The sequence below is a fragment of the Streptomyces ferrugineus genome, assembly GCF_015160855.1.
Classification (GTDB): domain Bacteria; phylum Actinomycetota; class Actinomycetes; order Streptomycetales; family Streptomycetaceae; genus Streptomyces; species Streptomyces ferrugineus.
On the sequence record NZ_CP063373.1, the window covers coordinates 844642 to 899254 of the forward strand.

Annotated in this window: 61 protein-coding genes and 2 pseudogenes (2 of these 63 running past the window's edge); 29 read left to right on the forward strand and 34 right to left on the reverse strand. The window is 70.2% G+C overall.

Going from position 1 to position 54613, the window contains the following annotated elements:
- On the reverse strand, window positions 1–1076 hold the 5' portion of the coding sequence (gene iscB, locus IM697_RS04035) for an RNA-guided endonuclease IscB (RefSeq protein ID WP_265582700.1). It extends 280 nt beyond the left edge of the window; only the first 1076 of its 1356 coding nucleotides appear in the window; its start codon is at window positions 1074–1076; its stop codon lies beyond the left edge, outside the window.
- A gap of 536 nt (window positions 1077–1612) precedes the next feature.
- Between iscB and IM697_RS04040 the strand changes: the two genes are divergently transcribed.
- From IM697_RS04040 to IM697_RS04050, 3 genes are all read left to right on the forward strand, one after another.
- Window positions 1613–2023: a RidA family protein gene (locus IM697_RS04040; protein WP_194044766.1), complete on the forward strand. Its 411-nt coding sequence runs from the start codon at window positions 1613–1615 to the stop codon at window positions 2021–2023.
- Window positions 2016–2456: a GNAT family N-acetyltransferase gene (locus tag IM697_RS04045; RefSeq protein ID WP_194044768.1), complete on the forward strand. Its 441-nt coding sequence runs from the start codon at window positions 2016–2018 to the stop codon at window positions 2454–2456. The genes IM697_RS04040 and IM697_RS04045 overlap by 8 nt, the downstream gene beginning before the upstream one ends.
- Window positions 2457–2592: 136 nt before the next feature.
- Window positions 2593–4023, forward strand: coding sequence for a PAS domain-containing protein (locus IM697_RS04050; RefSeq protein WP_194044770.1), 1431 nt, complete (start codon window positions 2593–2595; stop codon window positions 4021–4023).
- Between the two features lie 22 nt (window positions 4024–4045).
- Here the strand turns inward: IM697_RS04050 and IM697_RS04055 are convergent, their stop codons facing one another.
- A complete protein-coding gene (locus IM697_RS04055; RefSeq protein WP_194044772.1) occupies window positions 4046–4801 on the reverse strand; it encodes an SIS domain-containing protein in 756 nt (251 codons plus the stop codon).
- 295 nt (window positions 4802–5096) lie between these two features.
- On the opposite strand from IM697_RS04055, the gene IM697_RS04060 reads away from it, so the two are divergent.
- Window positions 5097–5789 carry an iron-dependent transcriptional repressor DtxR gene (locus IM697_RS04060; protein WP_194044774.1) on the forward strand — a complete coding sequence of 231 codons (693 nt, stop codon included), beginning with the start codon at window positions 5097–5099 and terminating at the stop codon, window positions 5787–5789.
- A gap of 687 nt (window positions 5790–6476) precedes the next feature.
- On the forward strand, window positions 6477–7349 hold the full coding sequence (locus IM697_RS04065) for an alpha/beta fold hydrolase (protein WP_194044776.1): 873 nt from the start codon (window positions 6477–6479) through the stop codon (window positions 7347–7349).
- 152 nt (window positions 7350–7501) lie between these two features.
- Here the strand turns inward: IM697_RS04065 and IM697_RS04070 are convergent, their stop codons facing one another.
- The 3 genes from IM697_RS04070 to IM697_RS04080 are packed head-to-tail and all read right to left on the reverse strand — an operon-like array spanning window position 7502 to window position 10577.
- On the reverse strand, window positions 7502–9094 hold the full coding sequence (locus tag IM697_RS04070; RefSeq protein WP_194044778.1) for a transporter: 1593 nt from the start codon (window positions 9092–9094) through the stop codon (window positions 7502–7504).
- Entirely contained in the window at window positions 9091–9861 is a 771-nt protein-coding gene (locus IM697_RS04075) for an ABC transporter ATP-binding protein (RefSeq protein WP_194044780.1), read from the reverse strand. Before IM697_RS04075 ends, IM697_RS04070 begins: the two co-directional genes overlap by 4 nt.
- Window positions 9862–9914: 53 nt before the next feature.
- Window positions 9915–10577: a bifunctional DNA primase/polymerase gene (locus IM697_RS04080; RefSeq protein ID WP_194044782.1), complete on the reverse strand. Its 663-nt coding sequence runs from the start codon at window positions 10575–10577 to the stop codon at window positions 9915–9917.
- A 317-nt stretch (window positions 10578–10894) separates the two neighbouring features.
- On the opposite strand from IM697_RS04080, the gene IM697_RS04085 reads away from it, so the two are divergent.
- Both IM697_RS04085 and IM697_RS04090 read left to right on the forward strand, forming a co-directional pair.
- A complete protein-coding gene (locus IM697_RS04085; protein ID WP_194044784.1) occupies window positions 10895–12280 on the forward strand; it encodes an NsdA family TPR-like regulatory protein in 1386 nt (461 codons plus the stop codon).
- A gap of 201 nt (window positions 12281–12481) precedes the next feature.
- Entirely contained in the window at window positions 12482–14344 is a 1863-nt protein-coding gene (locus IM697_RS04090; RefSeq protein WP_194044786.1) for a hypothetical protein, read from the forward strand.
- Window positions 14345–14350: 6 nt separating this feature from the next.
- Here IM697_RS04090 and IM697_RS04095 read toward each other — a convergent pair whose 3' ends face one another.
- Window positions 14351–15658, reverse strand: a complete 1308-nt coding sequence (locus tag IM697_RS04095) for an ABC transporter substrate-binding protein (RefSeq protein WP_194044788.1) — start codon at window positions 15656–15658, stop codon at window positions 14351–14353.
- Window positions 15659–15775: 117 nt separating this feature from the next.
- Here IM697_RS04095 and IM697_RS04100 point away from each other — a divergent pair, with 117 nt between their 5' ends.
- Window positions 15776–16276 (forward strand): SCO4402 family protein, encoded by a 501-nt coding sequence (locus IM697_RS04100; protein WP_194044790.1) that lies wholly within the window; start codon window positions 15776–15778, stop codon window positions 16274–16276.
- A 47-nt stretch (window positions 16277–16323) separates the two neighbouring features.
- Window positions 16324–17205 (forward strand): formyltetrahydrofolate deformylase, encoded by an 882-nt coding sequence (gene purU / locus IM697_RS04105; RefSeq protein ID WP_194044791.1) that lies wholly within the window; start codon window positions 16324–16326, stop codon window positions 17203–17205.
- 165 nt (window positions 17206–17370) lie between these two features.
- Here the strand turns inward: purU and IM697_RS04110 are convergent, their stop codons facing one another.
- Both IM697_RS04110 and IM697_RS04115 read right to left on the reverse strand, forming a co-directional pair.
- Window positions 17371–18774, reverse strand: a complete 1404-nt coding sequence (locus IM697_RS04110) for a zf-HC2 domain-containing protein (protein WP_194044793.1) — start codon at window positions 18772–18774, stop codon at window positions 17371–17373.
- Window positions 18771–19355: a sigma-70 family RNA polymerase sigma factor gene (locus tag IM697_RS04115; protein WP_194044795.1), complete on the reverse strand. Its 585-nt coding sequence runs from the start codon at window positions 19353–19355 to the stop codon at window positions 18771–18773. The genes IM697_RS04110 and IM697_RS04115 overlap by 4 nt, the downstream gene beginning before the upstream one ends.
- Before the next feature lie 345 nt (window positions 19356–19700).
- Here IM697_RS04115 and IM697_RS04120 point away from each other — a divergent pair, with 345 nt between their 5' ends.
- Together IM697_RS04120 and IM697_RS04125 are read left to right on the forward strand one after the other, a co-directional pair.
- Entirely contained in the window at window positions 19701–20081 is a 381-nt protein-coding gene (locus IM697_RS04120) for an STAS domain-containing protein (protein WP_194044797.1), read from the forward strand.
- A 200-nt stretch (window positions 20082–20281) separates the two neighbouring features.
- Window positions 20282–20794, forward strand: a complete 513-nt coding sequence (locus IM697_RS04125) for an EF-hand domain-containing protein (protein WP_194044799.1) — start codon at window positions 20282–20284, stop codon at window positions 20792–20794.
- On the opposite strand, the gene IM697_RS04130 is transcribed toward IM697_RS04125, so the two are convergent.
- On the reverse strand, window positions 20778–22307 hold the full coding sequence (locus IM697_RS04130) for a class I adenylate-forming enzyme family protein (protein ID WP_194044801.1): 1530 nt from the start codon (window positions 22305–22307) through the stop codon (window positions 20778–20780). The genes IM697_RS04125 and IM697_RS04130 overlap by 17 nt on opposite strands.
- A 124-nt stretch (window positions 22308–22431) precedes the next feature.
- Here IM697_RS04130 and IM697_RS04135 point away from each other — a divergent pair, with 124 nt between their 5' ends.
- The 3 genes from IM697_RS04135 to IM697_RS04145 all read left to right on the forward strand — a co-directional run bounded on the left by IM697_RS04135 (window position 22432) and on the right by IM697_RS04145 (window position 25418).
- On the forward strand, window positions 22432–23565 hold the full coding sequence (locus tag IM697_RS04135) for an acyl-CoA dehydrogenase (RefSeq protein WP_194044803.1): 1134 nt from the start codon (window positions 22432–22434) through the stop codon (window positions 23563–23565).
- Window positions 23566–23568: 3 nt separating this feature from the next.
- Window positions 23569–24447, forward strand: a complete 879-nt coding sequence (locus IM697_RS04140; protein WP_194044805.1) for an acyl-CoA dehydrogenase family protein — start codon at window positions 23569–23571, stop codon at window positions 24445–24447.
- 509 nt (window positions 24448–24956) lie between these two features.
- Window positions 24957–25418 carry an ATP-binding protein gene (locus tag IM697_RS04145; RefSeq protein ID WP_194049578.1) on the forward strand — a complete coding sequence of 154 codons (462 nt, stop codon included), beginning with the start codon at window positions 24957–24959 and terminating at the stop codon, window positions 25416–25418.
- 444 nt (window positions 25419–25862) lie between these two features.
- Here the strand turns inward: IM697_RS04145 and IM697_RS04150 are convergent, their stop codons facing one another.
- The gene (locus IM697_RS04150) at window positions 25863–26789 is read right to left on the reverse strand and encodes a cyclase family protein (RefSeq protein ID WP_194044807.1); all 927 of its coding nucleotides are present in this window, start codon (window positions 26787–26789) and stop codon (window positions 25863–25865) included.
- Window positions 26790–26887: 98 nt separating this feature from the next.
- Between IM697_RS04150 and IM697_RS04155 the strand changes: the two genes are divergently transcribed.
- The 3 genes from IM697_RS04155 (at window position 26888) to IM697_RS04165 (ending at window position 30116) form a co-directional block, all read left to right on the forward strand.
- Entirely contained in the window at window positions 26888–27805 is a 918-nt protein-coding gene (locus IM697_RS04155) for an SDR family NAD(P)-dependent oxidoreductase (protein WP_194044809.1), read from the forward strand.
- A gap of 101 nt (window positions 27806–27906) precedes the next feature.
- The gene (locus IM697_RS04160; RefSeq protein ID WP_194044811.1) at window positions 27907–29067 is read left to right on the forward strand and encodes an acyl-CoA dehydrogenase family protein; all 1161 of its coding nucleotides are present in this window, start codon (window positions 27907–27909) and stop codon (window positions 29065–29067) included.
- Window positions 29067–30116 carry a Zn-dependent alcohol dehydrogenase gene (locus IM697_RS04165; protein WP_194044813.1) on the forward strand — a complete coding sequence of 350 codons (1050 nt, stop codon included), beginning with the start codon at window positions 29067–29069 and terminating at the stop codon, window positions 30114–30116. The genes IM697_RS04160 and IM697_RS04165 overlap by 1 nt, the downstream gene beginning before the upstream one ends.
- 31 nt (window positions 30117–30147) lie before the next feature.
- On the opposite strand, the gene IM697_RS04170 is transcribed toward IM697_RS04165, so the two are convergent.
- Window positions 30148–30987, reverse strand: coding sequence for an alpha/beta fold hydrolase (locus tag IM697_RS04170; protein WP_194044815.1), 840 nt, complete (start codon window positions 30985–30987; stop codon window positions 30148–30150).
- Between the two features lie 72 nt (window positions 30988–31059).
- On the opposite strand from IM697_RS04170, the gene IM697_RS04175 reads away from it, so the two are divergent.
- Complete coding sequence (locus tag IM697_RS04175) at window positions 31060–31572, forward strand: MarR family transcriptional regulator (protein ID WP_194044817.1); 513 nt, start codon at window positions 31060–31062, stop codon at window positions 31570–31572.
- A 137-nt stretch (window positions 31573–31709) separates the two neighbouring features.
- On the opposite strand, the gene IM697_RS04180 is transcribed toward IM697_RS04175, so the two are convergent.
- Window positions 31710–32732 (reverse strand): GlxA family transcriptional regulator, encoded by a 1023-nt coding sequence (locus IM697_RS04180; RefSeq protein WP_194044819.1) that lies wholly within the window; start codon window positions 32730–32732, stop codon window positions 31710–31712.
- A gap of 71 nt (window positions 32733–32803) precedes the next feature.
- On the opposite strand from IM697_RS04180, the pseudogene IM697_RS04185 reads away from it, so the two are divergent.
- A pseudogene (locus IM697_RS04185) lies at window positions 32804–33001 on the forward strand (MFS transporter); the annotation flags it as partial.
- A 491-nt stretch (window positions 33002–33492) separates the two neighbouring features.
- Here IM697_RS04185 and IM697_RS04190 read toward each other — a convergent pair.
- From IM697_RS04190 to IM697_RS04245, 12 genes are all read right to left on the reverse strand, one after another.
- On the reverse strand, window positions 33493–33663 hold the full coding sequence (locus tag IM697_RS04190) for a hypothetical protein (protein ID WP_194044822.1): 171 nt from the start codon (window positions 33661–33663) through the stop codon (window positions 33493–33495).
- Complete coding sequence (locus IM697_RS04195; protein WP_194044824.1) at window positions 33660–34085, reverse strand: hypothetical protein; 426 nt, start codon at window positions 34083–34085, stop codon at window positions 33660–33662. The genes IM697_RS04190 and IM697_RS04195 overlap by 4 nt, the downstream gene beginning before the upstream one ends.
- Before the next feature lie 14 nt (window positions 34086–34099).
- On the reverse strand, window positions 34100–34762 hold the full coding sequence (locus tag IM697_RS04200) for a hypothetical protein (protein ID WP_194044826.1): 663 nt from the start codon (window positions 34760–34762) through the stop codon (window positions 34100–34102).
- Between the two features lie 347 nt (window positions 34763–35109).
- Complete coding sequence (locus tag IM697_RS04205; RefSeq protein WP_194044828.1) at window positions 35110–35415, reverse strand: hypothetical protein; 306 nt, start codon at window positions 35413–35415, stop codon at window positions 35110–35112.
- A gap of 63 nt (window positions 35416–35478) precedes the next feature.
- Window positions 35479–35721: a hypothetical protein gene (locus IM697_RS04210; protein ID WP_194044830.1), complete on the reverse strand. Its 243-nt coding sequence runs from the start codon at window positions 35719–35721 to the stop codon at window positions 35479–35481.
- On the reverse strand, window positions 35721–35861 hold the full coding sequence (locus IM697_RS04215) for a hypothetical protein (RefSeq protein ID WP_194044832.1): 141 nt from the start codon (window positions 35859–35861) through the stop codon (window positions 35721–35723). Before IM697_RS04215 ends, IM697_RS04210 begins: the two co-directional genes overlap by 1 nt.
- 326 nt (window positions 35862–36187) lie before the next feature.
- A complete protein-coding gene (locus tag IM697_RS04220; protein ID WP_194044834.1) occupies window positions 36188–36769 on the reverse strand; it encodes a hypothetical protein in 582 nt (193 codons plus the stop codon).
- A 161-nt stretch (window positions 36770–36930) separates the two neighbouring features.
- Window positions 36931–37083, reverse strand: a complete 153-nt coding sequence (locus tag IM697_RS04225; protein ID WP_194044836.1) for a hypothetical protein — start codon at window positions 37081–37083, stop codon at window positions 36931–36933.
- Window positions 37084–37176: 93 nt separating this feature from the next.
- Entirely contained in the window at window positions 37177–38277 is a 1101-nt protein-coding gene (locus tag IM697_RS04230; RefSeq protein WP_194044838.1) for a hypothetical protein, read from the reverse strand.
- Window positions 38278–38429: 152 nt separating this feature from the next.
- Window positions 38430–38603 (reverse strand): hypothetical protein, encoded by a 174-nt coding sequence (locus tag IM697_RS04235; RefSeq protein WP_194044840.1) that lies wholly within the window; start codon window positions 38601–38603, stop codon window positions 38430–38432.
- Entirely contained in the window at window positions 38600–38863 is a 264-nt protein-coding gene (locus tag IM697_RS04240; RefSeq protein WP_194044842.1) for a hypothetical protein, read from the reverse strand. The genes IM697_RS04235 and IM697_RS04240 overlap by 4 nt, the downstream gene beginning before the upstream one ends.
- Window positions 38860–39048, reverse strand: coding sequence for a helix-turn-helix domain-containing protein (locus IM697_RS04245; protein ID WP_194044844.1), 189 nt, complete (start codon window positions 39046–39048; stop codon window positions 38860–38862). Before IM697_RS04245 ends, IM697_RS04240 begins: the two co-directional genes overlap by 4 nt.
- A 664-nt stretch (window positions 39049–39712) precedes the next feature.
- Between IM697_RS04245 and IM697_RS04250 the strand changes: the two genes are divergently transcribed.
- The 5 genes from IM697_RS04250 to IM697_RS46080 all read left to right on the forward strand — a co-directional run bounded on the left by IM697_RS04250 (window position 39713) and on the right by IM697_RS46080 (window position 42303).
- Window positions 39713–39907 (forward strand): hypothetical protein, encoded by a 195-nt coding sequence (locus tag IM697_RS04250; RefSeq protein WP_194044846.1) that lies wholly within the window; start codon window positions 39713–39715, stop codon window positions 39905–39907.
- Window positions 39908–40034: 127 nt separating this feature from the next.
- A complete protein-coding gene (locus IM697_RS04255) occupies window positions 40035–40241 on the forward strand; it encodes a hypothetical protein (RefSeq protein ID WP_194044848.1) in 207 nt (68 codons plus the stop codon).
- Entirely contained in the window at window positions 40225–40740 is a 516-nt protein-coding gene (locus IM697_RS04260; RefSeq protein ID WP_194044850.1) for a DUF6879 family protein, read from the forward strand. The genes IM697_RS04255 and IM697_RS04260 overlap by 17 nt, the downstream gene beginning before the upstream one ends.
- Window positions 40737–41570, forward strand: a complete 834-nt coding sequence (locus IM697_RS04265) for a helix-turn-helix domain-containing protein (RefSeq protein WP_194044852.1) — start codon at window positions 40737–40739, stop codon at window positions 41568–41570. Before IM697_RS04260 ends, IM697_RS04265 begins: the two co-directional genes overlap by 4 nt.
- A gap of 526 nt (window positions 41571–42096) precedes the next feature.
- Window positions 42097–42303: a DUF7848 domain-containing protein gene (locus IM697_RS46080; RefSeq protein WP_456114999.1), complete on the forward strand. Its 207-nt coding sequence runs from the start codon at window positions 42097–42099 to the stop codon at window positions 42301–42303.
- 181 nt (window positions 42304–42484) lie between these two features.
- Here IM697_RS46080 and IM697_RS04275 read toward each other — a convergent pair whose 3' ends face one another.
- On the reverse strand, window positions 42485–43888 hold the full coding sequence (locus IM697_RS04275) for a recombinase family protein (RefSeq protein WP_194044857.1): 1404 nt from the start codon (window positions 43886–43888) through the stop codon (window positions 42485–42487).
- A gap of 84 nt (window positions 43889–43972) precedes the next feature.
- On the reverse strand, window positions 43973–44995 hold the full coding sequence (locus tag IM697_RS04280; RefSeq protein ID WP_194044859.1) for a hypothetical protein: 1023 nt from the start codon (window positions 44993–44995) through the stop codon (window positions 43973–43975).
- On the opposite strand from IM697_RS04280, the gene IM697_RS04285 reads away from it, so the two are divergent.
- Together IM697_RS04285 and IM697_RS04290 are read left to right on the forward strand one after the other, a co-directional pair.
- Complete coding sequence (locus IM697_RS04285) at window positions 44973–46172, forward strand: MFS transporter (protein ID WP_407699646.1); 1200 nt, start codon at window positions 44973–44975, stop codon at window positions 46170–46172. The two genes, IM697_RS04280 and IM697_RS04285, sit on opposite strands and share 23 nt — an antisense overlap.
- 20 nt (window positions 46173–46192) lie before the next feature.
- Complete coding sequence (locus IM697_RS04290; protein WP_194050165.1) at window positions 46193–46375, forward strand: hypothetical protein; 183 nt, start codon at window positions 46193–46195, stop codon at window positions 46373–46375.
- Here the strand turns inward: IM697_RS04290 and IM697_RS04295 are convergent.
- Together IM697_RS04295 and IM697_RS04300 are read right to left on the reverse strand one after the other, a co-directional pair.
- Complete coding sequence (locus IM697_RS04295) at window positions 46364–47098, reverse strand: translation initiation factor IF-2 (protein WP_194044861.1); 735 nt, start codon at window positions 47096–47098, stop codon at window positions 46364–46366. The two genes, IM697_RS04290 and IM697_RS04295, sit on opposite strands and share 12 nt — an antisense overlap.
- Window positions 47099–47419: 321 nt before the next feature.
- Entirely contained in the window at window positions 47420–47605 is a 186-nt protein-coding gene (locus tag IM697_RS04300) for a DUF1737 domain-containing protein (RefSeq protein WP_194044863.1), read from the reverse strand.
- A 106-nt stretch (window positions 47606–47711) separates the two neighbouring features.
- Here IM697_RS04300 and IM697_RS04305 point away from each other — a divergent pair, with 106 nt between their 5' ends.
- Complete coding sequence (locus tag IM697_RS04305; RefSeq protein ID WP_407699603.1) at window positions 47712–48566, forward strand: GNAT family N-acetyltransferase; 855 nt, start codon at window positions 47712–47714, stop codon at window positions 48564–48566.
- 29 nt (window positions 48567–48595) lie between these two features.
- On the opposite strand, the gene IM697_RS04310 is transcribed toward IM697_RS04305, so the two are convergent.
- Together IM697_RS04310 and IM697_RS04315 are read right to left on the reverse strand one after the other, a co-directional pair.
- Window positions 48596–49183 carry a GNAT family N-acetyltransferase gene (locus IM697_RS04310; RefSeq protein WP_228044494.1) on the reverse strand — a complete coding sequence of 196 codons (588 nt, stop codon included), beginning with the start codon at window positions 49181–49183 and terminating at the stop codon, window positions 48596–48598.
- 25 nt (window positions 49184–49208) lie between these two features.
- A pseudogene (locus tag IM697_RS04315) lies at window positions 49209–49460 on the reverse strand (UTRA domain-containing protein); the annotation flags it as partial.
- A gap of 86 nt (window positions 49461–49546) precedes the next feature.
- Here IM697_RS04315 and IM697_RS04320 point away from each other — a divergent pair.
- Both IM697_RS04320 and IM697_RS04325 read left to right on the forward strand, forming a co-directional pair.
- Window positions 49547–50044, forward strand: a complete 498-nt coding sequence (locus tag IM697_RS04320) for a hypothetical protein (RefSeq protein ID WP_194044867.1) — start codon at window positions 49547–49549, stop codon at window positions 50042–50044.
- A complete protein-coding gene (locus tag IM697_RS04325) occupies window positions 50041–50346 on the forward strand; it encodes a transcriptional regulator (protein WP_407699604.1) in 306 nt (101 codons plus the stop codon). Before IM697_RS04320 ends, IM697_RS04325 begins: the two co-directional genes overlap by 4 nt.
- A 72-nt stretch (window positions 50347–50418) precedes the next feature.
- On the opposite strand, the gene IM697_RS04330 is transcribed toward IM697_RS04325, so the two are convergent.
- From IM697_RS04330 to IM697_RS04345, 4 genes are all read right to left on the reverse strand, one after another.
- A complete protein-coding gene (locus IM697_RS04330) occupies window positions 50419–51018 on the reverse strand; it encodes a flavin reductase family protein (protein WP_228044495.1) in 600 nt (199 codons plus the stop codon).
- 53 nt (window positions 51019–51071) lie between these two features.
- Window positions 51072–51908: an enoyl-CoA hydratase/isomerase family protein gene (locus IM697_RS04335; RefSeq protein ID WP_194044869.1), complete on the reverse strand. Its 837-nt coding sequence runs from the start codon at window positions 51906–51908 to the stop codon at window positions 51072–51074.
- Between the two features lie 25 nt (window positions 51909–51933).
- Window positions 51934–54159: an acetate--CoA ligase family protein gene (locus tag IM697_RS04340; RefSeq protein ID WP_194044872.1), complete on the reverse strand. Its 2226-nt coding sequence runs from the start codon at window positions 54157–54159 to the stop codon at window positions 51934–51936.
- Between the two features lie 143 nt (window positions 54160–54302).
- A protein-coding gene (locus IM697_RS04345) for a flavin monoamine oxidase family protein (RefSeq protein ID WP_194044874.1) crosses the window boundary here: on the reverse strand, window positions 54303–54613 show its 3' portion. Its footprint extends 1162 nt past the window's final position; only the last 311 of its 1473 coding nucleotides appear in the window; its start codon lies off the right edge, out of view — the gene reads right to left on this strand; it ends in the stop codon at window positions 54303–54305.

Here is a 54613-nt window from a genome sequence, read left to right on the forward strand (position 1 = left end):
GGGGTGGTGCGGGCGTATGAGCCGCGTCCGGTGGCCTTGGCAACGAGGGCCTGCTCAGGGAACCGTACGATCGCGTCGCCGCTCTCGTGGTCCAGGGCCCCAACGCACAGAGCGTCCAGGGTGTGCGTCTTGGCCAGCCCCATGGCGCTGCGGTTCTCTTTGGTGCCGTCGCCCGTCCAGGTGTGCACTGCTCTGCCGAGGGTGCCCAGTGCCTCGATGAGCTGCCATCGGGTTGCGTTCATGGCGGCGGCGTCATGGAGGGGCGCCTTGACCTGCTGAAGGATTCGCGCGAGGCGGTCGGGGCTGCGGGCGAGGAAGTCCTCGACGGATTGGCTGCCCTTGGCCCGGTTGCAGGGGACGCAGGCGAGGACGAGGTTGGCGATGCGGTTCGAGCCTCCTCGGCTGCGCGGTGCGAGGTGCTCGATGTTGAGGGGGACGCCGGTGGCGTCGCAGTAGGCGCAGGAGTTGTTCCACTGGGCTTGCAGATAGGCGCGAGTGTTGGTTCCGGCGAGTGGTCCGTGCGCGTACTCGATGCCGTTGAGGGGTCTGCCCGCACTCATGCTGTGGGTGTCGAAGGCGACGAATTCCACGTGAATCTCGGTGACGGGTGCGTAGCGGCAGAGGCGGTTGGCCATGGAGAGGGTGGTGTCGACGCGGTGGCGCAGGGAGGGCGGTAGCCACGTCTCGGGGTGGGTCCGGTTGTTTGATCTGCGTGCTCGGTAGCGGCGGTTGGCTGAGCGTCGGCGGTGACGGTAGCCGGCGCGCTGTTGCATGCACTTGTGGATCTGGTCGCCGCGATGTTGGAGTTCGACCGAGACCAGTCCGCGCCGGATCTTGACTGTGGCGCCTTGTTCGTCGGTTTCTTTCTTCTCGTCGGTGAGGGCGATGCCCGTGCCTTTGGAGCCGGGGTCGATCCGTAACTGAACGCCGTCGACTTCCGAGTCGGCCAGCGTGCGGTCTTTCAGGCGGATGGTGAAGGGCACTTGTCGGGCGACGGCGGCCCGGCCTTTGGTCAGGAGTTCTCGGGCGCGGGCGGGGTGGCAGGGCATGAGGGGTTGCCCCTCCTTGGAGAGCACGAAGACTCTGCCTGCGCCCACGCCGCCCTCGTACGACTGGTCGTGCGGGGGAGCGTCACCGCTCCCGTTCTCTGCCGCCTTCGCTGCCGTGGCAGCGTGCTTGGTGTGACGCCGACGGGCTCCGGTGCTGCACCCGTCGGTCTCCCCTCGCCCATGTTCCCTGCCGGTGCCCCGCACGGTGGCGGGGTGTCCGTGAGCCGTTTCGTCCCTGCTCCCGGGGGTGTCTGCTCTCACGGATTCCAGAGCAGGCTGCTGAGGAAGCACAGCCTGGTGGGTCTGCTCGCCTGCGGGAAACGTAGTCATCGGGGCGCACCTCCCTGATCTGATGATCGCGATGGCTGGGGCTGGTCACTCGACGACCTTGCGGTCGAGGAGCGAGTGACCTCCCTTCACGTGTGAGGCTGACGCTAGTGGCCAAGATCCGCGCATTGGGTTACAGCCTGCTGAAGTCGCCCATTCGTGCGAACTGGCAGAATTCCCCGAACGGGTAGTCGATTCAGCTGCTAAATGACCACTGGTCGCCTAGCGTTCCGTGCATGACAAAGCAGCAGGTGGGGCGACGGGCGGTTCTCAGTGGTTCGGTCTTTGAGGAGCGGATCGGGTACGCGCGTGCCGTGGTCGACGGGGACTGGGTGCATGTGTCGGGGACGACGGGGTTCGACTACGCGGCGATGACGATCTCCGAGGACGTGGTGGAGCAGGCGGAGCAGTGTTTGCGGAATGTGGGGGCCGCGTTGGAGGAGGCGGGGTGTTCGTTCGCCGATGTGGTGCGGGTGCGGTATCTGCTGCCGGTGCGGGAGGACTTCGAGCCGTGCTGGCCGGTGCTGCGGCGGTGTTTCGGGGAGGTGCGGCCGGCGGCGACGATGATGGTGTGTGGGCTCGCGGATCCTCGTATGAAGATCGAGGTTGAGGTCTACGCGCGCCGGGGAGGCGAGTCTCATGTCTGACCTTCTTGTGGAGCCGGTCGTCGGTGAGCCGATGCTGGAGGAGTGGCGGTACGTCCACAACGTGATCGTGCCGCCCGCCGCGATGGACCTCGATGAGGTGCGGGAGCGCAGCGGGCGGTATCGCCTGCGGAACGCGTATGTCGGTGATGTTCTCGTCGGCTGCTCGACGGTGCGGCCGCCGGAGGGCAAGGGTGCGGTGGCGACGGTCATCGCGCGCGTGCTGCCCGAGTACCGGCGGCGTGGATACGGCTCGGAGCTGTACGAGGAGGGGCTCGCCCACGCGCGTGTGCTGGGTGCCGGGGCGGTCGAGACCTGTGTGCTGGCCGTCAATGAGGATGGGCTGCGGTTCGCCGGGGCGCGTGGGTTCGTCGAGGTTGATCGATATGTGCTGGACGGTGGGACCGATCTGTGGGTGGATCTGCGGCTGGAGTAGCCCTCCGACGGCTCGTACAACGATTCCCTCAATCTTGGGGAACTCGGTGTGTGCTGGGTCACGTTCCAGTTAGATGATTTGCGAGTGAGCGAACCGACGCGTCGTACGTGCGGACGCAGCTTGGCAGGGGGTCCATGTGAGTGCTTCCCGGCGTAGTGGGACCACCGACGAGCTGGGGCCGGACGAACCCGAGCGGGAAGGTCCGGGAGGTTCGTCGGCCGGTTCGGAGGGTTCGGCAGGCGGCTCTGATCTGTTGGCCGCGTTGCTGGACGGGATGGACGCGGCCTTGTGCGCGTTCGACGGGGACGGGGTCGTCACGCATTGGAACCGTGAGGCGGAGCGGATCCTGGGGTGGACCGCGGCCGAGGCGGTGGGGCGGCACGGGTTCGCCGGGTGGGCGGTGCGTGAGGCCGATGCCGAGGAGGTCGAGGGGCGGCTGATGTCCGCCATGCAGGCTCCCGGGCGGCAGGTGCACGAGTTCGCGCTGCTGACCAAGGACGGCGGGCGGGTGCTCGTGCGGACCCAGTCGGCCGCCGTCCGCGGGCCGGACGGGAAGCCCGCGGGGGTGTACTGCGCCTTCAGCGAGGTGCATGCGCAGATCGATCTGGAGCGGTCGATCGCGTTGAGTGAGGCGCTGTTCGAGGACGCGTCGTGGGGCGTGGTGCTGGTCGACGCGGATCTGCGGCCGGCCGTGGTGAACGCGCACGCGGCTCGTGCGCTGGGCATCGGGCGTACGTCGGTGCTGGGGCGGCCGCTGGGTGAGTTGCTGGCCCAGGGGGTCGAGGAGCTGGAGAGCGCGCTCACGCATGTGCTGGCGGAGGGTGCGCCGCCGGCGCCGGCCGAGATCTGGGTGCGGGTGCGGACGCCGGAGGGTGAGCGGCGTCGCTGCTGGCGGTGCGGTTTTGTGCGGCTGGCGTCGCCGCTGGCGGAGGAGCCGGTGCCGTTGGGGGTGGGGTGGCTCTTCCAGGACGTGACCGAGGGCAAGCAGGCGGAGCAGGAGGCGGCGCTGCTGCGGTTCCGGGTCAATCAGCTGCATCGTGCGGCGCGTGCGGCGGCGGAGTGTGAGGATCCGGCGGAGGCGGCGACGGTGCATCTGGATTTCGCGCTGGCCGGGTTCGCCGATCATGCGCTGATCGACCGGGTCGCGGGCGGCGCGGTGGCGGATGGGGAGGCGGCGGGGCCGGTGCGGCTCGTTCGGGTCGCCGTGACGCCGTCCGGGGCGCCGGGGCCGAGTCTGCTCGGTGGGGAGGCCGGGTTGCCGGTGCGGTATGTCGAGGGGCATCCGGCGTTGCAGTGTGTGGCCCGGTCCGGGTCGGTGCGGGCCGATGCGGGGAGCATGCCGGCGGAGCAGGCTCGTCAGTGGGCGGTGGGGCGGCAGTGGCCGGCGGACGCGGTGCACGCGTTGTGTGCCGTGTTGCGGAGCCGGGGGCGGACGGTGGGGGTCGTGACGTTTCTGCGGGGCGCCGGGCGCAGTGCGTTCGAGCGGAGCGACGCGGTGTACGCGGAGGATGTGGCGGTGCGGATCGCTTCCGCGCTGGATCTGGCGGAGGCCCTGGGCTCGCGGTAGCGGTGCGCGCGGTGGCGTCGGGTCAGTGGCGGTAGAAGATCCGGTCGCCGTACTTGTCGAAGATCCTGCCGTTCCAGTCGTGGCCGCCGTCGACGTTGCCCGAGCGCAGCAGTGGGGGCTCGATGCCGCGATCGGCGAGGGTGGCCGCCGTGGTGGCCATGACCGCCTGGAGGAGGGCCGTGGTGACGACGGTGGAGGCGGGGGCGAAGGGGGCCGGGATCGTGTCGAGGGTGAGTTCGGCGTCGCCGACGGCGATCTTGGAGTCGAGGACGATGTCGCAGTGGTCCTTGAGGTGGGTGCCGGAGGTGTGGCGGGACTGCGTCCGCGCGGCGTAGGCCACCGAGGTCACGCCGATGACCTTGACGCCGAGGGCGCGGGCGTTGATGGCCATCTCGACGGGGAGGGCGTTGCGGCCGGAGAGGGAGATGATCACCAGGGCGTCGCCGTCGCGGAGGGGGGAGCTGTCGAGGACGGCGCCGGCGAGGCCGTCGACGCGTTCGAGGGCGGAGCCGAGGGTGGCGGGCATGACGTCGACGCCTACGACGCCGGGGACCGTGAGCAGGTTCATCAGGGCGAGGCCGCCGGCGCGGTAGACGATGTCCTGGGCGGCGAGGGAGGAGTGGCCGGCGCCGAAGGCGAAGAGGCGGCCGTCGGCGGCGACGGTGTCGGCGAGCATGGTGCCGGCTGCCTGGATGTTCTCGGCCTCTTCGGCACGGACCCGGTGGAGCAGGCCGATCGCGGCGTCGAAGAACTGGTCGGCCGGCTTGCTGTCGCTCATGCGGGGCCCTCCGGGGGTGGCGGTCGGGGGTGCGGGGGTGGTGTGTTGCGGATCACCTGCTGCGGATCACCGTGCGGTCTGGACCAGTGCGGTGTCAATACGGCCGGGAGGGCTGCCGGGATGGCTGCGGCGGCCCGCTCGGCGGCTTGGGGCGGGGCTGTGCAACCCTCTCGTTTCACCGGCTCGGCGCGGTTGTCTGTGGTATCCGGCAGAATTGAGTCCAGGGCCAGCGCACGCGCCGTGGAGCTGTCTCGCTTCCGGCTGAGCTAATCGCAGAGCTAATCGAGGGGCACGTATGTCCGGACTGATCGACACCACGGAGATGTATCTCCGCACCATCCTCGAGCTGGAGGAGGAAGGTGTGGTCCCCATGCGCGCCCGGATCGCCGAGCGGCTGGACCAGAGCGGGCCCACCGTCAGCCAGACGGTGGCGCGGATGGAGCGTGACGGGCTGGTGTCCGTCGCGACCGACCGGCATCTGGAGCTCACGGACGAGGGGCGGCGGCTGGCCACGCGCGTCATGCGCAAGCACCGTCTCGCGGAGTGTCTGCTCGTGGATGTGATCGGGCTGGAGTGGGAGCAGGTGCACGCCGAGGCGTGTCGCTGGGAGCACGTGATGAGTGAGGCCGTGGAGCGGCGGGTGCTGGAGCTGCTGCGGCATCCGACGGAGTCGCCGTACGGCAATCCGATCCCCGGTCTGGAGGAGCTCGGCGAGAAGGACGGTGCCGACCCGTTCCTGGACGAGGGGATGGTGTCGCTGGCCGACCTGGACCCGGGGGGCGAGGGCAAGACGGTCGTGGTGCGGCGGATCGGGGAGCCGATCCAGACCGACGCGCAGCTGATGTACACGCTGCGTCGGGCCGGTGTGCAGCCGGGCTCGGTGGTGAGCGTGACCGAGTCCGCGGGTGGGGTGCTGGTGGGCAGTGGTGGTGAGGCGGCCGAGCTGGAGGCGGATGTCGCCTCGCATGTGTTCGTCGCCAAGCGCTGAGCGGGTGGCCGCTGCCCGTCCTGGGTTGCCTGTTGTGTAATTCCCGGTGCGGGAGCGGGAGTTGGGGTGGTCCGTCGAATGTTTTCGATCCAGGATTCAGTGCGCGGAATCGCAGCGGCGGACGGGTTCGCGTGCCAGGCTGTCGCGGTAGGCGGATCACCTGAGGGCTCTGGGCCGTGATCGACAGTGCTGCGTCCGGCCGGGGAGGGGGGCGCGAGGATGTGCCGTGGTCGTGGAGAGGGCCCCGGCGCCGAATGGCGCCGGGGCCTGTCCTCCCCTGTGCTGACCCGGAGCCCCGAGCTCCCAGGGTCATCCCCCTCGGACCGTTTTCCCCGAGCGGTCCGCCTCCCGGTGAAGGTCTCCCCTCGGCGGTGGCGATCAATCCTTGGAGGGGGTCACTCGAATGAGGGGTGTTGCCCGCAGAGGCCAGTTTTTTCGAATAGGAGTTCGATAGTCTGCGGGTGACGGATCGTGCGGAACATGCGCTTCAAGAATGTGCGCATAAGATCACGTCAGACACACAGAACATGCACATCGCGTACGAGGGCACCGACGGCGCGTACGACGCAGATGGCGCACGGTGCTCGCGTGGGCGGAGGCAGATACGGCAGGCGCGGCAAGCAGGACGCGGATGACAGGACCGGCCGGCTCGAGCGGTCCGAGCGGAGCTAGGGGGGTGCCAGACCAATGGTGCGGCGCATCGACGTGACCGGGACGGGCGGCGTACGGCTCGCGGCATGGGAGTTCGGCGACCCTCCCAAGAACGACCCCACGACAGACCAGGACGGCACGCTCGGCGTGCTGTTACTGCACGGCCTGATGGGCCGCGCCTCCCACTGGGCCTCCACCGCCCGCTGGCTCTCCGAGCGACACCGAGCTGTCGCCCTGGACCAGCGCGGCCACGGGCGCAGCGACAAGCCCTCCCAGGCCGCCTTCACCCGCGAGGCCTACGTCGACGACGCCGAGGCCGCCCTCGAACAGCTCGGCCTCGCCCCGGCCGTTCTCCTCGGCCACGCCATGGGCGCGCTGACCGCGTGGCAGCTCGCCGCCAAGCGGCCCGATCTGGTGCGCGGCGTGATCATCTGCGACATGCGGGCGTCCGCGCTGGGCGCGGCCTCGCAGCGGGAGTGGGCGGACTGGTTCAAGTCCTGGCCCGTCCCCTTCGCCACCCTCGCCGACGTACGGAAGTGGTTCGGCGAGGACGATCCGTGGGTGGAGCGGCCGAATCCCGCGCGCGGTGAGTTCTACGCCGAGGTCATGCACGAGTGCGAGGACGGGTGGCGGCCGGTGTTCGTACCGGACCAGATGCTCCGGTCCCGGGAGACGTGGGTGTTCGACGCGCACTGGGAGGAGCTGGCGCAGGTGCGGTGTCCCGCGCTGGTGGTGCGCGGCCTGGACGGAGAGCTGGGGCGGGCCGAGGCCCAGGAGATGGTGCGGGTGCTTCCCCGGGGGGAGTACGCGGAGGTGGCCGACGCGGGGCACCTCGTGCACTACGACCAGCCCGAGGGCTGGCGCGCCGCGATCGAGCCGTTTCTGGACGCGGTGCGCTCCGCTGGGTGACGCCGGGCGCCTATGAGCTCGGGGCTTGCCGATTGACGGCGGCTGCGGGTTTGTTTGTGGTTGATCGCGCCCGCGCGGCGGAGCCGCATATCGACACAGCCCCGCGCCCCTGAAAAGAAGCTGCGTTGCAGTCCCCGTATCGGAAAGAACCGTCAGCCCTTGCTCACCGCCGTCAAGATCTCCGGCAGCCGGGCCGCCGTTCGCGGGGCCGCCAGCCGTAGTCCCAGCAGGGTGATCGCCGCCCCGTAGGCGGCGCCCGCCGGCAGCAGCAGCCACGTCCAGTCCTCCCCGCCGTCGCTGACGTTCAGCCAGATCGTCACCGCGATGACGGGGGCGCACAGCAGGGCCGCCGCGATCATGCCGCCGAAGATCGAGATCCAGGCGAGGCCGGCCTGGCCCGGGGCGACGTTCTTGTAGCCCTCCTGGGGGATGGAGTAGGGGAAGCGGGCCGACGTCCAGGCGCCGGTGGCCAGCATCGCGCCGAGGAGGGCGAAGGACAGGCCCAGCACCTCGGGGAGCCTTTGCCAGTCGCCGAGGAGTGCCGTCGTCAGGACGGTGACGAGGGTGGCGTAGGGGAGGGTGATCAGCAACAGGGCCAGGGCCCGGCCGCGCAGCTCCACATAGGCGTCCCGGCGGGAGGAGATGGTCAGCGCGACCATCCAGAACGCGGAGGTGTCCTGCCCGAACTGGTTGTACATCTGGATGCCGAGCATCCCGGCGGCGAAGCACGCGAAGTAGATCGAGCCGGTGCCCTGCAGCGCGTTGAACAGCGGCACGATCAGGCCGATGGCGAGCGAGGTCACCCAGGCCGCCTTGGTCTTCGGGTCGCGCCAGACGTAGCGCAGGCTGCGTTCCATGACGGTGCCGGTGCGGCCGGCCGGCAGCAGACGGGCCAGACCGGTGGGGGTGCGCTGCCGTACGGCGGTCTCGGTGGCCGCCTGGAGCGTGGAGCCGTCGGGGGAGGTCATCAGACGGGTGAGGTGACGGGACCATACGGCGATCAGCGCCACCAACGCGGCCACGCTCAGGGCGAGTTGGAGGACGCCGGTGCCGTACGCCCCCTCGCTCACCGACTGCACCGCCCCGATCGCGGACGCCGGCAGCAGCCAGCGCAGCACGTCCGCCGCCGGGTCGAGCTCGGCCAGTCCCGATGAACCCAGCCGCTGCGCACCGAAGTTCACCACCTGCGCCCCGATCGCGATGACCAGCCCGCTCAGCACCGCCAGATCGCGGCCCTTGCGACTGGTCAGCAGCCGGATGTTGGCGGCGGCGACGGCCCGTGCCAGCGCCACGCACACCAACAGGGCCAGGACGACGGCGATGACGCCGACGACGTAGGCCGGTCCGCCGTGTGCGAGGGCGATCGCCGAACCGGTGAACAGGCAGAGCGTGAACAGCGGCCCTATGCCGACGAGCGAGGCCGCGAGCAGGGCCCGGACCAGGGAGCGGGGGCGCAGGGGCAGCATCACCAGACGCGTCGCGTCGAGGGTCTCGTCCCCGCCGGGGAAGAACAGCGGCATCACCGCCCAGCCGAGTGCCAGGACGGCGACCAGGATGACGACCACGGAGTCGGCGTGCGCGGTGCCGCGCAGCATGATCAGGCCGAGGAGCTGGAGCGCGGCGAAGAGGAGGACCACGACGGCCGACGCGATGTAGGCGGCCCGGCGGCCGGCGGACTGCCGTAGTCCGTTCCTGAGCAGCGACAGCTTCAGCCGTACGAAGACTCCGGTCACAGCGGTGCTCATCGCGCCCCGCCGCCCAGCCAGTCGAGGTGGGAGGAGGCGTCGCGGCCGTTCGCGCCGACGAGTTCGAGGAACGCCTGCTGCAGCGAGGCCGCCTCGCCGCGTACGTCGGCGAGGGGGCCGTGGGCCCGGATGCGTCCGGCGGCCATGACGGCGACCCAGTCGCACAGCGACTCGACGAGCTCCATGACGTGGGAGGAGAAGACGACGGTCGCGCCGGAGGCGGTGTAGCGCTCCAGTACGCCGCGGATGGTCTGGGCGGAGACGGGGTCGACGCCCTCGAACGGCTCGTCCAGGAACAGCACTTCGGGGTTGTGCAGCAGCGCCGCCGCGAGCCCGATCTTCTTGCGCATACCGGTCGAGTAGTCGACGACCAGCTTGTGCTGGGCACCCGCCAGATCGAGGACGTCGAGGAGCTGGGTGGCCCGCTTGTCGACCTCGGCGCCGGGAAGACCGCGCAGCCGGCCCGTGTAGGCGAGCAGTTCCCGCCCGGAGAGCCGCTCGAAGAGCCGAAGCCCTTCAGGCAGCACCCCGATCCGGGCCTTCACCTCGACGGGGTCCCGCCACACGTCGTGCCCGACGACTTCGACGGAGCCCTGATCGGGCCGCAGCAGCCCGGTCACCATCGAGAGGGTGGTGGTCTTCCCGGCCCCATTGGGACCGACAAGCCCGATGAACTTCCCGGCGGGCAGATCCAGGTCGATCCCGGCAACAGCAACCTGCTGCCCGAACCGCTTCCAGAGCCCGCGCACACATACGGCCGACGTCATGCATGCCAACCTAAAGGGCGCGAGTGACGACGTACGACCTTGGAGTCGCCGTATTACCTGTCCCGCCCGCACGCGTACGCCAGCGGCGAGATCAACTCCTCCGCGTCCGGCAGCCACCGATTGGCCGGCGTGGGCCGGCAGGCCCACTGCACGGCCCCGCGGGAGCCGAACCGAGTGGGGGGCCCGGCGACATAGGCGCCCTCGCCGAGCGCGAGCAGATCCAGCGACCCGATCGACCAGCCCAGCTTGCGGACCAGTTCGGGCACCTTCACCGCGGCGCCCGGCAGCACGAAGAAGTGCATCCGACGATCCGGCGTCAACGTCACCGGCCCCAGCGACAGCTCCATCCGCTCCATCCGGGCCAGCGCGAGGAACCCGGCCGTCTCCGGGACGGAGATCGAGTCGAAGGTGCGTCCCGTCGGCAGCAGGATCGACGCGTTCGGCTGTTTCTGCCACATCCGGCGTGCGACCGTCGCGCTCCCGGTCGCCTGCGTCGCCCAGTCCGGGCGCGAGGGGTGCGCGCCCGGCGCGGGGCACGCGGCGTCACCGCAGGAGCAGTACTGCACGCCGTCGACGGCTTCCAGCCATGTGCCGGGGAACACGTCCCAGTGGCGCTCCTCGGCGTAACGAACGGCGGTTTCCAGCAGCGATTCCCCGCGCTGCTTCGGAATCTGTGCGGCTTCGGTGGCCGGGATCGTCTCTTCCACGCTGAACACAACTCCCGCACCCACCCCTGGTTACGGGCATAACGCGCGCGGGGGAGGAGCATTGATTCCTCGTCTGGGGCGCATGGGTGCATGTGTGGGGGCGCGCGGGAGGATCCGTGGCCGGGGCTGGGTAGCCCCCAGTGGGGTCGGCTTCCGCCTTTACCCCGGCAATCCTCGCAAGCCTCGCATTTTCGGTATGTCGACGGGGCATTGATCTTCACGGCCGGAACCTTGCGGTGCACAGCCAGTGCCCCGGGGCCGGATCCGGCGATGGAAGAACGTCAACTCGGTGCGTGGGCAGGCACCGCAGCCACAGGGGGTACGCCATGGCCGCAAGGCCTCTCGTCGCGCGACAGCCGAATGAACGGCTGCAGGCGCTCATCCAGGAAGCGGGTTGCTCGAACGCCGGGCTGGCCCGCAGGGTCAACATGTGCGGTGCCGAGCACGGCCTCGATCTGCGCTACGACAAGACGTCCGTGGCCCGTTGGCTGCGCGGACAGCAGCCTCGGGGACGGGCGCCGGCGATCATCGCCGAGGCGCTCGGCCGCAAACTGGGCCGTACGGTCACGATCGACGAGATCGGCATGGCCAACGGCAAGAACCTCGCGTCCGGCGTCGGTCTCCAGTTCTCGCCGACGGTACTGGGGGCCATCGAGCAGGTCTGCGAGCTGTGGCGCAGCGATGTCGGGCGGCGGGACTTCCTGTCCGGCTCGTCCGTCGCCGCGTCCGCGCTGGTCGAGCCCAGCCGCGACTGGCTGATCTCGTCACCGGACTCACAGGTGGCGCGCTCGGCGGGGCCGCGCGTGGGGCCGTCCGACGTGGCGGCCGTGCGGGCGATGACGCAGGCGCTGGTGGACCTTGACCATCAGTACGGCAGCGGGCATGTGCGCCCGGTCGTCGTGCACTACCTCAACAGCGTCGTCTCCGGGCTGCTGGCCGGCTCCTACCGGGAGGCGATCGGACGGGAACTCTTCGCCGCCGTCGCGCGGTTGACCGAGCTCGCCGGGTACATGGCCGTCGACACCGGGCAACCGGGACTCGCCCAGCGCTACTACATCCAGGCGCTGCGCCTCGCACAGGCCGCGGGCGACCGGGGGTACGGCGGCTATGTGCTGGCCGCCTCCATGAGCCATCTCGCCGCGCAGCTCGGGAACCCGCGGGAGATCGCGCAGTTGGCACGGGCGGCGCAGGAAGGGGCGCGGGGGCGCGTGACCCCGCGCGCGGAGTCCATGTTCCATGCGGCCGAGGCGCGTGGGCACGCCCTGATGGGCGATGCCAGGGCCGCCCAGGCGGCGTCCGCACGTGCCGTGACCGCCCTGGAGTCGGCGGACGCGGAGTCCGGCGACGACCCGGCGTGGATCGCGCACTTCAACGAGGCGTATCTCGCCGACGAGTTGGCGCACTGCCACCGCGACCTCGGTCAGGCCGAGGCGGCGGCGCGGTCCGCCGAGGAGTCGCTGGCCGGGCTCCCCGAGACGAAGGCGCGGCGCCGGGCCATCGGTTATGTGTTGCTCGCCACAGCACAGGTGCAGAAGCGCGAGATCGAACAGGCCTGCCACACCGGGCTGCAGGCCGTCGAGCTCCTGGAGACCCTGCGCTCCAACCGGGGCGCCGAGTATCTCGAGGACTTCCAGCAGCGTCTGGAGCCGTTCCGGGACGAGCCGGTGGTCAGGGAGTTCGGGGCACGGCTGGACCTTCAGGCGGCCGCGTGAAACCACGGGGTACCGGGGCGTGAACGACAGGGAAATGAAGGCACCGGTGGAGAAAGGGGGTCGTATATAGAGGGTGGGGGACCGAAGTGTTAGCGCGGTCACAGGGACACAGGTCACGTCCCGGGCTGCGTAGCACCCGTATCGGCGGAGCCGGTAGCGTGAGCCGACGATTCACAAGGTCCCCCATTAGTAGGAGTCCCGGTGACGCAGAGTGGACGGGGCGAGGAGCCCTCGGCGCGGCCCGCGCACGAAGGCATCGTGCTGCCCTCCGACGGCGGTGAGCCGCTGCTGCCGGGCATGACCGGTGGGCAGGACGGCCGGCCGACGTCGGTACCGGCCACGCCGCCGACCGCACCCCCGCCCTCGGCACCGCCCGGCGGCCAGGCGTGGGGCACCCCTTGGGGACCCGACCAGAACCCGCCCGCGCCGCCGGCCGCACCGGGCCAGTCCTGGGGCGCGCAGCCCGGCCAGTCCTGGGGCGGGCAGCAGGAGCAGCAGTACCAGTCCCCGCCGCCGCCCCAGTGGGGCACGCCGCCGGACGCCGCCGGTACGCCGGCGACTCCGTCGTACGGCCATGGCGCCCCGGCCGGATCACCGATGCCCGCGCCGCAACAGACGTACGGGCAGGGCGGGGCGCCGTCCGCGCCGCTGCCGCCTGAAGGGCAGTACGGGCAGGGGGGTGCGCTGCCGCCTCAGGGGCAGCGAGGTCCGGGGGGCGCGCTGCCGCCCGAGGGGCAGTACGGGCAGGAGGGTGCGCCGTCGTCTCAGGGCCAGTACGGCCAGAATGGCGCGCTGTCGTCCCAGGGCCGGCACGACCAGGCCGGTGCGCTGCCGCCCGCCGGTGCGGAGGGCTACGGCGCTCCCGGCTCCGGTGCGCCCCTGCCGCCCGCCGCGTCCGGTGCGGCTCAGCCGCCCGCCGGTGCCGGTGGTTTCGGGGCGCCGCTGCCGCCCGCCGACGAGGGCGCCACTCAGTACATACCGCCGGTCGTCGGCGCCGACGAGCAGGCCACCCGTTACATACCGCCCGTCGCCGACGAAGGGGCGACGCAGTACATACCGCCGGTCGGACCGGGGGCGCTGCCGCCCGAGGTGTCCAACGAGAGCACGCAGGTGCTGGGGCGGGCACGGCAGGCGGGCGGCGCGGGACCGATGCCGCCGGCCTCCGGGGGCGACGCCGACGCCACCCAGTACATCCCGCCCGTGACCGGGCAGCCGGGCGGGGCGCCGCAGCCGGGGCGGCAGCCGCTCTCCGACTTCGACAGCCTCTTCCGCAGTGAGCCGGGCGGCGAGGCCCCGGCCACCCAGCAGCTGCCGCGCTTCCAGCAGCCCCAGCCGCACCAGAACCCGCACGAGCAGGGGTACTTCCCGCCCGGCGGCCCGCACGGCCCCGGCGACGACGACGCCGGCCGGGGCGGTCGTGGCGGCCGTACCGGATCGAGGGTGCCGCTCATCGCCGCCGTCGGCGTCGGCATCGCCGCCCTCGGCATCGGCGCGGGCGCGCTGCTCGCCGGCGGGGGCGGGGACGATCAGAAGACCGACGACAACAGACCCGTGTCCGCGACGGCCCCGGCGACCGAGGGCTCCTCCTCGCCGTCCGCCGACGCGGCCGAGCAGCAGGCGACCGCTCTGGACAAGCTGCTGGCCGACAGCGGCGACAGCCGTACCGCCGTGATCAACGCGGTGCGCGACGTGGGGTCCTGCGACAACCTCGCCCAGGCCGCCCAGGACCTGCGCGCCGCGGCCCAGCAGCGCAAGCAGCTCGTCGCCGACCTGTCCAAGCTCCCCGTCGACCAGCTCCCGAACCACACCGAGCTGACCACCGCGCTCACCAAGGCCTGGCAGGCGTCGGCGTCCGCCGACAGCCACTACGCGGCGTGGGCGGACCAGGTCGCCGGCAACAGGAAGAAGCTCTGCAAGGGCGGCCAGGCCCGCCACACCGGTCAGGCCCGGGCCGGCGACACGGCCAGCAACACCGCCAGCACACAGAAGAAGACGGCGTCGGGGCTGTGGAACTCGATCGCCAAGGAGCACGGGCTCACGGAGCGTCAGCCGACCCAGCTGTAGTGCCGGTCAGTTCAGTTCGGCGCTCTCGAGCGTCTTCGTCACGTCGATGAAGCCCTTGCGGGCGGCCACCAGCCGCCCGTCCCGGACGACCTGGAGAGACACCGCCCGGTTGACCAGCCGGGGGTAGCCGACGGAGGCCAGGACGTCCTGGAACTTCCACCGCAGGGCCGGGGTGAGCCCGCCCGTGGAGACCTTCAGACCGTTGTTCAGCGCGCTGCGCACGGTGCCGGCGCTCACCTCGCCGTCGCCGAGCGACTCCACGACCTTCTTGAACACCGTGTAGGCGATCCACGTGGTCTGCACACCGGCGTCCGCGGGGTCGATGCGGTTGTCGCCGAAGGCATGCTCGCTGATCACCTTCTTCATCGGGTCCCAGCGCGGATCGCTCGCGACGGGGTACCAGCCGGTGATGTACGAACCGTCGTACGTCGATGCCCCGCCGGTCGAGTTGATCACGGTCTGGTCGACGCTGCCGAGGACGGCCGCGGTGCGCACGTCGGGGTACTCCGCGCGGGCCCGCCGGAAGGAGTCCATGAAGGTGCTGGTGCGGTCGCCGAGGGCGGGCACCACACAGCCCGCGTCCGACGGGTTCGTGGTGGAGTAGTCCAGCGCCCGCACCGACTGGCGCTGGTACTCGGTGGCGTCGTCGTCGGCGAGCTGGTCGGCCGCTTCCGAGTGCCGGCCCGCCTTGAGGCCGGAGTTCAGCAGCGGCGGCAGTTCGTCGCCGGCGATGCTGTCGGGCCGTACCAGCGCGACCGGGCCGCAGTCGCGGGCCAGTTCCCTGCCGAGGCCGGCGAGGAGGGTGGGCTGGCCGCCGTTGACGGGGTAGGAGAGCGGGCTGGTGAACTCGGCGTTGGTGACGCCGTAGCCGCCTATGTAGGGGATGCCGGCGCCCTCCAGCGAGGGCAGGAAGGTGTCGCCGTACTGGCTGTAGGAGCCGACGACGGCGACGACGTCCTCGTCGATCGCGCGGTCGGCGCACCTCGCCGCGGCCACGCTGTCGTTGCGCTCGTTGCAGGTGAGGACCTTCAGCTTGCGGCCGCCGATGCCGCCCTGGGCGTTGACCCAGCGGGCGTAGGCCTGTGCCAGGGCCGGCATGCCGGGCTTGTTGGTCGCCTTGGTGTCCTGTGGCGCCCAGGTCATGACAGTGATCGTGCCATCCCCGGAACCCCCCGTGGTACCGGGGATGACACCGCACCCGACGGCGAGCGAGGCACACGCCACCAGCGCTGCCGCCGCCCGAGCGGTCGTTTTGACGGGCCGGTCGGTGGTCGTGGGGAAGTGCGGACTGCGCATGCGTGGCCTGCCGGTCATGGTCCCGCACGATTCCGCCACACAACGAACCTGCGCGTGACCCATGGTTATCGAGGGGTGACCGGAAGGTGAATTGAGGGGGTCAGTGATGCGCATGTGAAGGGGAACGTACGATCGATGACCGTGCAAGGTTCGGATAGCTCTTCCCGTCGCGGCCGTCGCTCATCCACCATGGGCGGCATGCCACTCAACGACATGCCGTGGTGGCGCTGGCGCAGCAATGTGCGCTCCGCGCTGCACATGCTCTCCGACCAGGTCTTCCAGCGGGACGTCTGGCTCGCCGGGGTGGACGGGTACGGCGACGTCACCGACGCCGTGTACCGCCTGGTCGAGGACACCTGGCTGGACAACTGGTCCGCCGAGAAGTACGTCGGCACCATATTCCGGGACTCGCAGGAGGCGGCGCTCGTCGACACCGCCGTGCTGCGGGTGCTGCGGATCATGCACCAGGTCGGCCCGGACGCGCCGGTCTCCGCGTACCTGGACCACCAGGGGTGGCCGGAGGCGGTGCGGGCGGCGCGGGACGCGCATGTCCGGATGGCCATGGCCGACGGCGAGGACCCGGACGCCCCGCCGCGCACGCTCGAGGTGCTGCGGATCATGACGCGGTCCGCGTAACGGAACGGCTGCCCGCCGGGGGGCCCGGATATGGGACCCTGTGCTGCATGAACGAGCAGTCCACCCGAGCCGCGGTCCCCGCCGACCAGTACGTCCTCATCCTGTCCTGCCCCGACAAGCAGGGCATCGTGCACGCCGTGTCGAGCTACCTCTTCATGACCGGCTGCAACATCGAGGACAGCCAGCAGTTCGGCGACCACGACACGGGACTGTTCTTCATGCGCGTCCACTTCTCGGCGGAGGCGCCGGTGACGGTGGACAAGCTGCGGGCGAGCTTCGCGGCGATCGGGGACTCCTTCCAGATGGACTGGCAGATCCATCGGGCCGAGGAGAAGATGCGGGTCGTGCTGATGGTCAGCAAGTTCGGGCACTGTCTGAACGACCTGTTGTTCCGCGCCAGGATCGGGGCGCTTCCGGTGGAGATCGCCGCCGTGGTGTCCAACCACACCGACTTCGCCGAACTCGTGGGGTCGTACGACATCCCCTTCCACCACATCCCGGTGACCAGGGACAACAAGCCGGAGGCGGAGGCGCGGCTGCTGGAGATCGTGCGGGAGCGGGGTGTGGAGCTGGTCGTGCTGGCCCGCTACATGCAGGTGCTCTCCGACGATCTGTGCAAGCAGCTCAGCGGGCGGATCATCAACATCCACCATTCCTTCCTGCCGAGCTTCAAGGGCGCGAAGCCGTATCACCAGGCGCACGCGCGGGGTGTGAAGCTGATCGGGGCGACGGCGCACTACGTCACCGCCGACCTGGACGAGGGGCCGATCATCGAGCAGGAGGTCGAGCGCGTCGCCCATGACGTCACGCCGGACCAGCTTGTCGCGATCGGGCGGGACGTGGAGTGCCAGGCGCTGGCCCGGGCGGTGAAGTGGCATGCCGAGCGGAGGATTCTGCTGAACGGCCGGCGGACGGTTGTATTCGCCTAATAGCTCGGGTCAGCAGTTTTGACGGCGGCTGCGGGTGGTTCGTGGTTGCTCGCGCAGTTCCCCGCGCCCCTGGAGGGACGTCCACTGCACGTACTCAAGGGGCGCGGGGAACTGCGCGACCAGCCCCCACACACCCGCAGCCGCCGCCGATCGCGCAACCGCCCCCTACATCCGGCTCAAGCTCGCCGCCGCGAACAGTACGTCCCGGATGGCGGCCCGATCCCCCACCTGCCCCGCCGCCGCCTCCGCCGGAGGCACATGGCCCGCCGCGAGTCGGCAGAACTCCGCGCCGTCCAGCGCGACATGGGCCACCTCATGCTCGGCGGAGCCCACCGCCGCCGGTGAGTCCAGCGGGATCAGCCACTCGCCGCCGCCCGAGCCCTCGATCTCCAGCCGCAGGCTCCGGCCGGGCTCGCCCGCGGGGACGAGGTGCCGACCCGCCGGCGGCGGTGCCGCCAGCCCCGCGCGGCGGCGGGCCGACAGGACCGTGGGGAGCAGACGGGCCGCCAGGTCGACCAGCTGGTGCAGGTCGCTGCCGGACGGCGGCTCATAGGGGTAGTCCACCGCCTCGGCGATGTCCTCCGCGTGCACCCAGCACTCGAAGGCGCGGTCCAGCATCGCGTCGCGCAGCGGCAGCTCGAAGTCGCCGTACGGGACGGAGAGCCTGCCGGTGCCGCCGCCCGTGAAGGACACCGTGCGCACCAGGTCGTGGCTCTGCTCCCGCCAGGGTGCGCGGACGGCGCGCGTCGGCGGGTAGTGCGAGGCCCGCCAGTACGCCTCGGTGCGCCCGGCGGGCGTCGGCCGGTCCGCGGCCACGTCGCCCATCGGGTCGGCGAGGCCCAGCGCGATGGCCACCAGCCCGTCGACCGTCTGCAGATGCGCGATCACCCCGGCGACGGTCGTCCGGCGGCTGGTCGGCTCGTCCTTGCGGAACCACCGCAGCCGCACGGGCGCGTGCCACTCGGCGTCCCCGAAGTCCTGGAGCAGGGCGTCGAGCCGGGCCGTCTCGGCGTCGTACGGCGCCGCCCACTCGGGCACCGGGATGCGCGGCGGGCGCCGCTCCAGGCAGCCGTCGAGGACGCGGGCGCGCAGGGACGGGTCGAGGTCGAGGCTCTCGGAGGGGTGCAGCAGGCCGACGGCCTCGCGCAGCCGCCGCGCCTCGTCGGCGCAGGAGCCGCAGTCTCCGAGGTGCTCCTCGACGGCCGCCGTCTCCTCCGGCGAGCAGGCGGCCAGCGCCCATGCTCCGAGGAGCGACTTCAGGACGCGGTGCTCCAGGACGAGCGGGGCGCGGCGGGGCGCCGCATCGGGCAGCGGGCGTCCGGTGTCCTCGACGGAGGCGCGGGGCAGGGGTATGCGGGGCGGGCGGTCCGGGCCGGGCTTCGGGGTGGGGTGCCGGTCGTCGCCGTTGCCGCTGTTCATGCCGTCGGGGCCGCGAGGGGGGTCCGCGGGGCCGTTCTCCTCATGGTCCTGGTGGTGCGCGTCGTCGTACGGCTTCTCGTCCCCGTGGCCCGCGTGATCGCCCCGTCCCTCGTGCTCGTCGTACGCCTCGTACCGCCCGGCCTCGTTCACACCGCACCCCCGTATCCCGGCGGAGCCCCGGGGGCCGTTCCGGCGTCATGGGCCGTGGCCAGCAGCTGCAGGCCCAGGCGCAGCCGGCGGCGGGCCTCGTCCTCGGTGACGCCGAGGTCGGCGGCGGTCTGGCGGTAGTCGCGGCGCTGGAAATAGGCCAGCTCCAGGGCGGCGCGCAGCGGTACGGGCATGGACTGGGCGATGTAGTCGGCGCGGGCGGCGACCGAGGCGTGCCGCACCTTGCGTTCCAGCTCCTCCGTGGAGCCCCGGCCGGCCTGGGCGAGGGCGGCGGTCTCGGTGGCGCGCAGCCGCTGCACGGCGAGGTGGTGGGTCAGGGTGGCGACCCAGGAGCGCAGCGGGCCCTGCTTGGGGTCGTAGCTGTCCGGGTGCTCCCAGACGTGCGCGAAGACGTCGCGGGTGATGTGGTCGGCGGCGTGCTCGTCGCCCAGCACGGTGTGGGCGAGGCCGTGCACGAGCGAGGCGAACCGGTCGTAGAGCTCGCCGAGCGCGGCCGCCTCGCCGCGTGCGAGCCGCTGCTGCATCTTGCGGTCCCAGCGGGGCGGTGCGTCCTTCTTCGCCATATGGCCCCCCTCACTGGTCCGTCCTGTCCAGCGTGCGTCCGCCGTCTCCCCGAATGTAGTCGGCACGTCCGGCAGCGCACGCCCCTTCGTCGCAATGTGCGCCCCTTGTAGAGCCATGGCTGGTGACACACCTCGCACTCGTGATAGAGGGCCCGGCCGGGCGCCGTTCTCGCTCCGCTACCCGGCCACGGCATGATCAGACCTGATCGAACAGGATCGAATGCGATGGAAACAAGCCTTTTCTGATCGGTGACCGTTTTCTGGAGGGTGTTTCAGGGAACAGCCGCTGGGCAGCCGCGCTGCAAGGAAGCGTAGGTGTGGCTTCCGTTTCAGCGAGCGAGGGGCATGGTGGTGACGTTCAAAGTGACCGGCGGCGAGCGGGGCGACTGGGCCGTGCTCCAGGTGTCGGGTGAGCTGGATCTGGTGACCTCGCCGGGGTTGCGGCAGCACATCCATGACGTGGTGGCCGAGGGACGGCACAGCCTCGTCCTCGACCTCTCCGAGGTCATGTTCTGCGACTCCAGCGGCGTCGGCGTCCTCATCGCCGCCCGCCGACTGATCCGCTCCTGCCAGGGCACCCTGCGGCTGATACTCCCGGCCCAGGGCGCGGCGGACGGGTCGCACGTCAACCGGGTCCTGGGCGCGCTGGGGGTGCGCCGGCTGTTCGACGTCCACCCGGACCTGGCGACGGCGGTCGCGGACGAGGCCGACCCGCTGTCGGCCTGATCCGGCCGACCGGGCCCGGCCGGCGACCGCTTCGCCACGTCGTTCACATGGCCTGTCGTTCGCATAGCTGTCGTTCACATAGTTGTCCCAAAATTCCCCCGGTCTTGGCACAACCGCCGCTTTCCCGCGCCCGGACGGCCCCGCGCGTCGTACGCTCCCGTGGCAGATGCACCCCACGACGTAAGGCGGCCCGATAAGACATGGTCAGCAGCGAGTACGAGCGCAGGATCGCGGCCCGGTTCGCCACCTTCGACCAGGACGGCAACGGCTACATCGACCGTGAGGACTTCAGCGCGGCGGCCAAGGCGCTGCTCGCGGAGTTCGGCACCACCGCCCGCTCCGACAAGGGCCAGGCCCTCTACATCGGCGCGGAGGCGTTCTGGCAGGGCATGGCCGGGATCGCGGACCGGGACGGCGACCAGCGGATCACCCGCGAGGAGTTCGTCAACGGCGCGGTCAAGCGGCTGCGCGACAACCCGGACCGGTTCGCCGAGATCGCTCGCCCCTTCCTGCACGCCGCCCTCGCCGTGGCCGACCCCGACGGCGACGGGGCCGCCTCCGTCTCCGACACCGCGCGCGTGCTGGTCTGCCTCGGCGTGCGACAGGACATCGCACAGGCGGCCGCCGCCACGCTCGACACGGACGGCGACGGCAACGTGGCGGAGGACGAGATCGTGACGGCGTTCGCCCGCTACTTCACCGTCCCCGAGTGATGCCCGGTCCGTCCTTCGAGAACCGCTCCCTGAGCTTGTACTTGAGCACCTTCCGCAGGGTCTCGTTGCGCGGAAGGGCGTCCACCACCTCCAGCTGCTCCGGCAGTTTGTGGGTCGACAGCCCTTCCCCGCGCAGATACGACGTCACCGCCTGAAGCGTCAGCGGCCCGGCGCCGGCCGGCTGCTCCACGACCGCGCAGACCCGCTCCCCGCGCTCGGCGTCCGGCAGTCCGATCACCGCGACGTCCCCCACCGCCGGATGCCGGTGCAGCAGATCCTCGATCTCCTTGGCCGAGACGTTCTCGCCCTTGCGGATGATCACGTCCTTCAGGCGGCCGGTCAGCACCAGATGGCCGGAGTCCGTCAGATACCCGAGGTCGCCGGTGCGCAGGAAGCCCTCGTCGTCGAAGGCGGCCGCCGTCTGCGCCGGGTCCAGATAGCCCCGGCACACCGCCTCCCCGCGCAGCCGCACCTCCCCCTCCACGATCCGTATCTCCATCCCCTCCGGCGGCCGCCCCTCCGTCGTCGCCAGGTTCTCCGCCGTGTCGTCCGGCGCCCCCATGGTGATCATCGGCACCTCGGTCATGCCGTATCCGTGCGTCAGCTGCACCCCCATCTCGCGCACCACCGCGTGGTACACCTCCGGCGGCTTGGGCGCCCCGCCGCCCGCCAGCAGCCGCAGCGAGGGGACGACCTTCCCGCCGCCGGGCCGTCTGCGCTGCTCCGCCAGGAACATCGAGTAGAACGCCGTCGACCCGCCCGCGATCGTCACCCCGTGCCGGCGATAGCCCTCCAGCGCGTCCGGCAGCGCGAAATGCTCGAACATCACCGCGGGGAAGCCGTACAGCAGCACCATCACCATGTAGTCGGGGCCGCCTATGTGGGCGTAGGGAAAGGCGATCGAGCCGACGTCGGCCGCCGTGGGGCGCAGGGCGTGACCCAGGCAGGAGCCGCCCGCGATCAGCGAGCGGTCGGTGTGCAGGACGCCCTTGGGGTCGGACGTCGTCCCCGAGGTCCAGTAGATCCAGCGCACCGAGGTGCCCTCGGCCGGCGGCGGGGGCAGGACCGCGGGATCGCCGTCGGGTAGGGAGTCGTACGCCTCGAAGACCCCCTTCGCACCCAGTCGTCGCGCCATCTCCGCGTGGTCGAAGCCCCGCCACACCCCGGGCACCGCGAAGAACTCCGCCTTCGACTCCCGCAGCGCGAAGCCGACTTCGCGGTCCCGGTAGAACGGGATGACCGGCGACTGCACGGCACCCAGGCGGGCCAGCGCGAACGACAGCAGCGCGGTCTCGATTCGGGTGGGCAGCTGCCAGGCGACGACCGTGCCGGGGCGTACGCCCATGTCGTACAGGCCGGCCGCGACGCGCTCGGCACGCGCGCGTAGAGCGCCGAAGGACAAGGAGCGCTCGTCCTGGAGGAGGACCGGACGGTCTGGGGTGCGCTCGGCGCGGCGGGCGAGCAGGTCCCAGAGGGTGCGGGAGGAACTCAGGGCGTGCGCGGTGTCGTTCACGACGGACCCCTTCAGCTGACGGAACGTCAGATCGTGCGGAGAGCGTAGGGCTCGGCGCCTTGTCGGTCCAGGGGTGCGGGGCTAGCCTGCTGCTGAATCTGACGGATCGTCAGGCAGGTGATGGATGGACCTCACGTACACGCCCGAGGAGGAGGAGTTCCGGGCGCGGTTGCGGGAGTGGCTGGCGAAGGTCCTTCCGACGCTGCCGCCGAAGCCCTCCCCGGACGACTGGCCCGCGCGCAGGGCGTACGACCTCGGCTGGCAGCGCATGCTCCACGACGCGGGCTACGGCGACGTCCACTGGGGCGCGTCGCCGACCGTGCGCCTGATCTTCCTGGAGGAGACCGAGAAGGCGGGCGCGCCCTATGTGGGAGCCGGCTTCGTCGGGCTGCTGCACGCGGGGCCGACCATCGCGGCCGAGGGCACCGCAGGGCAACGGGAGCGCTGGCTGCCGCCGATCCTGCGCGGGGAGGAGGTCTGGTGCCAGGGCTTCAGCGAACCGGACGCCGGATCCGACCTCGCGGCACTGCGCACGCGCGCGCGCAGGGACGGCGACGACTACGTGGTGAGCGGGTCCAAGATCTGGACCTCCCATGCCGAAGTGGCCGACTGGTGCGAACTGTTGGTGCGCACCGACCCCGACGCGCCCAAGCACCGCGGGATCACCTGGCTGGCGATGCCCATGGACGCGCCGGGCATCACCGTACGGCCGCTGAAGACCCTCGCCGGGTCGGCCGAGTTCGCCGAGGTGTTCCTCGACGAGGTGCGGGTGCCGGTGGCCAACCGGGTCGGGGAGGAGAACGACGGCTGGCGCGTGACGATGGTGACCCTGTCCTTCGAGCGCGGCACGGCCTTCGTGGGCGAGGTCGTCGCCTGCCGGCGCGTACTGCGCGAACTCGCCGCCGAGGCACGCGGGAACGGCCGCTGGGACGACCCCGTGCTGCGTCGGCGGCTGGGGCGGCTGAACGCCGAGTTCCGGGCGCTGTGGCGGCTGACGCAGTGGAACGTCAGCGAGGCGGAGGCCGTGGGCGGCGTGCCCGGGGTCGGGGGTTCGGTGTTCAAGCTGCGGTATTCGCACGCCCGCCAGGAGCTCTACGACACCGCGGCCGACGTCCTGGGGCCGGCCTCGCTCGACCTCGACCGGCCGTGGATGCTCGACCGCCTGTCCTCGCTGTCGTACACCATCGCCGCCGGCACCTCGCAGATCCAGCGGAACATCGTGGCCGAGCGGATCCTCGGGCTGCCGAAGGGGCGGTGACCCATGCGTTTCCAACTGACCGAGGACCAGCGGGCGTTGCGCGAGGGCGTACGCGAGCTGCTGACGCGGCGCTTCGGCCCGCAGGCGCTGCGGGTCGCCGTCGAGGAGCCCGGGCGCCTGGACCGGGCGCTGTGGCGGGAGCTGGGCGCGGCCGGGTTCTTCGCGCTGCGGCTGCCGGAGGAGCGGGGCGGCGTCGGACTCGGGCTGCCCGAGGCGGTGTTGGCCTTCGAGGAGGCGGGGCGGGCGCTGCTGCCGGGGCCGCTGGTGGCCACCCATCTCGCGGCGGGGGGCGTGCCGGGCGCGGCCGACGGGGAGGCGGTCGTGGCGGACGTCGGCGGAAGCGGACTGGTGGAGTGGCTGGCGGAGGCGGACGTCGTACGGGGGGAGGCGGCAGGGGCCGTACCGCTGAGATCGGTCGACCCGCTGACGCCCCTGCACCGGGCGCCCGAGGGCGCCGGCGTCGACCCGGCCGCCGTACTCCTCACCGCCGCCGAACAACTGGGCAGCGCCACACGCGTGTGCGAGCTGGCCGCGCAACACGCCCGGACCCGCGAGCAGTTCGGGCGGCCGATCGGGGCCTTCCAGGCGGTGCAGCATCTGTGCGCGGAGATGCTGGTGCGGACGGAGACGGCCCGTGCCGCCGTGTACGCGGCGGCCGTCACCGCCGACCCGGCCGACGTCGACACCGCGCGGCTGCTCGCCGACGAGGCCGCGGCGCGCGGCGCCCGCGACTGCCTCCAGGTGCACGGCGGCATGGGATTCACCTGGGAGTTCGAGGTCCATCTGCATCTGAAGCGCACATGGGTGCGGACGCACCGTACGGGGTCCGCTACGGACAGTGAGGAGCGGATGGCGGCCGAGCTGCTCGCCGAGCCGGCCTGAAGCGTCTCTGGTCTGCGGTGTCGCTGACGGCCCCTACGCGGATGTCGCGGATCGTGGCATACCGGAATTACGGAGCGTTGATATCGGGTTGTGTCCTATGCGTGACTCGTCACGGCCTGGAGTCGGCGGTCCGCTCCGGTACCTTGTGTGGGATGCGAGTGGTTCCGAGCACGAGCCATGCCGGAGTGGCCCTTGAGGCGGCTCCGGATCCGGCGGTGCGCGCCGTTCCTCGCAAGGCTGGAGGGCGGTCTGCCCCCGCCTGTTCGACTCCCCGCGACAAGCGTCGCACAGTATGCCGCACGGGTACTCCTTCACGCTGGAATATGCCCGAAGCGCTTGTTGGGGTGACTGTACGTCAACCATGCTGTCAGCCAAGGGATTCACGTTCCGTGACCCTGGCTTTGGCCATTGTTCTGGCCATGAAAAAAATGGCTAGGATCGTGGCCCTCGTGAGGCGCGGGGCCAAGTGTCCGCCGGTTCGGATGGTGTGAGCGGTGCAGGTGCTTCAAGTGCAGCTGGAGATCCGGCCCGACCCCGCTGAGGTGGGGCGAGCCCGGCGGTGGGCCCGCTCGCGGCTCGCCGGGTCCGGGATAGGTGCCGACGAGCCGCTCGCCGAGACGCTGATCCTGCTCGTCTCCGAACTGGTCACCAACGCCGTGGTGCACACCGGCTGTCCGGCCGTGCTGCGGCTGTCCCTGCCGGGAGCGGCCCAGGACGACACCACCGTTCGCCTCGAGGTGGCCGACCGCAGCGGCCGTGCCCCCGTGCCCCGATGCGCCGACGGTGACGCCACCGGCGGTCGCGGACTAGCCCTCGTCGACGGACTCGCGGACCGCTGGGGCTGGTGCTCCGAGGGTGCCGGCAAGCGGATCTGGTGCGAACTGGACCGCGACGCGGAGTCGCCGGGCGCCGCTGCCGCCTACGGGAGTGGGGCGTCGGCCTACGAAGGGCTCGCGTACGAGGCGGTGTGACGGCGCACGGTGCGGCAATTGCGCCGGATCAGGTGCACGGTTGCAGAAAGCGCTGTCCCGTTCAGGCCGGTAAGTGTCGGTGCGCCTGTGCATGCTCCCGTGCGCGGCTCCCGTAAATAGGGCGAAAGTAACAAATTCCCAAGTGGGTGTTGACGAGGCGTGTCCGGTTGATCACGCTTGTGCTCAGCGATTCGCCGCGAGGGGACGACGAGGACTTCGGTGACGGAAGCCCTCGCCGAGCGTGGGTCGTGATTCGGCGTCGGTCCCTCCCGGGGGCAGGAGAGGTCGGGAGGGTACGCCGGAGTCGGATGGCGGCGCGCGGCGACGTGCTCGGGGTGGATGGGGCGCCTCCCCGTTCGGGCGTGGCCGAGAGCTGGGGGAGCCGCGCCGCCAGCCGACCTCATGGGGAGCCCCGCGCGGGGGCGTTGGTGACGTGTCGGAGGGTCAGAGCACGGCCACGGGTGCGACGGGAGTCCCCGTGCCGCCGACGAAGGGCTCGGGCATCGCCGACAGCAGGAACACGTAGCGGCCCTCTTCTCCACAGGCTGTGGACAACTCTTCGAGATTCCAGTTCTGCCCCTGGAGCATCCCCATCTCCACCAGGTCGAGCGCGTGCACCGGCAGCCACAGATCCTCGGTCTCGGGAGGAAATATCTCAAACGTGAGCGTGTCGTTCGCGACGGCCGCCACATCGCGCGCGTGAAACCACTCCGGAGTGCGGATCGACAGACCGGGCGAGGGATAGCCGTACGCGTGCTTGTCCCCGGCGAGATAGACCTGGATCTGCCCCGTCCGTACGAGGACGATGTCGCCGGCGCGCACGCGCGTGCCCGCGAGTTCCTCGGCCGCCTCCAGGTCCTCCGGGCTGACCGCGTGCCCGCCGTCCAGCCGGGCGACGCCACGCGCGCGTGCCACGTCCAGCAGCACCCCGCGCGAGACGATGTGCCGCGCCTTGTCGATGCCGCTGAACTCGGCGCCGCCGTGCGGGGTGATGGTGTCGGCGGGGCGGCCGTTGTAGAGCCGGCCCGAGTGTGAGACATGGGGGAGCGCGTCCCAGTGGGTGGCCGCCTGCAGCCCCATGGTCACCGCGTCGTCGCTGCACGCGACGGTTCCCGGGCCGAAGAGCTCCTGGTTGATCTGCACCATGGCGTGCAGCGGATTGACGCGTCCCGGGATCATCCCGGTCTGCACGCCGTCCTGCTGCAGGGGCAGGGCGAGCGGGACCCGGCGGCCGGTGCGGACGCAGGCGGCCGCCTCGCGGACCACCTCGTCGGTGATCAGGTTCAGGGTGCCGATCTCGTCATCGGACCCCCAACGGCCCCAGTTGTTCACGCGCTTGGCGATCTCGTGGAACGCGGCCGGCAGTGACATCGGTCCTCCCCGGGGGCTTGTCTCCGCGTATCTGACGGGTCGTAGAATCTGAAGGCGAATCTAACGGACCGTCAGAAACTGCGGGAAGGGGCCGGGGCGTGGGGAACTTCTTGGCAGGCAAGGTCGTCGCCGTGACGGGTGCGGGGCGGGGCATCGGACGGGCGGTCGCGCTGGCCGCCGCGGCCGAAGGGGCACGGGTCGTCGTCAACGACTACGGCGTCTCCATGGACGGCGTCTCGCCCACCAGCGAGGTCGCCGAAGCCGTCGTCAAGGAGATCGAGGCGGCGGGCGGGGAGGCGGTCGCCGTGGCCGACGACGTGTCCACGATGGCGGGCGGGCAGCGGGTCGTGGACGCGGCCCTGTCGGCCTACGGGCGGATCGACGCAGTCGTGTGCGTGGCCGGGATCCTGCGCGAGCGGATGCTGTTCAACATGACCGAGGAGGAGTGGGACCCGGTGGTCGCCACCCATCTGAAGGGGACGTTCACCGTGTTCCGGGCCGCGTCGGCCGTGATGCGGAGGCAGCGGGCGGGCACCCTGATCGGGTTCACCAGCGGCAACCACCAGGGCTCGGTCTCGCAGGCCAACTACAGCGCGGCCAAGGGCGGGATCATCTCGCTCGTGCGGAGCGCCGCGCTGGGCCTGCACAAGTACGGGGTGACCGCCAATGCCGTCGCCCCGGTCGCTCGTACGCGGATGTCGGCCAACGTGCCCATGGAACTGGCGGAGATCGGGGAGCCGGAGGACGTGGCGGCCCTGGTGGTGTATCTGCTGTCCGACGCGGCTCGGGAGCAGGGGGTCACGGGGCAGGTCTACACCGTCGCGGGGCCGAAGATCGCGGTTTGGGCGCAGCCGCGCGAGTTGCGTGCGGCGTATGCCGACGGGGCGTCCTGGACGCCGGAGCGGATCGCGGAGTGTCTGCCGGGGTCCGTGGGGGTGGATCCGATGCCGATGCTGGCTCGGTTGGAGGCGATGGAGAGGGCGGCGCGGGAGGGTTCGCGGCCTAACGCCCAATAGCTCGCGGGGTGTTCCGAGAGGGCGGCTGCGGGCGGTTTGCAGCTGGTCGCGCAGTTCCCCGCCCCTAGGTGGGAGATCCGACCGTCGCTTTGGAGGTAGCCGTGGAATTTGGTTTCACCGCTGAGGACGAGGCATTCCGGCTGGAAGCTCGCGGGTGGCTCGCCAGGCATGTCGAGGGCGAGCAGGACCGTCGTACCTGGGAACGGACCCTTGGGAAAGCCGGCTGGATCGGGCTCGGGTGGGGTGCGGGTGGGTACGGGAACCGGACCGCCACGCTCACCCAGCAGGTGGTGTGGGCCGAGGAGTACGCGCGTTCGGGGGCGCCGTCGCGGTCGGGGCACATCGGGGAGAACCTGCTGGCGCCGACCCTGCTCGCGCAGGGGAGCGAGGAACAGAAGGCGCGGTTCCTGCCGCCGATAGCCGTCGGTGAGGAGCTGTGGTGTCAGGGATACAGCGAGCCCGGGGCGGGGTCGGATCTCGCGGGGGTGCGCACCAAGGCCGAGCGCGCTTCCGACGGGACGTACCGGATCACCGGACAGAAGATCTGGACCTCCCTCGCGCATGAGGCCGACTGGTGCTTCGTGCTGGCCCGCACCGAGGCGGAGTCGCGTCGCCATCACGGCCTGAGCTTCCTGCTCGTTGCGATGGATCAGCCGGGGCGTGTCGAGGTGCGGCCGATTCGGCAGCTGACCGGGACCAGCGACTTCAACGAGGTGTTCTTCGACGGCGCGCACGCCCGCGCGGAGCATGTCGTCGGGGGTGAGGGCGCGGGGTGGAAGGTCGCGATGAGTCTGCTCGGGTTCGAGCGGGGGGTGTCGACCCTCGCCCAGCAGATCGGGTTCGCGGGGGAGTTGGGGCGGGTCGTGGAGGCCGCGGTGCGGTCCGGTGCCGTGCGGGATCCGGTCGTACGGGAGCGGCTGGTGCGGCAGTGGGCCGAGTTGCGGGTGATGCGGTGGAACGCCCTGCGGACCCTGGGGGGTTCGGCGGGCGCGGGAGGTGCGGGAGCGCCCAGCGTTTCCAAGCTGCTGTGGGGTGGCTGGCATCAGCGGCTCGGGGAGCTGGCGATGCAGGTGCGGGGCGCCGGGGCGAGCGTGGGGCCGCGGGAGTGGGCGCCCTCGTCGCCGTATGAACTCGACGCCCTGCAGCATCTGTTCCTCTTCTCCCGCGCCGACACGATCTACGGGGGTTCGGACCAGGTTCAGCGCACGATCATCGCCGAGCGGGTGCTCGGCCTGCCCAGGGAGCCCAAGGGGGTCGTCTGATGCGCGCGGTGATGTACGACGGCAAGCGGGTCGAGGTCGTGGACGATCTGGAGGTGCGGGACCCGGGGCCGGGTGAGGTGCTGGTGGCCATCTCGGCGGCCGGGTTGTGTCACAGCGATCTGTCCGTGGTGGACGGGACCATACCCTTCCCCGTTCCTGTGGTGCTGGGCCATGAGGGCGCGGGCGTGGTGGAGGCGGTGGGTGTGGGTGTCACCCATGTCGGGCCCGGGGACCATGTGGCTCTGTCCACGCTGGCCAACTGTGGTGTGTGTGCCGAATGCGACCGTGGGCGGCCGACCATGTGCCGGCAGGCCATAGGGCGGCCGGGGCGGCCGTTCCGGCGGGGTGAGCGGGAGGTGTTCCAGTTCGCCTCCAATTCCGCCTTCGCGGAGCGGACCGTGGTGAAGGCCGTGCAGGCGGTTCGGATTCCGAGGGACATTCCGCTGTCGTCCGCCGCGCTGATCGGTTGCGGGGTGCTCACGGGTGTGGGCGCCGTGCTGAACCGGGCGCGGGTCGACCGCGGGGACCGGGTGGTCGTGATCGGCGCCGGCGGGATCGGGCTCAACGTCATCCAGGGGGCCCGGATCGCGGGGGCGCTGCGGATCGTGGCGGTGGACGCCAATCCGGCGAAGGAGGCGGTGGCACGGCAGTTCGGGGCGACGGACTTCCTGACGTCGGTGGAGGGGGTGCGGGAACTGCTGCCGACGGGGGCGGACCATGCCTTCGAGTGCGTGGGGCGGGTCGAGCTGATCCGGGCCGCCGTCGATCTGCTCGACCGGCATGGGCAGGCCGTACTGCTCGGGGTGCCGGCGGCCACGGCCGAGGCGTCCTTCCTCGTCTCCTCCATGTACCTGGACAAGTCGATCCTGGGCTGCCGGTACGGGTCGTCGAGGCCGCAGCGGGACATCGCGCTGTACGCCGAGCTGTATCGGGCCGGGCGGCTGCTGCTGGACGAGCTCGTGACCCAGACGTATCCGGTGGAGGACTTCGAGAAGGCGGTGGCGGACGCGGAGGCGGGAAAGGTGGCGCGGGGGGTGTTGATGTTCTGAGGGCGCCGCTTCGGCGTCCGGGACGCGGTTCCTACGCCAGGAACTCCGCCAACAGGCGGTTGAGTTCGGCAGGTCGCTCGGTGGGGAGGGAGTGGTGAGAGGCGTCGGGCAGAGTGACGACGCCCGCCTCGGGCAGGAGCCGGCGCGCTGCGGCTGCCGCCCGCCGCGCGTCGTGAGCCCGGCTGCGTCCGGCCAGGAGCACCAGGGCCGGGACGGTGCAGGCCCTCAAGTCCCGGGCCTTGGGGCGGCGCATGGCGACGACCTTCGACCGCCGGGCTCCGGCGGTGCTGTCCAGGAACGTCCGCCACGCCGGGTCCTCGGGGTCGCTGCCGGTCTCCCACCGGTGGAAGGCCTGGATGCGCTCGGCGGTGGGCCGCAGGAGGGTCGGCAGCCCGTGCACGAGGTAGCGCGGGCGCATGCCGGTGAAGCAGTTGGTCGGGTCGAGCAGCGCGAGCCTGCCGAGCCGTTGGGGCGCGTGCAGCGCGTAGTTCAGGGCGATCCAGGCGCCGTAGGAGTGCCCGCACAGGTGCGCCCCGTCGAGGCCGAGCTCGGCGAAGAGCGTGTCGAGCCATGCCACCAGGTCGTCGGCGCCCCGCAGCGGCGCCCCGTCGTGCACGCTGCGGCCGATGTCGCCGATCAGGTCGACTGCGTAGACCCGATGGGCGGCGGCCAGGTCCTTGACGTTGGCGAACCAGACCACCGAGGTCGCCCCGCCCCCGGGCAGCAGCACGACCGGTGCGCCGTCCTCCCGGCCGCAGATCTGGACGCGGGTGGTGCCGTACGGGGACGGAACGTCGACGCTGTGCACGTCGACGGGCCAGCGTCGCAGGACGGCGTCGTACGCCGCGTGGAAGACCGCCTCGTGATCCATGTTCCCGGTCCCCGCCTATGATTGCTCGACAGTCAATAATCTCGATCATCGAGATATTACGGGAGCATGCGCATGGATGACCAGGACCCCGGACTCCAACTGGTCCATCTGCTGCGGGCCGTCACCGTGGAACTGGACCTCTTCGCCGCCGAGTTCGCCGCCCGCAACGGCCTTCACTCCACGGACGTGCGCGCCCTGATCCACCTCCTGGACGCCCGCCGGGAGAGCGTGGACGCCACTCCTGGATGGCTCGGAGCGCAGTTGGGCGTGAACTCGGCGTCGACCACGGCCTTGGTGGACCGTCTGGAGCGGCTGGGGCTGGTGCGCCGGGAACGGGACACCCGCGACCGCCGCCGGGTGCTGCTGGTCGTACGGGACGAGGCCGTCACCCTGGGCTGGTCGTTCTTCGGGCCGCTGATCGAGGAGATGGTCGCCGAGATGCGGTCCTTCGACGAGGGGGAGCTGGCCACGGTGCGGCGATTTCTGGTGGCGATGCGCGATGTGTCCGAGGCGCGGCGCCGGGTTCAGCGAGGCGGCTCCGGCCGGGCGGCGGGTGACGGGGCCGGCGGCTCAGGGGGGCGCTGACATGAGGAGCACGTACTCGTAGAGGAGGGACGCCATCAGGGCGATGACGCCTGCCCGATCCCAAGGCTCCCTCGCAGGGTGTCGGGCCAGGGGGTCGGGCCAAGGTGTCGGGCCAGGGCGGCGGCACCCCGCGGCCACTAAGCGGCCCGAACCCCCGCCGAACGGCGGAAGGTGCGCCGGTACGCCGTCGGCGTCACGCCCAGGGCCGCCTGCAGATGCTGTCGCATCGACTGGGCCGTACCGAAGCCCGCGTCCCTGGCCACCTGGTCGACCGAGAGGTCGGTGGACTCCAGGAGGTGGCGGGCTCGTTCGACGCGTTGCTGGGTGAGCCACTGGCCGGGGCTGATGCCGGCCTCCTCGCGGAAGCGGCGGGTGAAAGTGCGTACCGACATGGCCTCCTGGTCGGCCATGTCGCGCAGTTGGATGGGCTCGTGGAGGCGGCCCAGGGCCCAGGCGCGGGCGTTGGTCGTGGACGACTGCTGGGGGTCGGGGACGGGGCGGTGGATGTACTGCGCCTGGCCGCCGTCCCGGTGCGGCGGGACGACCGTGCGGCGGGCCACGTCGTTGGCGATCGCCGTGCCGTGGTCGCGGCGCACCATGTGCAGGCACAGGTCGATGCCGGCGGCGACGCCGGCCGAGGTCAGCACGTCACCGTCGTCGATGAAGAGGACATCCGCGTCGACCTCGACCCGCGGGAACAGCCGCTGGAAGCGCTCGGCGTCGGCCCAGTGCGTGGTCGCCGGGCGCCCGTCGAGCCGGCCGGCCGCGGCGAGGACGTAGACGCCGGTGCAGATGGAGGCGAGCCGGGTGCCGGGGCGGATGTGGGCGAGCGCGGCGGCCAGCTCGGCGGTCAGGACGCCCTCCTCGAAGACCGGGCCCAGCTCGTACGACGCCGGGACGATCACGGTGTCGGCGGTGGCCAGCGCCTCGGGGCCGTGCTCGACCTGGATGGCGAAGTCCGCGTCGGTCCGCACCGGGCCCGGCGGCCGGATCGAGCAGGTGACGACCTCGTACAGGTGCCGGCCCCGCGCGTCCTTGGGGCGGCCGAAGATCCGGTGCGGGATGCCCAGCTCGAAGGGGAGGAGGCCGTCGAGGGCGAGGACGACGACGCGGTGCGGGCGAAGGTCCGAGGACGGACGGGGCTCCGACTCACTGCTCATGGCCCGATCCTAACGAATGCTGTCCTTCGGGCCAATCGATCTGCGTCGGCGCATGCCCGAAGCTCGTTGACGTGACGCAGACAACCGAAGCCACCGCCACCGCCGCCACCGCCGGCACCGTCGACAAGTCCTCACCGGCGTCCCGTCGTACCCGGATCCACCGCGCCTGGTTCGTCGCCGCCGTCACCTTCGTGACGATCCTCGGCGCCGCCGCCTTCCGCTCCCTGCCGGGGCTGCTCATCGACCCGCTGAACGAGGAGTTCGTGTGGTGAGGCTTGGGGGAACGAACTTGCAGGCTCAGTTCTCCATGAGGGGGTGAGTCCTTGTCAAGCCCGAGCCTCCTCGATGTGGTCGAGCTCACAACGACAGAAGAGCCCCGACTTCCCAAGTCGCGATGACCAGGAAGGGCCGGGGCTCTGTGTGTTGGCGCTGCTGTGTGGCTGTGTGCTGGCCGTTGAGGGAGTGGCCGAAGACTTGGGCTGACATGTGTGTGAGTGGCTATCTCACGGTCGCTGGCGGCCATCCCGAGCCGGTGTGCGAGCCCTGGTGTGCGTCGAGTCGAGCGTGAGGGGTGGGGTATGACCCCCTGAGCGTCGGCTTCCTGACCGCCACGTCTTAGCGGCTCCCATCCAGCCCCAGTAACAGGGTCGATCGTGACATGGGGGTGGGAACGCAAAACCGCAGGTCAACGCACAGAAGGACCCCCAGCCGGCCGAAATTCTGGGGCCAGTCCGGGGGGTTGATCGGGACATGGGGCCGCTCAGGCGGCCATGAAGCGGTTGTACCGCTTGCGGCAGGTGGCATCGCAGTAGGCACGGTGCATGGCCGCGTCCTCTGGGAGGGGTCGAGCGCACGCCATGCACAGAGCCTCGACGGCTCGGCGCTCCAGTTCCTTCGGGTCGGTCGTCAGGGCGTAGGTTCGTCGGCTCACGCGGCCACCACCTCGGGGACGGTCGGAGCCTCGCGGGGGTCGAGCGGGAAGAGGGCGGATGCCTCGCCCTCGACGTCGAGCCGGAGGTGAAGCGCCAGACCCTCACGGATGCCGTGCGAGCCGACGAGAGCGCCACCAGAGACCGAACCGAAGCCCTTCACTTCGTGGCCGGTGACGACGTCCAGGACGAGCGGGACGGCCGAGAGCGAGTCGGTCAGGTCGGCGTTCGGGTAGCCGTGCCCCTTCATGACGTACAGCTCGACGTCGAGCCAGCGGGCAGAGCCTCGGCCCTGGTGGGCATCGGCGGAGATCAGCCGGACGTCGACATCGGACAGGGTGAGCGAGTCGAGCAGGGTTGCGAAGTCCTCGGCCGCGTGTCGGGCGGCGTGGTGGACGTGGGAGACGAGGAACAGGGGGATCAACTCCTTCGGGTAGTTCAGGCGGCCAGGGTCTCGGCGATGACGAGGGCGAGAGGGAGGCCGGTGCGGCGCTGCGCCTGCCACACGTCGAATCTGCGGTGACAGGGCTTGGCGAGCGGGGCGTAGTGCTCGGGGTCGGTGGAGTACAGGGAGCCCTCGGAGTCGGCGTGCGTCGACACCTTCGGCTCGGGGTCGGTCCCGAGGTACGCCCACTCTTCGGCCTGTCGGTCGCAGCCACAGGCGCAGCGCCAGTCCGAGGCGGGGCCGTGCTCGGCCTTCACTCGGGCGTGAGCGGTGGTGTAGGCGATGACGTCGCCCTTGATTCGGGGGTCTGGGTGGTTGGCTCGGTCGGCACAGTTGGCCGTGCGCCCCGTGGCCACGTTGCGGATGCTGAGCGGCTTGTAGCTGCCGCACTCGCACTTGAACACCGCTCGGTCGCCGTCGCGGCTGACGAGGGTCAGGGCGCCGGACGGCGAGACCCAACCTCGGTCGTACTTGCGAGCGCCGGGGCGAGGGTTGTTCCGGCCCTTGCGGACGTACGTCACCTTGCCTGCCTCGCGGTCGCGCTGCCTGCGGGCTCGGTCTCGGCAGGTGTACGAGCAGAACTCGGCGTTGGCTCGCTTGCCTTCCAGGGAGCCGCCGCACTGCCGACAGGCGCGCTCGGTGTTGTGGTCGTTCACTGTGGAATCTCCTTCTGTTGGGGCGCCCTGTCGGGCGCCACCTGGGCAGGGCTGCAACGGCAAGGTGAAGTCGCTTGCCGTGAGGGTCTTCGGGAAGTGGGGCGCTACCGCGCCCCCAGTGAGTAAGGGGGCAAGACGAAGAGGGCGCCCCCGAAGGGGCGCCACCTGTCAGAGCTACTGATCACTTCGCCGTTGCGCCTACGGCTTGACGGCCGCCGACAGGCGGCCCAGGGGGAAGAGATTGGAAGTTCCCTGTAAGTAGAGTAAGAGGGAGCCAACGTTCTCCCAGGTCAGATCGGGTGCAGGGTGTCCCAACAGGACACGTAGGGTGTCCCCACAGGACACCTTCAGGCAGCCGTCCGCCCGCTCAGGTTGTGAGCCGAGCATGTCCGGCCGCCCACGCTCGCCTTCTGGAACATGGACGAGGGGAGCACCAGGCACGCGGCCTTGGAGTTCGCCCCGATCAGTCCCATGGACTTCGCCTTGCGGATGGCCTTGGAGACGTTCTGCGAGTCCGGAATGACGCCGTTCTTGTCCACCAGGATCTCGGCCAGACGCTCGCCCTTGAAGTCGCTGTGACCGATCTGGTTCGCCCACCCGATGGCGGCGAAGTGCAGTCGGTACACACGGTCGTGTCGCGGGTCTCGGGCCATGCGCCGGTACTCGGTCTGAGAGACGGCTCCCCAGGGTCGGTTACTGCCGAAGTTGATCGCCACTTACTCGGCCACCTCCTCGGACAGAGGGGGGAGCTCGACGGCGTCAACGTCGCCGACAGGCAACCCGACTTCGTTGAACAGGTCCCAGACCTCGGACCAGCCGAGCAGGAGGTAGCGGGCAGACAGGATCGACCCCGGATCGCCCTTCTCGGCGAGCTCGGCGTAGTAGGCGAACCGCTCCCGAGCCTGCTCGTACGCAGTCGCCAGGGCGGGCAGGTTCAGGGTCGCGGGGATGGACTGCATCAGGCGCGACCGCCCTTGCACTCGCAGTCCGCGCAGTCGCAGGCGACATCCCACGCACACCAGCAGCACCCGCACTCCGGGCACTCGTCGTGATCGTTCGGGTTGTCGGTGGGGCTGATGCACTCGTACTGGCTCTTCATCGGTGTTGCGACCTCCTTCGTGTGGTGGGAGATCGCGCGTACCGCTACGCACTGCCGGACACTGACCGTCCGGATGGGCTGCCCTTGGCGTCCCTTGGCTTCTCTCGGAGGAGCCGACTCGACCACCTCAGAGGGTGGGAGTCACGGTGTCCGCCCTCGGTCGGGCGGAAGGAAGTTCCTACATGATCAGATGGTCATCCGTCAAGCTCAGTCACTCCGAGTCGACGGCCGGCTGAGCGGAGCGTAGTCACGGCCCCCTCGGTTCAGTGGGGGTCAAGTGCCAGCGTTCGGCTCGGCCTTCACCACTCCACCAGGCTCGGCGCGGCTCAGACGAAGTGACCGCGACCGGTACGAGAGGGCCGCTCGGCGTGAGGGGCGGCAGCCTCCTTCTCGGCTTCGAGCTCGGCGAGGATGGCGGCCTGGTGCTCCTCGAACTCCTCGGCGGTCATGACGGCCGGGGCAGCCTCGACGGCCGGAGTCTCGACGACGGGCTGAGCCTCGGTCTCGTCGAGCTCTTCGAGCGCCGGAGCGAGCACGGCCACGGCGCGGACGAGCAAGTCAGAGGCAAGCAGAATGCCGACGACCGGCAGAGCACCAGCCACGGCAAGGAGCCACACGGGGCGACCCTCGTACAGGCCGAGCGCGTGAGCTTCGTTCAGGGTGAGCGAGGCGGCGGTGAACGTCGCCAGGGTGGCGAACGCGAGGCGCCGGGCCTTCAGGTCATGCCGCAGCAAGAGCAGCGTTACGAGGGCGATCACGACGGCCGAGTCCGGAACCACGCTGTACCCGATGGCGCCCCATCCTGACAGGTGCACAGCTTCGGCGGCGTACATGAGGCTCGGCCACGATGCGACGAACGCGCCGGACAGGACCAGCAGGATCAACAGGCCGAGCAGCACAACGGCCACTCGGCGGATTCGGTTGCTACGCAAGGGGGTTCGGGTCTCCTTCGGGTTGTGGGCATGCGAAGGGGCGCCCCGCTCAGTGGTCGAGCAGGGCGCCCCTGTACGTCAAGTGGAAGACGTATGTACGTGACCGGGCATGCGGTCGACGTACGCGGCCGGGCTTGTCAGCGGTTGGCGCGGATGGCGTCGCGCTTCGCCTTGGCTCGGATCTGCGAGGGGGTGAACTCGGCGGGGAGGAGTGCACGGGTCATGAGGGATGCGACGGCCACGGACTCGACGAGGAAGGCGGCGAAGAGCAGGGCGACGACGATGGCCATGGGGAAGTTCTCCGTTCGGGTTCGGGTCGGGACCGTGGTCTGATCGGCCCCAGCAACCCCCCGAGGCGGACCACTCGGAGGGAAGCTGAGGGATCAGGCGCCGGTCTTGGACTTCACGGAGAACCGAACCGCCATGGTGTGCTCGACACCGGACACCGCGACCGGGTCGCTCAGGTGCTTGATCTGCACCCCTTCGGCCACGACTCCCGCACTCTCCAGGAAGCGACCGGGCAGTGTCTGTGCAGCGTCGATGATGGCCTTCCGAACCTCGCCGGTCGGCAGGCTGAGCGTGTTGGTCTGGAACGCCACCTCGGCGATCACCTCGGTCGTGCGCTCACCCTTGACCGTGCGGGAGTCGTGCTTGACGCCCTTCACCCTGATCTGGAACTGACCGGTACGGACACCGCCACCCGAGACGGGCATCAGGCTGACCGGCCCACCCGCGTCGACTCGGGCGCCAGCCTCGTACGCCAGGGTGCCCGCTGCCTGTCGAAGTACGTGCTCGGTCGGGTCGTTCTTCAGGGTCGGTATCGCGTCGAACACGGACACGCCCTGAACCTTGATCTCGTCGACTCCCACGCCGGGGGTCTCGCTCATCTTGTCGCCGGGGACGTGAGCGCCGGGGACGTGCCACCCTCGGGCCGTGATCGCGTTCGCCAGCTTCGACCGGTCGAGCATCCGCGCGTACCGCTTGTTGCGGAAGACTCGGACGGTGACGCCTGCCGACTCGCGACCGCCAGTGAAGACGGTGGGGGAGTCCTGCACGACGACGACGGCCGCGTGATCGGTCTCGAAGGTGCGGACGTTGGCGAAGGTGGGGATCACCTCGACGTCACTCGGGACGATGGCGCGGACGGCTTCGGCGATGCGCTCGGCAACGTGCTTATCGGCGTGGGCCGGGGTGCGCTCCAGGGCGGCGAGCCTGCGCTTCGAACCGTCCCGCAGGAGAGAGGTTCGCTCGACGTTGTGGAACGCGGCGGCGAACGCCTCGGGGCTCACGGAGTCGTCTCCTCGGCCCAGGGTGGCGCGGTGGCCGTTCAGCTTCTCCTCGGCCTGAGCGGCTTCGGTGGCGAATCGCTCGGCAGCCTCACGGGTGGCCAGCAGGTCGGCGCCGTAGCCCTTGACCTTCTTGGCGTGCTCGGCCTCGGACTGCTTGATGACGTCGGCGATGGTGTTGGCCTTGGTGGTAGCCACTGGTTCGGGTCTCCGTTCTCGGACTGGTGTCCGGGGTTGGTGTGTGGTATCACGCGCGTGCGAGCCGGCCTGCCTGTGAGGCTCTGTGCGGCTGCATGCGGGCATGAGAGAGCCCCTGTGGCCATCGGTAGCCAGAGGGGCGGGAGGGGCTGTTACGGGGTGATCCAGCCGCCGTCTTCGTCGTGCTGTTCGGCGTCTTCCGGATTCAGCTCGGCTTCGATCTCGCGGGAGGTTCGCCAGGTGTCGGTCAGGGGCTCGGGCCGAACGATCGCGCCGGGGTGCGCTTCCCTGCCGTAGCTCGATCTCGTCGTGCCGTAGCGGCTCACGCTGCCGTCTCCTTCCTTCGCCTCGACTCGTCACAGAAGGCGGACCAGTCGGCATGGAAGGTCTCCCAGTTGGTGTAGACCCAGGACTGGTTGACCATGACGGTCGGCGTCTGGGCCGTGTCGTAGTCGAAGGCGTCGGGGAGTCGACCGCTCAGACGGCAGTCCCAGACGAAAGCGCGGAACAGGCCATGGTGGACGTTCAGCCATCGAGCGGCCTGGTTCGTGTTGGACCAGATGTCGCCGTTGTCGCGTCGGCTCACTTGGCACGCTCCTCAGCTAGCTTCTCGACGTCCGCCTGTCGGTAGAGCACCGAGGCGCCGAGCTTCACGCCCTCGATCGGCTCGACGCCATCCGAGCGCCAGTTGCGGACCGTGCCGGGGTGGACTCCGAGGCGGCGTGCCGTCTCCCGAACGGTCATGTAGTTGGTGCCCTCGATCTGGAACACGAAGGGCCTCCTTCCCGCCTCGGGCGCGAGGCTGTGTCGTGGGTTGTCATCAGGTGTTCGGGCCCAAGAGAGACGCCCCCCGCCAGTACCGCCAAGGAGGGACCGGTACCGACGAGGGGTGTCTGTGTCTCGTCCGCGTGCGTGACAGCGCCTCGGGTGACCAAACCCGCACGGACGAGACAGGGGGTGCGCCAGGAACCCGAACAGAACGAGCGCACCGTGAAGGGAGGAATCAGGGGACGTCATCAGGTGTGACGCACGGGAGAGAGACGCCCGACCGGATCAGGGTCGGGCGAGCGAGGAGCGAACCCCTCTACTTACTGGTGGCAGTTGGATCATGGTTCGTCCGGGTCGAGTCACTGTGACGCTGGTCACTGGCTCTTAATTGAACCCTCTACCTACTGATACGGGGCCCGACCCTGCTCGGTCAGGACGGACCCGCTGTGACGCCGGTCACCTGTCGAGCGAGGAGCGAAACACCCTCACTTACAAGTCCGGGATGAGCGGGGCACTTGTCCGGGTCGAGCCGCTGTGACGCCGGTCACCTGCCGGTCGAGCGAATCACCCTCTACCTACAGAGAGCCAATGGGCGGGCCGTCAGTCAGGGTCGAGTCAGCGTGAGGCTGATCACCTGACTGTCGCACCCTCGGCCTACCGTGCCCCCATGGACATGGACAGCCCGCAAGACGTAGGCGCCGCCTTCGGCGCCCTGATCCTCGGCGTCACCGTGAGCGAGGAGCCGCCCCCTCCAGACTCCCCCCTCAGCCGTGTGCGCGCCTTCACCGCCCGGTACGGCGAGGGCGCGCTGAATCCCGAGCACATCAGGGCCGCACAGGAGGGGCGCCCCCTGCTCCCGTGAGACGACGCCACGCCGGGCACTTCATGCAACAACGTGCATACCCACGAACGTGCATGGACGGCCGAGCTCGACCCTCGTACGGTCGTGCCCAACGGCCCAACGGGGCCGACAGACAAGGGGGTTTCGCATGGCACGCGAAGAACTGACTCGGCTTACCGGCAACGGCAATGGGGAGTGCGGCGAAGACGACTGCCCGAACCTGTACCGCACGGAGCGAGGAACGTTCGTCGTTCAGGGCGACGTGTCCAACGCCTTCACTCCGCCGCAAGGGGAAGGGCTTGTGGAGATTCCCGAGAGCGTTCTTCGGGAGGCAATTCGTGCTCTTGGATGGTGACGAGTGGCGGGCGACGCTCCGAGGATTCCAGTCCGAGGCGTGGCGACTGGAGACCCTTCCGCAGTACCTCGTACCGCAGGAGTCCGAAGAGCTCGAAGCCTTCCGGGCCGGTAAGCGAATCGACCCGCACGCCTACTCGTCCGCATACACGGAAGACCTGAAGCGGATACGCGGTGAGGGGAAGCGTAAGGGGCGAGTACACATCGTGACTCGGCCGCTCTCCGAGTATCTGCAATTCGAGTTCTCTCGGTATTACGCCCCTCACGTACTCGCCGGGGAAGACGTCCGAATTCTCGACGTGACCGACCGAGAGAATCCCTTGCCGGAAGTCCGGGACTTCTGGATGTTCGACCGCTCGACGGTCGTTCTCATGCACTACGAGGACGACGGAACGCAGATCAGCCGCGAACTGTACGAAGGCGAGCCGGCCGACTACATCGAGTACCAACGAATTGCCGTTGCCGAGTCGGTTCCATTCTTGGAGTACGTGAAGGGGTGACGTTCGAAGCTGAGCAGCTTGGCGAGTCCGGCCCGGAACTTGCTTCGCTGCTCCGAGAATTGCGCAAGCGAGCCGGTCTCTCAGGGGATCGGCTCGCCGCGCGCTGCAACATGTCTCAGTCCAAGGTAAGCCGGATTGAGAACGGCCGCACACGGCCGTCTCTGGTCGATGTAGAGGCGATCCTGAGAGCCTTGGACGCCCCGCCCGAACTCGTCGCCGAAGTCTCCGCGCTCGCCCGTCTGGCGAACACTGAATGGCGGAACCTTCGAGAGCTACGGCGTAAGGGACTAGGGACGCGACAGGCCGAGTTGAAGGGTCTCGAAGCGTCCTCGGCGCACATGCGCTACTTCCTGCTCTCGATGGTTACCGGCCTACTCGCTACACCGGAGTACGTACGGGCCAGCCTCGCTCACTCACCGGCCGATACGAGCAAGGCAGTGGCAGGGAAGTTGGAACGGCAAGCCGTTCTCTACGACGCTTCGAAACAGTTCACATTCCTTCTGACCGAGCAGGCGATTCGTTGGCCGGTAGTTTCGCCGTTGCCTCTGGCCGAGCAGATGGACCGATTGGGCTCCCTGTCCTACCTGCCGAATGTGCGCATCGGCGTGATTCCCGTGGGGGCAGTAACGCCCAGAGTTCCGCTGAATACCTTCACGATCTACGACGCTTCCTTGGTCACCATCGAGACTTCGGCGGGGAGTCTGGTACTGCGTGACGGCCGAGACGTTCAGACCTACCTGAAGGAATTCGCGGGATACGAGGAATGCGCATTGTTCGGGGAGGAACTTCGGGCGAGGCTCGCCGAGTGGTCGGCCGCCTGCCGTGCATGAGTTCAGTCGACAACGCGCATGAAGCGCCATCCGTTGCACATTCCACGGGATCATTCTTCGGCAGACACGAAGTCGGGGAGGCTGTAAGGAATGAGCACACCCAAGACGACGATGGCAGGGCCGGTGAACCTGACGCTTCCGGAGGGAGACCCGGACCCCGTCGCGGGTTGTCGCCAGTGCCTCGACATCGCCGTGACCCGAGCCAACGCCCGATCGATCGGGGACTACTCGAAGGTGTCAGACGCGAACGTGGCTCTCCGGATGCATCTTCGGGAAGACCACGGGGCCGAGTAATGGACATGGAGACGTGGCGAGATGCCCGCTCACGGGCCGTTGGCGCGGCTGAGGCACTGCGGGCGGCATTGGCCGCCCTCGGCGTGCCTGAGAGCGTCTGGGGCACCGTGCGCCCCATGGTCACCCATAAGGGCACCCCGTACGTGCACGTAGGCATGGTGCGCGCGGAAGTGGCCGAGCAGATCGCCGAAGCCATGCGGACGCCGGAGAGCGCTCGGTGACCCGCTCCGTCATGCGGTACGTGAAGCACCGGATCACACAGCAGCCAGACTCTGACGTCACCTTTGAGGCCGGTTGCCTGACGTGCGAGTGGAAGGCGACCCCTTCAGAGGACGGGGCGGCGGTCGACATCGAGTGCATGAGCCACACCGGCCGGACAGGGCACGCGACATTCCGGCGCTTGTGCACGTCGCTCGCTCTCGTCGAGCGAGCCGAGTAACCGCACACCCCGGCACGCCTCGGGGCGGCGAAGACTGCCGAGCCGTGCCGGTTGAGAGCCCCTGTCGGTCGTTCCCCCGTGACCGGCAGGGGCTCTGTGCTGAACGCAGAGACCCCGCCAGACGCCCAGCAACGGGCCCTGACGGGGTCGAGTCGGTGACTGCGGAGAGTTCAGCCGGCCGTCACTCTTCGTCGTCTGCGGTGTGGTTCCAACTCACGGTCATGTAGTCGTCCACGGTCATGTTCTTCGCCTTCTTGAAGCCGTTGGGGTGCATCTCGACGGAGAGTACGAACTTCACCCACGCTCGGCGGACGGGAAGCGGAGTGCCCGGCCAGTCTTCAATCAGGGCAGCAACGCCCTTCACGGGGTCGATCGGAGGCAGGCCAGTGACCCCGGACAGCTTCTCGTCGATCTCGTCGAGCCGGGCCCGGATCGCCTCGGTACCGGCCGTCATCTGCGAGAGGGTGATGGCTCCCGAGGCGTAGGCCACGGCCAAGCCGTCGAGCCGTTCGCGGAGCGTCTGAGCCTCGGCGTGAAGGTGGGCCGAGTCGTCGCCCTGCTCCTGTCGGGCGGCGAGGATCGAGGACAGGAAGTCGGGGAAGACGAGCCGGGCAAGAACGGCGTTACCGGCCCGCTTGTCGGCCAGCTCTCGCGGTACCCGCACATGCTTCTGTCCGCACCGGTAGACCGGGGTGCCTCGGTACATGCCGCCCCGCACGGCCTCCCCGCACTTCGAGCAGGTGGCCAGACCGGCGAGGAGGGTCTGAGGGGCGTTGCCGGTACGGGCGCCACCCGTGAACCTCTTGGGGTTGGTCAGTGCCGATACGAGGGCGTAGTGCGTCGCCTCGTCCAGGATGGCGGGCCACTGACCCTCGCCCACGATCTCGCCCCGGTAGGTGGCCTGAGCGATGTACCGGGGAGAGACGAGTACCTTCTTCACTCCGCCAGTGCTCCACCTCTCCGCCTCTCCCTTCGCCTTGCCGGAAGAGGAGCGGGGAGCGAGCAGACCAAGGCCAGTCCAGTACCTACCCACGGCGGCCAGGGTCTCGCCCTGAAGAACCATCTCGGCACCCTTGCGGATCGCGTCCGCCTCGGCCTCGATCACGGTCACGTAGTCGTCGGCGTATCCGAAGGGGCGGATGCCTGCCTTGTGAGGGGTGCCGTTCTTCGCCGCCTGAAGGTTGCTCGCCATCTGCCGTAGCGCCTTCTGCTCGCCTTCGTACGTCGCCCACGCCGTGACCGTTCGGGCCGTGGCCCTACCGGCAGGGGTGGACAGGTCCAGGTGTCCGGCGTGGATCGCGTGGACGTTCACGCCCAGGTCGATGACCCGTTCAAGATCCTCGGTCTTACGGATGAGCCGGTCAGTGTGCCAACAGAGGATCGCTTCCGGCTTGGACGCCAACAGCCGCTCGAACCCCGGACGCACCTTGCCCGAGGTGGCGCTGATGTCGTTGTCTGCGATGACCTCCCGTACGGTCCACCCTCGCGACTCGGCGAACGCCTTGCACTCGTCCGTCTGTCGCTGAACGCCCAACTCGTCGCCGTGCTGATCGAGGCTGAGCCGTACGTAGATGGTGACGTTCACCGGGGTCTCTCTCCTGCTCTGGTCTGTGTTCGATGATGAGGGAGGGGGAGGCCAGTCGGTACCGACCTCCCCGTGAGCTGCGTCTCAGGCGGCGAGACCGGCCGCCTGTCGCAGTGCCTCGACGGACACGGCCACCTCTTCGAAGTCGGGCTCAGTCGTGATGCAGTCGGACACGTAGAGGCCGAAGACCTTCCGGCCGTCGTCGGTGACCCCTTTGAGGAGCGGCCCGCCGTTCTTACCTTCGAGCGGTTCGACGCCGCGCGAGGAGAGGCGACGGAAGGCATCGGCGAGCAAGGCGTCATGCAGGGAGGCGCCGCCCTCGGACAGGGACAGGTCATCGCTCGCCGGAGGGGAGATCAGGACACCGGTACCGGCGATCATGTCGACGACGGCAGTGAAGGGGCGCAGGTCGATCACCTGGCCTACCTCAGACTCGGCCCACTCGGCACGGGGCCCTGACTCCCCCTTCACTCGCACCTCGTCGGCGAAGTACCGGGTCATGGCGACCCCCTCGGCGAAGATCATGCGGAGGAAGCCAGGGCGACCGCGTACGCTGCCAATCTCCCGGACCTTCAGGAAGCCGTGACCACGAACGGCCACCTCGTCGCCAGGCTCGACGTACTGAGTCTCAACCGGCATGGCGCCCTCGGTCGGCTCCGTGACCGGCTCCACCTCGGGGAGCTTGGGGGCAGCCTTCACGCGCACCATGGCGTCCATGGCGTACGTGGCATCGAGGTTGAAGCCGAGCGCACGCGACGACTCAGAGGAGAGCTCGACCCCTACCGCCTGCGCGTCGGCGTCCACCTCGACGGACACAACCTCCCGCTCCTCACCGCGCCAGGTGTCACAGCCCAGCACCATGCCGGGGCGCAGGTCGCGAGCGGGGAGGATCGTCCACGTACCGTCCGTGCCGTAGCTGCGCTCGACGTGGCGCTGTGCCAGCTCCTTAACGTCCATGAGGCGACGGCCGCCGAAGGTGAAGCCAAGGCCGACGACGGTTCCGATCCACGCTCCGCCTTCCTTGCGCGCCGTGGCGATGCGGCGCCCGTTGTGCGTCGCGTAGTAGGTGCTGGGCTTGGCGTCCTTGTGCCAGGTGAGCTCGGTCATTGGGTGCCTCCTCAGTAGTGCCCCAGAGGCTCACCACTCGTTCGGCTGGTCGCGCGGCACGATCGGCGCCGCCGTCTCCGTCAACCTCGCCCTGTACGGCCTCACGGCCCCCTTCGCCGCCGCCCTGATGGACCGCTTCGGCATCCGGCGGGTGGTCGCCGTCGCGCTGAGCGTGATCGCGCTCGGCTCGGGACTGACGTACTGGATGACGGCGGCCTGGCAACTGCTGCTGTGCTGGGGCCTGCTGGTGGGCCTCGGCACCGGATCCATGGCGCTGGCCTTCGCCGCGACCGTCACCAACCGCTGGTTCACCGAGCGCCGCGGCCTGGTCACCGGCATCCTCACCGCCGCCTCGGCCTCCGGCCAGCTCATCTTCCTGCCGGTGCTGTCCTGGATGGTCGAGGAGCACAGCTGGCGCCCGGCCGCCATCACGGTCGCCCTCGCCGCCCTCGCGGTCGTCCCCTTCGTCTGGCTGCTGCTGCGCGACCACCCGGCCGACGTGGGCCTGAAACCGTACGGCGCGCAGGAGTTCGTACCGAAGCCGCCGCCCGCGCGCGGCGCCGCCCGCCGGGCCGTCACCGTCCTGTTCTCGGCGGCCCGCACCGGCCCCTTCTGGCTGCTGGCCGGCACCTTCGCGATCTGCGGCGCCTCCACCAACGGCCTCATCCAGACCCACTTCGTGCCCGCCGCCCACGACCACCACATGCCCATCACCACCGCCGCCTCACTGCTCGCGGTCATCGGCGTGTTCGACGTCGTCGGCACCATCGCCTCCGGCTGGCTCACCGACCGTTTCGAGCCGCGCCGCCTGCTCGCCGTCTACTACGCCCTGCGCGGCATCTCTCTCCTCTTCCTGCCGATGCTGCTCGCCCCGTCGGTCCGCCCGCCGATGCTGTTCTTCATCGTCTTCTACGGCCTCGACTGGGTCGCCACCGTCCCGCCCACCGTCGCCCTGTGCCGTGAGCAGTACGGCGACGACAGCGCGATCGTCTTCGGCTGGGTCCTCGCCTCCCATCAGGTCGGCGCCGCGCTGGTGGCCTTCCTCGGCGGAGTCGCGCGGGACGTCTTCGGCGCGTACGACGTGGTCTGGTACGCGTCGGGTGCGCTGTGCGCGGCGGCGGCGCTGATGTCGCTGGTGATCCGGCGGCGTACGGCGCCCGCACTGGCCGTGTCCTGAACCCACCCGCAAGGAAAGGGATGTTCGGGACACTCGGCATGGTTCTCGGCGGCGTGGTCTTCATGCCCGCCCACCGGCTGGCCTGCGAGGACACCGGACCGCTGTGGCGCGGCGACATCCCCAACGCGCGCCAACTCACGGACGCGGCGAGGAAGGCGCAGGCGGCTTTTCCCCAGAGTCAGGCGGCCCGTTCAGTGCGGTGACGGTTTCGGGTCCAGGGCGTTGCCGACGGTGCAGCCGCCCTCACCGGGCATCCTGTGGATTCGCGGCGGCACCCACACCTCGGTGGCGCCGGGGTCCACGCGGGCGAGAAGGCAGTCCTGCGGGTCGAAGCCGTTGCCCTTGACCAACAGGAGAACGCCGACCCGTCCGCCGTCCGCCTTCACCTCGGTTCGGATCGCCGGATGCAGGTCCAGGGCGGCGAGCGTACGGCGCACCTCGGCCTCGTCCACCCGGCCGCCCTCCGGCACCCGGGGAAGTCTCGCGCGGAGCTCCTCGTACGGCAGCCGGGGCGGTTCGGGTGGCGGGGCGAAGGTCAGCGGAGGGCTGTCCGGGCAGTCCACGTCACGGGGATCCGCACGCCACTCCGACTTGGGCGACACCCGCAGCGCGAAACAGCGCCGCACGACGACCTCTTCAGGGTCGAGCCATCCGTCGTAGGCCAAGCCGGACGTGCGGACGACCACGTCGACGCCGTCCCCGTCGTGTGTCGAGGTACCCGTCATCCGCAGTACCTCCACCCCGTCGATCCCGGAAGCGGAGCGCCCGACCTCCTCCGCCGTGCGCGGACGCTGGCCGTAGAGCCGCTCGCCCGCCTTCCTGGCCACCTCCCGTGCGGTGTCCGTCGCCTCGTCCTCGGTGGACTCCACCACTCCGCAGCCGACGGTGAACAGCAACAGCGGGGCGAGCAGCAGCAGTCGGCGCATGCGTCCACCCTTCCGGCGCCGCGCACGGCGGGCAACCGCTCGCGTACTCGGACCGGCGTGGGCGATCGTACTCAGCCGGTGCGGCGACCGGACGCGGATCGCACCCCGTGAGGCTCCGGCGGCCGCTCGACGACGGCTACCGGAGTCTCACGAACGAGCGGTGTCCAGTCGCACGTGTTGCGTCGGTGATTTCGATGGTCCCGCTGCTGCGGGCGCCGCCGATGAAGCGCAGGGCCTGGGTGAGCGTCACAGCCAACCCATCCGTGCGGCCCTTCTCGCCTGACGAGCCGATCGCGACCACCACCACTACTCACAACGTCCCTACGACTGGGCCGGCCAGACCAGCGCCTGCGCGACGATGACGCTCTCACCGTTGAAGGTGACGGCGGGGCCTTCGTGCAGTTCGTAGCCAAGACCGATCGCCTCGCTCACACGCCGGCAGAACGTGGCGTCGTCCGCTCCGGTCAGGACTCGGTAGATGGGCAGTCCGTCTGGTGGTGTGCTCATGAGGAGAGGGTCCCAGAAACTGCCTGCTGAAGGTGCGTTCCATGCATCAAGACCATCAAGCCCGGCAGCGAATCTCGGATGCGGCGCGGCACCGTTCCGTGGTGGGATGCGCCGCATGAGCGACTCGCTGCGTGCCCGCATCGAGCAGTACTACGCCACCGTGCCGTTGCTGTTCGCCGATGCCGAAGAGTTCGGGTCGTTACGGCTGTTCGTACGAAGGGAACCAGGTGCCCCGTATTACGGCGGGCCCAGTCATGCCCAGCCCACTGCAGACGGCGCGTCGTCCGTTACTGCTACCGACATCGCTCGAGTGCGGGCCCGGCAGCGCGAACTCGGTGTGCCGGAGGCTTTCGAGTGGCTGGCCGAGGCGGCGCCCGCGCTGCGTTCCCGGATCGAGGCGGCGGGTCTGCCAGTGGCGGAACGCCCGCTGATGGCTCTGGATCCGCACCACCCGGTTCGGCTGCCGCCGTTGCCCGAGGGGTTGACGCTTCGTGTGCTGGAAGCCGACGACCCCGCGCTGCCCGCAGCCCTCGCCCTGCCCCGCCTGGCCTTCGCAGACGAGGGCACCATGGCGGGCTCGGTGGGGCGTAAGGAACTATCGGTCGTGGCCGAGGAGATGACGGCGGACGGCACGGTGGCAGCGATTCGCCCTGTGATCCGCGCCGGGCACAAAACGCTCGTCGCCGCCCTCGCCTCTGACGGCACCCCACTGGCCGTCGGTCACTACCACCCGGCGAGCGGTACCACCGAGATCGGCGGCATCGGCACTCTTCCCGTCGCCCGCCGCCAGGGTCTCGCCGCGGCTGTCACGGCGGCCCTGGTCGCCCACGCGCTCGAGGCCGGGGTGAAGACCGTCTTCCTCGCCTACGCGCGGGACGCCGTCGCTCGCATCTACGCACGCCTGGGATTCCGCCCTGTCGGCAGCATCCTTCTGATCGCCAACCAACCCGCGCGATCGTAGGCCCGCTGGCTGGTTACTCACCGGCATGCCTATGGCTCGGTGCACGGTTCTTTCGGCAAGGAGGCGGCGGCGGACTGGGCCGGTCCGGTTCCGGGGGCCACGTAGCAGATGGCTTCGATGTGCTGCCCGTTGCCGTAGCGGTGCATGGTCCCTCCGGTCCTGAGCCAACCGAGGCGCTCGTAAAGGCGTAGGGCGGCGGTGTCCTTGACCATGACGTCCAGTACGAGGCGGCGGTTGTGGCTCAGCCCATAGTCCATGGCTGTCATGACAAGTCGCTCGCCCACGGTGCGCCCGCGCGCGTCCCTGACGACGAAGAGGCGGGCCAGCACCCCGATGCGGTGCTCGTCGGCTCCGCTCTGTTCGGTCCACAGGGAGACCGCGCCCTCGCCGCGTGGCCGCATCACCGCCACGTGGCCGACGATCCGCCGTCCTGACTCCGCGACCCAGGAGGCCAGTACCTCGTCCGATCGCAGCCAAGCCTCTGGGTGGGCCACGCCCTCGACCGGGTAGCCGTCGGTGGCGTGCACGTCGGTCAGCGCGGCGGCCGCGCCGGGGAGGTCGCTGTCCTCGAAGGGACGGATGACAATGTTCTCCACACCGGTCTCCTCGTTCTCCATACCGGTCTCCTTGTGAGCTCGGTGTTCACTCCACGGGCAGTTCGTAGAGCAGGCCGGTCAGGTCGGCGCGGTGCACGTATCTGGACACCTCGAAGGCCGTGCCCTCCTGGTCCAGGCTGGTGTGCAGGACTTCGATGACGGGGATGCCGGAGGGCAGGTTCAGCACTGTCGCTTCGGCCGGTGTCGGCATGCGCGCGGTGATCTCGTCCCGTACGCGGGTCATGACGTGGCCGAGTTCTTCGAGCCGGCCGTAGATACCGTCCTTGCCGGTCCTGGGCTTCGTCAGCGGTGTGCCCCGCCAGACTTTCCGTTGCGGAAATTGGAGACTTGCCGCACTGGAAACACTCCTCTAGTCTTTCCGTCATGGAAACCAACGGAGACGTCATCCGGCCGACACCGCAGCAGGCCCGCGAGGCGCTGGCGGACGCCGAGCGGATCCACACCTCCACCACCGCCCTGTCCGCCACCCCGTGGCCGCTGTGGTTCACCACCGCGCTCACGCTGTACATAGCTGCCATCCCGCCGGTCTACGGTGGCCTGGCGGCGGCTTCCGAGTGGCTGCTGCCCAAGGTCGCCTGGGCCGTCATCGTGGCGGTGATGAACGTCGTCTACTTGGCGCTCTTCGCCGCTGCGGCCCGCTCCTGGCAGCGGAAGACCGGCGTCGCGCTGCGCCTGGATGTGCTGCCCAAGCGTGTCACCGTGCCGATGGCCGTCGGATTGCCCGCGCTGCTGGTGGGATCGGCGATCGCCTTTCGCGCCACCGGCGAGCCGGTGTGGCTGTTCGCCGCCTCCGCCGTGGGCGCCGCGGTATCGATCGCCTTCCACCTCGCCTTCAGTCGTCTGCACCGGAAGAACTCGTGAGTCCCGACCCCGCCGACCCCATGGATGGCTTCGACACCACCATCCACGCCCCCAACCGGCTGCGTATCTGCGCCCTGCTCGACACCGCAGGCGAAGCCGAGTTCGCCGTCGTCCAGCGAGAACTCGATGTCTCCGCGTCCGTGCTGAGCAAGCACGTCACCGTCCTGATGGACGCCGACTACGTCGAGCAGCGCAAGGCCGTCCGCGACACCCGTCAGCGCGTCTGGCTTCGGCTCACCCCGCGGGGCCGCGACGCCTACCAGGCGCATCTGGCCGCCCTGCGCGCCATCGTCGGCTCGTAAGGCTGTGCCCGGGCCGGTGTCGCCGAGCGCGGTCGGGGCGCGCATTTCACGATCACCTACTGGCGGACGCCCTTACAGAAACCGCCCTTTGTGGAACAGCAGCGGCCCCGCCTCGTCCCCGTCGCCGGCTCCCAGCGCGTCCACCCGCCCCACCACGATCAGATGGTCGCCCCCCGTGTGCACCGCGTGGACCGTGCAGTCGATCCAGGCGAGCGTGCCCGCAAGGCGGGGGGAGCTCGACGCGGGGGCCGCGTCGTACGCCACGTTCGCGAACTTGTCCGCCCCGCTCACCGCGAAGGCGCGGCACAGCTCGCCCTGGCCGGCGCTCAGGACGTTCACGCAGAAGACGCCCGCGCGGGCGATGCGCGGCCACGTCGTCGACGTACGGCCGACCATGAAGGCGACCAAGGGCGGGTCGAGGGAGAGGGAGGAGAAGGACTGGCAGGCGAAGCCGGCCGGGCCGTCCTCGCCGTCGCAGGCGGGCGCCGTGACAACCGTCACGCCGGTCGCGAAGTTCCCCAGGACGCGTCGGAATTCGGTCTGGTCCACCGGGGCGCGCTCGTCCTCGCGGACGCACCGCAGCTCCGGGCGGGGCAGAGCTTCGACGGGGGCCGGGGCCCTGGCCGATCCGAGGTAGCGGACGGCGGCGGCCGCCATCCCTGCGTGTCCCATCACGTTCCTCATTGAAGCTGACGATGCGTCAGATAGGAAGGGCTGGAGACCGGTCAATGACCTCTGTACTCGGGGCTTCGCCGCTCCACGAAGCCGCGTACCCCTTCCCGCGCGTCCCGCGTCGTCATGTTGATCTCCTGCGCGGCCGCCTCCGCCGCAAAGGCGGTGGCCCGGTCGGAGTCGAGGGAGGCGTTCACGAGCTGCTTGGTGAGGGCGAGGGCTCGGGTGGGGCCGTTGGCCAGGCGCTCGGCCCACTCGCGGGCCGTCTTGTCCAGCTCCCCGTCCGGGACGACGCGGTTGACGAGGCCGAGTCGCTCCGCGTCGGTTGCGGTCAGCGCGTCGCCGAAGAACATCAGCTCCTTGGCGCGGTGGGGGCCGACGAGGCGGGGGAGGAGGTAGGCGCCGCCGCCGTCGGGGACGAGTCCGCGGCGTACGAACACCTCGATGAACCTGGCCGACTCCGCGGCCAGTACGAGGTCGCAGGCCAGCGCCAGATGCGCGCCGAGGCCGGCCGCGGTGCCGTTCACCGCCGCGATCACCGGCTTCTCGCAGTCCAGGACGGATGCGATGAGGCGCTGGGCGCCGAGCCGGATCGTACGGGCGACGTCACCGGCGACGCGCTCAGCGCCGTCGCTCGCCGTCCCCCGCAGGTCCGCGCCCGCGCAGAAACCGCGGCCCGTGCCGGTCAGCACCACGGCCCGGACGGCCGGATTCGCGGACGCGTCGGCCAGCAGTTGGATGAGGCGTTCTCGCTGGTCAGGGGTGATGGCGTTGAGGGCTTCGGGGCGGTTGAGGGTGATGCGGCGGACCTGATTGTCAGTGGTGTGCCGTACCAATGAATCGACGGGCTCCACGGAGCTTCCGGATGGCCCATGGGAGGAATCAGGCATGTTCACTTCATCACCGGTATCCATGTCAGCGGCACACCGCCAACGCGTCCAGCGCCACCGCGCCCTGTCCCCTGGGCAGCACCATCAGCGGATTGATGTCGAGCTCCGCGAGATCGTCCCCGAGCTCCAGCACCATGCGCTGCACGCGCAGGACGACTTCCACGAGCGCGTCGAGATCCGCCGGGGGCCGCCCCCTGACCCCGTCGAAGAGGGCCCGCCCGCGCAGCTCGGCACACATGTCCCGGGCCTGCTCCTCCCCGAAGGGCGGTACACGTACGGCGGTGTCGTTCAGCACCTCCACCAGCACCCCGCCGAGCCCGACCGTCACCGTCGGCCCGAACAGCTCGTCGTGCCCGGCGCCCACGACCATCTCGACGCCCCGCTCGACCATCTGGCAGACCAGGACTCCGTCCAGGGAGACGTCCTCGTAGCGCGCGATGTCGGTCAACTCGCGGTAGGCGTCCCGGACCTGGCTGGCGGAGGTCAGCCCGATCTTGACCAGGCCGAGCTCGGTCTTGTGGGCGATCCGCGCGCCGGACGCCTTCATGACCACCGGGTAGCCGACCAGTCCCGCAGCCCGTACGGCCGCCGCCGCGCTGGTCACCAACTGCTCGCGCGGGACGCGGATGCCGTACGCCCGCAGCAGCTGCTTCGCCGAGTGCTCGCTGAGCTGCTGGCCCGGGCGCATCAGTGCCTGCGCCTTGCGGTAGGAGGGCGACGGGGTGCGCGGGGCCTCGTCGAAGGGGGAGCGGTAGCCGGAGACGAAGCGGTGGTGGTCGAGGTAGGCGCGCACGGCGGTGATGCAGTTCGCCACGGTGCGGAAGGTGGCCACCCGGGACGAACCGAGCAGGACCTCGCGGTACGCCGGCTCTGTGCCGACCGGCGATCCCCAGATCACGCAGACCAGCTTGTCCGTCCGCTCGGCGGCGTCCACCAGGTCCTGGACCAGCCGGTCGCTGAGGGGCGGGAAGGGGCCGGTGACGGGGCAGATCAGCACCCCCACGGAGGGGTCGTCGAGGATGGCGTCGATGATCTTCCGGCCGCGGTGGTCGCCGACCGGATGCCCACCGTTGTCGACCGGGTTGGCCACGCTCAGGTACTCGGGGATCCACTGGTGCAGCTCCGCCTGCTTGGCCTGCGACAGCGCCGGCAGCCGCAGCCCCGCCTCGGTCGCCAGGTCCGCGAAGTGCGCGCCGGTGCCGCCCGAGATCGAATAGACGACGACACCCTCGGCGCGGGGCGGCCGCGCGCGGGCCAACAGGGTCGCGGTGTCCTGGAGTTCGTCGAGTCCGTCGACCCGGATCACCCCGTACTGGCGCATCGCCGCGTCCACCACCGCGTCCGCGCCGGTCAGCTTGCCGGTGTGTGAGGCGGCCGTGCGGGCGCCGGTCTCGGTGCGGCCGACCTTGACGGCGACGACCGGCACCTTGCGGCGGGCGGCGCGGTCGGCGGCGAGGAGGAAGGCCCGGCCGTCCTTCAACCCCTCGACGTAGCAGGCGATGGCGCCCACCTCGGGCCGCTCGGCGAAGTAGGAGATGAAGTCGGCGGTCTCCAGGTCGGCCTCGTTGCCGGTCGGCGCCCAGTGGGAGAGGCGGATGCCGAGCTCCTGGAGGGCGAAGACGGGACGGCCCTGGTGGCCGGACTGGGTGATGAGGGCGATGGCGGGACCGTCCAGGTCCTCGCGGAACCGCTCGAAGGCGTTGAGGTTGGTGTTGGGGCCCAGCAGCCGCATCCCGGACCGTTCGACGGCGGTGGTGAGCCGCTCCTGAGCGGCCGCGCCCTCCTCCCCGGTCTCCGCGAACCCGGAGGCGAAGACGACGGCGAACTTCACTTTGGCCTCGGCCAGTTCCTCGATCACCGGAAGGGGGTCGGCGACCAGCAGTACGGCGAGATCGACCTGCTCGGGCAGGTCGGCGACGGAAGGAGAGCAGGGGATGCCGAAGACGGACGGGCGGCTCGGATGCACCGGGTGGAGCCGGGCGCCGACCCGCTCGGACCAGGCGATCAGCTGGCGCGTGACCCCGGTGTTCGGCCGGCCCTCGGCGTCCGAGGCGCCGATCACGGCGACCGACTCCGGCCGGAAGAAGCGGTCCAGATCGGGCACGTCGCAGTACAGGGGACGGCCGCTGACGTCGAGATCGTCGACCTCGGCGGGCCGGCCGTGGACGGCGGGCCCGGGCTGCTCGCCACAGGCGATGACCCGGGCCCGGCGGGAGTCGGTGGTGAGGGTGCCGTGGGTTGATCCAAGCATCGGTCCGCCCGCTCCTGTGTGACAGCGATTAACTGACGCAGTGTCAGATTAAAGGAACTGACGCCGTGTCAGGAACGGCTGTGCACGCAAAGTTGGCGCTGTCCGGGCGGCGACACACTGGACGAGCCCCGCGCGGGGCACGCTCACAGCACCGCCAGCACCTCCCTCGCCACCCGCTCGCCCGACCGCACCGCCCCGTCCATGAAGCCCATCCAGTAGGTGGAGGTCTCCGTCCCGGCCCAGTGGATACCGCCGACCGGCTCGCGCACGGCGGGTCCGTACTGGGTCAGCACGCCGGGCGCGGCGATGGAGACGGGGCCGCCGCGGGTGTAGGCCTCGTTGTTCCAGCGTTGCAGGACGAAGGAGGAAGGGGAGGCGGCTTTCTCGCCGAAGTACGTCGTGTAGTCCTTCAGCACGGCCGCCCGGACCTCCGCCTCGCTCGCCGCGTCCAGCT

Coding starts and splice junctions, on each gene's coding strand:
- IM697_RS04040 (WP_194044766.1), top strand. CDS start 1,613: ATGACAAAGCAGCAGGTGGGGCGACGGGCGGTTCTCAGTGGTTCGGTC.
- IM697_RS04045 (WP_194044768.1), top strand. CDS start 2,016: ATGTCTGACCTTCTTGTGGAGCCGGTCGTCGGTGAGCCGATGCTGGAG.
- IM697_RS04055 (WP_194044772.1), bottom strand. CDS start 4,801: ATGAGCGACAGCAAGCCGGCCGACCAGTTCTTCGACGCCGCGATCGGC.
- IM697_RS04060 (WP_194044774.1), top strand. CDS start 5,097: ATGTCCGGACTGATCGACACCACGGAGATGTATCTCCGCACCATCCTC.
- IM697_RS04065 (WP_194044776.1), top strand. CDS start 6,477: ATGGTGCGGCGCATCGACGTGACCGGGACGGGCGGCGTACGGCTCGCG.
- IM697_RS04070 (WP_194044778.1), bottom strand. CDS start 9,094: ATGAGCACCGCTGTGACCGGAGTCTTCGTACGGCTGAAGCTGTCGCTG.
- IM697_RS04075 (WP_194044780.1), bottom strand. CDS start 9,861: ATGACGTCGGCCGTATGTGTGCGCGGGCTCTGGAAGCGGTTCGGGCAG.
- IM697_RS04085 (WP_194044784.1), top strand. CDS start 10,895: ATGGCCGCAAGGCCTCTCGTCGCGCGACAGCCGAATGAACGGCTGCAG.
- IM697_RS04095 (WP_194044788.1), bottom strand. CDS start 15,658: ATGACCGGCAGGCCACGCATGCGCAGTCCGCACTTCCCCACGACCACC.
- IM697_RS04100 (WP_194044790.1), top strand. CDS start 15,776: ATGACCGTGCAAGGTTCGGATAGCTCTTCCCGTCGCGGCCGTCGCTCA.
- purU (WP_194044791.1), top strand. CDS start 16,324: ATGAACGAGCAGTCCACCCGAGCCGCGGTCCCCGCCGACCAGTACGTC.
- IM697_RS04115 (WP_194044795.1), bottom strand. CDS start 19,355: ATGGCGAAGAAGGACGCACCGCCCCGCTGGGACCGCAAGATGCAGCAG.
- IM697_RS04120 (WP_194044797.1), top strand. CDS start 19,701: ATGGTGGTGACGTTCAAAGTGACCGGCGGCGAGCGGGGCGACTGGGCC.
- IM697_RS04125 (WP_194044799.1), top strand. CDS start 20,282: ATGGTCAGCAGCGAGTACGAGCGCAGGATCGCGGCCCGGTTCGCCACC.
- IM697_RS04135 (WP_194044803.1), top strand. CDS start 22,432: ATGGACCTCACGTACACGCCCGAGGAGGAGGAGTTCCGGGCGCGGTTG.
- IM697_RS04140 (WP_194044805.1), top strand. CDS start 23,569: ATGCGTTTCCAACTGACCGAGGACCAGCGGGCGTTGCGCGAGGGCGTA.
- IM697_RS04150 (WP_194044807.1), bottom strand. CDS start 26,789: ATGTCACTGCCGGCCGCGTTCCACGAGATCGCCAAGCGCGTGAACAAC.
- IM697_RS04165 (WP_194044813.1), top strand. CDS start 29,067: ATGCGCGCGGTGATGTACGACGGCAAGCGGGTCGAGGTCGTGGACGAT.
- IM697_RS04170 (WP_194044815.1), bottom strand. CDS start 30,987: ATGGATCACGAGGCGGTCTTCCACGCGGCGTACGACGCCGTCCTGCGA.
- IM697_RS04175 (WP_194044817.1), top strand. CDS start 31,060: ATGGATGACCAGGACCCCGGACTCCAACTGGTCCATCTGCTGCGGGCC.
- IM697_RS04180 (WP_194044819.1), bottom strand. CDS start 32,732: ATGAGCAGTGAGTCGGAGCCCCGTCCGTCCTCGGACCTTCGCCCGCAC.
- IM697_RS04205 (WP_194044828.1), bottom strand. CDS start 35,415: ATGGCCCGAGACCCGCGACACGACCGTGTGTACCGACTGCACTTCGCC.
- IM697_RS04210 (WP_194044830.1), bottom strand. CDS start 35,721: ATGCAGTCCATCCCCGCGACCCTGAACCTGCCCGCCCTGGCGACTGCG.
- IM697_RS04215 (WP_194044832.1), bottom strand. CDS start 35,861: ATGAAGAGCCAGTACGAGTGCATCAGCCCCACCGACAACCCGAACGAT.
- IM697_RS04225 (WP_194044836.1), bottom strand. CDS start 37,083: ATGGCCATCGTCGTCGCCCTGCTCTTCGCCGCCTTCCTCGTCGAGTCC.
- IM697_RS04250 (WP_194044846.1), top strand. CDS start 39,713: ATGGACATGGACAGCCCGCAAGACGTAGGCGCCGCCTTCGGCGCCCTG.
- IM697_RS04255 (WP_194044848.1), top strand. CDS start 40,035: ATGGCACGCGAAGAACTGACTCGGCTTACCGGCAACGGCAATGGGGAG.
- IM697_RS46080 (WP_456114999.1), top strand. CDS start 42,097: ATGCGGTACGTGAAGCACCGGATCACACAGCAGCCAGACTCTGACGTC.
- IM697_RS04280 (WP_194044859.1), bottom strand. CDS start 44,995: ATGACCGAGCTCACCTGGCACAAGGACGCCAAGCCCAGCACCTACTAC.
- IM697_RS04290 (WP_194050165.1), top strand. CDS start 46,193: ATGTTCGGGACACTCGGCATGGTTCTCGGCGGCGTGGTCTTCATGCCC.
- IM697_RS04295 (WP_194044861.1), bottom strand. CDS start 47,098: ATGCGCCGACTGCTGCTGCTCGCCCCGCTGTTGCTGTTCACCGTCGGC.
- IM697_RS04300 (WP_194044863.1), bottom strand. CDS start 47,605: ATGAGCACACCACCAGACGGACTGCCCATCTACCGAGTCCTGACCGGA.
- IM697_RS04305 (WP_407699603.1), top strand. CDS start 47,712: ATGCGCCGCATGAGCGACTCGCTGCGTGCCCGCATCGAGCAGTACTAC.
- IM697_RS04310 (WP_228044494.1), bottom strand. CDS start 49,183: ATGGAGAACGAGGAGACCGGTGTGGAGAACATTGTCATCCGTCCCTTC.
- IM697_RS04320 (WP_194044867.1), top strand. CDS start 49,547: ATGGAAACCAACGGAGACGTCATCCGGCCGACACCGCAGCAGGCCCGC.
- IM697_RS04330 (WP_228044495.1), bottom strand. CDS start 51,018: ATGGGACACGCAGGGATGGCGGCCGCCGCCGTCCGCTACCTCGGATCG.
- IM697_RS04335 (WP_194044869.1), bottom strand. CDS start 51,908: ATGCCTGATTCCTCCCATGGGCCATCCGGAAGCTCCGTGGAGCCCGTC.
- IM697_RS04340 (WP_194044872.1), bottom strand. CDS start 54,159: ATGCTTGGATCAACCCACGGCACCCTCACCACCGACTCCCGCCGGGCC.